Annotated in this window: 55 protein-coding genes and 1 pseudogene (1 of these 56 cut by a window edge); 22 read left to right on the forward strand and 34 right to left on the reverse strand. The window is 50.8% G+C overall.

Annotated elements, in window-relative coordinates:
• The first annotated feature begins 213 nt into the window (after positions 1–213).
• The 4 genes from yqaB (at position 214) to luxS (ending at position 3507) form a co-directional block, all read left to right on the forward strand.
• Positions 214–780 carry a fructose-1-phosphate/6-phosphogluconate phosphatase gene (yqaB, locus tag QMN38_RS19255; protein WP_323605674.1) on the forward strand — a complete coding sequence of 189 codons (567 nt, stop codon included), beginning with the start codon at positions 214–216 and terminating at the stop codon, positions 778–780.
• Positions 777–1205, forward strand: a complete 429-nt coding sequence (locus QMN38_RS19260) for a YqaA family protein (protein ID WP_271441824.1) — start codon at positions 777–779, stop codon at positions 1203–1205. The genes yqaB and QMN38_RS19260 overlap by 4 nt, the downstream gene beginning before the upstream one ends.
• A gap of 77 nt (positions 1206–1282) precedes the next feature.
• Positions 1283–2842: a glutamate--cysteine ligase gene (gene gshA, locus QMN38_RS19265; RefSeq protein WP_323605678.1), complete on the forward strand. Its 1560-nt coding sequence runs from the start codon at positions 1283–1285 to the stop codon at positions 2840–2842.
• A 149-nt stretch (positions 2843–2991) separates the two neighbouring features.
• Complete coding sequence (gene luxS / locus QMN38_RS19270) at positions 2992–3507, forward strand: S-ribosylhomocysteine lyase (protein WP_005130532.1); 516 nt, start codon at positions 2992–2994, stop codon at positions 3505–3507.
• Between the two features lie 86 nt (positions 3508–3593).
• On the opposite strand, the gene emrB is transcribed toward luxS, so the two are convergent.
• The 14 genes and pseudogenes from emrB to QMN38_RS19340 all read right to left on the reverse strand — a co-directional run bounded on the left by emrB (position 3594) and on the right by QMN38_RS19340 (position 18038).
• Entirely contained in the window at positions 3594–5132 is a 1539-nt protein-coding gene (gene emrB, locus QMN38_RS19275; RefSeq protein ID WP_061068443.1) for a multidrug efflux MFS transporter permease subunit EmrB, read from the reverse strand.
• A 16-nt stretch (positions 5133–5148) separates the two neighbouring features.
• Complete coding sequence (emrA, locus tag QMN38_RS19280) at positions 5149–6321, reverse strand: multidrug efflux MFS transporter periplasmic adaptor subunit EmrA (protein WP_048213008.1); 1173 nt, start codon at positions 6319–6321, stop codon at positions 5149–5151.
• A 129-nt stretch (positions 6322–6450) separates the two neighbouring features.
• Positions 6451–6981 (reverse strand): annotated as a pseudogene (gene mprA, locus QMN38_RS19285) (transcriptional repressor MprA).
• A gap of 90 nt (positions 6982–7071) precedes the next feature.
• Positions 7072–7407, reverse strand: a complete 336-nt coding sequence (gene ygaH / locus QMN38_RS19290) for an L-valine transporter subunit YgaH (RefSeq protein ID WP_005122930.1) — start codon at positions 7405–7407, stop codon at positions 7072–7074.
• Positions 7397–8134 (reverse strand): AzlC family ABC transporter permease, encoded by a 738-nt coding sequence (locus QMN38_RS19295; RefSeq protein WP_323605680.1) that lies wholly within the window; start codon positions 8132–8134, stop codon positions 7397–7399. The genes ygaH and QMN38_RS19295 overlap by 11 nt, the downstream gene beginning before the upstream one ends.
• 122 nt (positions 8135–8256) lie before the next feature.
• A complete protein-coding gene (locus QMN38_RS19300) occupies positions 8257–9441 on the reverse strand; it encodes an MFS transporter (RefSeq protein ID WP_323605681.1) in 1185 nt (394 codons plus the stop codon).
• Positions 9442–9632: 191 nt separating this feature from the next.
• The gene (proX, locus tag QMN38_RS19305; protein WP_323605682.1) at positions 9633–10628 is read right to left on the reverse strand and encodes a glycine betaine/L-proline ABC transporter substrate-binding protein ProX; all 996 of its coding nucleotides are present in this window, start codon (positions 10626–10628) and stop codon (positions 9633–9635) included.
• Positions 10629–10817: 189 nt separating this feature from the next.
• The gene (proW, locus tag QMN38_RS19310) at positions 10818–11882 is read right to left on the reverse strand and encodes a glycine betaine/L-proline ABC transporter permease ProW (RefSeq protein ID WP_323605683.1); all 1065 of its coding nucleotides are present in this window, start codon (positions 11880–11882) and stop codon (positions 10818–10820) included.
• Positions 11875–13077, reverse strand: a complete 1203-nt coding sequence (gene proV / locus QMN38_RS19315) for a glycine betaine/L-proline ABC transporter ATP-binding protein ProV (protein ID WP_271454184.1) — start codon at positions 13075–13077, stop codon at positions 11875–11877. Before proV ends, proW begins: the two co-directional genes overlap by 8 nt.
• 354 nt (positions 13078–13431) lie before the next feature.
• Positions 13432–14391, reverse strand: a complete 960-nt coding sequence (gene nrdF / locus QMN38_RS19320; protein ID WP_271449808.1) for a class 1b ribonucleoside-diphosphate reductase subunit beta — start codon at positions 14389–14391, stop codon at positions 13432–13434.
• A 10-nt stretch (positions 14392–14401) separates the two neighbouring features.
• Complete coding sequence (gene nrdE / locus QMN38_RS19325; protein ID WP_323605684.1) at positions 14402–16546, reverse strand: class 1b ribonucleoside-diphosphate reductase subunit alpha; 2145 nt, start codon at positions 16544–16546, stop codon at positions 14402–14404.
• Complete coding sequence (nrdI, locus tag QMN38_RS19330; RefSeq protein WP_271442293.1) at positions 16519–16929, reverse strand: class Ib ribonucleoside-diphosphate reductase assembly flavoprotein NrdI; 411 nt, start codon at positions 16927–16929, stop codon at positions 16519–16521. The genes nrdE and nrdI overlap by 28 nt, the downstream gene beginning before the upstream one ends.
• Positions 16926–17171, reverse strand: coding sequence for a glutaredoxin-like protein NrdH (gene nrdH, locus QMN38_RS19335; RefSeq protein ID WP_286630440.1), 246 nt, complete (start codon positions 17169–17171; stop codon positions 16926–16928). The genes nrdI and nrdH overlap by 4 nt, the downstream gene beginning before the upstream one ends.
• A 435-nt stretch (positions 17172–17606) precedes the next feature.
• Complete coding sequence (locus QMN38_RS19340) at positions 17607–18038, reverse strand: carboxymuconolactone decarboxylase family protein (RefSeq protein WP_323605685.1); 432 nt, start codon at positions 18036–18038, stop codon at positions 17607–17609.
• A gap of 90 nt (positions 18039–18128) precedes the next feature.
• Here QMN38_RS19340 and pdxR point away from each other — a divergent pair, with 90 nt between their 5' ends.
• Together pdxR and QMN38_RS19350 are read left to right on the forward strand one after the other, a co-directional pair.
• Positions 18129–19463 carry a MocR-like pyridoxine biosynthesis transcription factor PdxR gene (gene pdxR / locus QMN38_RS19345; protein ID WP_323605686.1) on the forward strand — a complete coding sequence of 445 codons (1335 nt, stop codon included), beginning with the start codon at positions 18129–18131 and terminating at the stop codon, positions 19461–19463.
• Positions 19464–19586: 123 nt separating this feature from the next.
• A complete protein-coding gene (locus QMN38_RS19350; protein ID WP_005122944.1) occupies positions 19587–19937 on the forward strand; it encodes a DUF2002 family protein in 351 nt (116 codons plus the stop codon).
• 37 nt (positions 19938–19974) lie between these two features.
• On the opposite strand, the gene alaE is transcribed toward QMN38_RS19350, so the two are convergent.
• On the reverse strand, positions 19975–20424 hold the full coding sequence (gene alaE / locus QMN38_RS19355) for an L-alanine exporter AlaE (protein WP_003037259.1): 450 nt from the start codon (positions 20422–20424) through the stop codon (positions 19975–19977).
• Between the two features lie 556 nt (positions 20425–20980).
• Between alaE and stpA the strand changes: the two genes are divergently transcribed.
• Positions 20981–21382 (forward strand): DNA-binding protein StpA, encoded by a 402-nt coding sequence (gene stpA / locus QMN38_RS19360; protein ID WP_271442297.1) that lies wholly within the window; start codon positions 20981–20983, stop codon positions 21380–21382.
• 35 nt (positions 21383–21417) lie between these two features.
• On the opposite strand, the gene QMN38_RS19365 is transcribed toward stpA, so the two are convergent.
• The 3 genes from QMN38_RS19365 to QMN38_RS19375 form a co-directional block, all read right to left on the reverse strand.
• A complete protein-coding gene (locus tag QMN38_RS19365) occupies positions 21418–21597 on the reverse strand; it encodes a hypothetical protein (RefSeq protein WP_137383543.1) in 180 nt (59 codons plus the stop codon).
• Positions 21598–21677: 80 nt separating this feature from the next.
• Entirely contained in the window at positions 21678–22205 is a 528-nt protein-coding gene (locus QMN38_RS19370; RefSeq protein ID WP_271454189.1) for a rhodanese family protein, read from the reverse strand.
• Positions 22206–22214: 9 nt separating this feature from the next.
• A complete protein-coding gene (locus QMN38_RS19375; RefSeq protein ID WP_075847557.1) occupies positions 22215–22514 on the reverse strand; it encodes an ArsR/SmtB family transcription factor in 300 nt (99 codons plus the stop codon).
• 174 nt (positions 22515–22688) lie between these two features.
• Here QMN38_RS19375 and QMN38_RS19380 point away from each other — a divergent pair, with 174 nt between their 5' ends.
• Positions 22689–22847, forward strand: a complete 159-nt coding sequence (locus QMN38_RS19380) for a YqaE/Pmp3 family membrane protein (RefSeq protein ID WP_006687217.1) — start codon at positions 22689–22691, stop codon at positions 22845–22847.
• Here QMN38_RS19380 and csiR read toward each other — a convergent pair.
• From csiR to QMN38_RS19415, 7 genes are all read right to left on the reverse strand, one after another.
• Positions 22844–23536, reverse strand: coding sequence for a DNA-binding transcriptional regulator CsiR (csiR, locus tag QMN38_RS19385; protein WP_271442299.1), 693 nt, complete (start codon positions 23534–23536; stop codon positions 22844–22846). The two genes, QMN38_RS19380 and csiR, sit on opposite strands and share 4 nt — an antisense overlap.
• Positions 23537–23581: 45 nt before the next feature.
• Entirely contained in the window at positions 23582–24982 is a 1401-nt protein-coding gene (gene gabP / locus QMN38_RS19390; protein WP_323605691.1) for a GABA permease, read from the reverse strand.
• A gap of 144 nt (positions 24983–25126) precedes the next feature.
• A complete protein-coding gene (gene gabT, locus QMN38_RS19395) occupies positions 25127–26410 on the reverse strand; it encodes a 4-aminobutyrate--2-oxoglutarate transaminase (RefSeq protein ID WP_271454191.1) in 1284 nt (427 codons plus the stop codon).
• Positions 26411–26435: 25 nt separating this feature from the next.
• Positions 26436–27884 carry an NADP-dependent succinate-semialdehyde dehydrogenase gene (gene gabD / locus QMN38_RS19400; RefSeq protein ID WP_271442302.1) on the reverse strand — a complete coding sequence of 483 codons (1449 nt, stop codon included), beginning with the start codon at positions 27882–27884 and terminating at the stop codon, positions 26436–26438.
• A gap of 23 nt (positions 27885–27907) precedes the next feature.
• The gene (lhgO, locus tag QMN38_RS19405; RefSeq protein ID WP_271457237.1) at positions 27908–29176 is read right to left on the reverse strand and encodes an L-2-hydroxyglutarate oxidase; all 1269 of its coding nucleotides are present in this window, start codon (positions 29174–29176) and stop codon (positions 27908–27910) included.
• Between the two features lie 19 nt (positions 29177–29195).
• Positions 29196–30173: a glutarate dioxygenase GlaH gene (glaH, locus tag QMN38_RS19410; RefSeq protein ID WP_323605693.1), complete on the reverse strand. Its 978-nt coding sequence runs from the start codon at positions 30171–30173 to the stop codon at positions 29196–29198.
• Positions 30174–30433: 260 nt separating this feature from the next.
• On the reverse strand, positions 30434–31036 hold the full coding sequence (locus QMN38_RS19415) for a short chain dehydrogenase (protein ID WP_202037960.1): 603 nt from the start codon (positions 31034–31036) through the stop codon (positions 30434–30436).
• A 98-nt stretch (positions 31037–31134) separates the two neighbouring features.
• On the opposite strand from QMN38_RS19415, the gene QMN38_RS19420 reads away from it, so the two are divergent.
• Positions 31135–32031 (forward strand): LysR family transcriptional regulator, encoded by an 897-nt coding sequence (locus QMN38_RS19420; RefSeq protein ID WP_271442306.1) that lies wholly within the window; start codon positions 31135–31137, stop codon positions 32029–32031.
• Positions 32032–32122: 91 nt separating this feature from the next.
• Here QMN38_RS19420 and QMN38_RS19425 read toward each other — a convergent pair whose 3' ends face one another.
• Genes QMN38_RS19425 through QMN38_RS19435 form a run of 3 tightly spaced genes read right to left on the reverse strand, consistent with a single transcriptional unit; the run spans position 32123 to position 35074 of the window.
• On the reverse strand, positions 32123–33637 hold the full coding sequence (locus QMN38_RS19425; protein WP_137383555.1) for a tripartite tricarboxylate transporter permease: 1515 nt from the start codon (positions 33635–33637) through the stop codon (positions 32123–32125).
• Between the two features lie 10 nt (positions 33638–33647).
• Positions 33648–34082 (reverse strand): tripartite tricarboxylate transporter TctB family protein, encoded by a 435-nt coding sequence (locus tag QMN38_RS19430; RefSeq protein WP_105242189.1) that lies wholly within the window; start codon positions 34080–34082, stop codon positions 33648–33650.
• Between the two features lie 14 nt (positions 34083–34096).
• Positions 34097–35074, reverse strand: coding sequence for a Bug family tripartite tricarboxylate transporter substrate binding protein (locus tag QMN38_RS19435; protein ID WP_061068421.1), 978 nt, complete (start codon positions 35072–35074; stop codon positions 34097–34099).
• Between the two features lie 153 nt (positions 35075–35227).
• On the opposite strand from QMN38_RS19435, the gene tctD reads away from it, so the two are divergent.
• The 13 genes from tctD (at position 35228) to QMN38_RS19500 (ending at position 50865) form a co-directional block, all read left to right on the forward strand.
• Entirely contained in the window at positions 35228–35902 is a 675-nt protein-coding gene (gene tctD, locus QMN38_RS19440; protein ID WP_116360823.1) for a transcriptional regulator TctD, read from the forward strand.
• Complete coding sequence (locus tag QMN38_RS19445; protein WP_323605694.1) at positions 35889–37301, forward strand: sensor histidine kinase; 1413 nt, start codon at positions 35889–35891, stop codon at positions 37299–37301. Before tctD ends, QMN38_RS19445 begins: the two co-directional genes overlap by 14 nt.
• Before the next feature lie 451 nt (positions 37302–37752).
• Positions 37753–39168 carry an undecaprenyl-phosphate glucose phosphotransferase gene (locus QMN38_RS19450; RefSeq protein ID WP_318045802.1) on the forward strand — a complete coding sequence of 472 codons (1416 nt, stop codon included), beginning with the start codon at positions 37753–37755 and terminating at the stop codon, positions 39166–39168.
• Positions 39158–40444, forward strand: coding sequence for an outer membrane beta-barrel protein (locus tag QMN38_RS19455; RefSeq protein WP_323605695.1), 1287 nt, complete (start codon positions 39158–39160; stop codon positions 40442–40444). Before QMN38_RS19450 ends, QMN38_RS19455 begins: the two co-directional genes overlap by 11 nt.
• Position 40445: 1 nt before the next feature.
• Positions 40446–41003: a polysaccharide biosynthesis/export family protein gene (locus QMN38_RS19460; RefSeq protein WP_048212978.1), complete on the forward strand. Its 558-nt coding sequence runs from the start codon at positions 40446–40448 to the stop codon at positions 41001–41003.
• A 2-nt stretch (positions 41004–41005) separates the two neighbouring features.
• Positions 41006–43123, forward strand: a complete 2118-nt coding sequence (locus tag QMN38_RS19465) for a GumC family protein (RefSeq protein WP_323605696.1) — start codon at positions 41006–41008, stop codon at positions 43121–43123.
• The gene (locus QMN38_RS19470) at positions 43120–44331 is read left to right on the forward strand and encodes a lipopolysaccharide biosynthesis protein (protein ID WP_271454844.1); all 1212 of its coding nucleotides are present in this window, start codon (positions 43120–43122) and stop codon (positions 44329–44331) included. Before QMN38_RS19465 ends, QMN38_RS19470 begins: the two co-directional genes overlap by 4 nt.
• Positions 44328–45713 carry a capsular biosynthesis protein gene (locus QMN38_RS19475; RefSeq protein ID WP_137383564.1) on the forward strand — a complete coding sequence of 462 codons (1386 nt, stop codon included), beginning with the start codon at positions 44328–44330 and terminating at the stop codon, positions 45711–45713. The genes QMN38_RS19470 and QMN38_RS19475 overlap by 4 nt, the downstream gene beginning before the upstream one ends.
• Positions 45703–46692 (forward strand): glycosyltransferase family 2 protein, encoded by a 990-nt coding sequence (locus tag QMN38_RS19480; protein WP_271450315.1) that lies wholly within the window; start codon positions 45703–45705, stop codon positions 46690–46692. The genes QMN38_RS19475 and QMN38_RS19480 overlap by 11 nt, the downstream gene beginning before the upstream one ends.
• Before the next feature lie 14 nt (positions 46693–46706).
• Entirely contained in the window at positions 46707–47918 is a 1212-nt protein-coding gene (locus tag QMN38_RS19485) for a glycosyltransferase family 4 protein (RefSeq protein WP_323605697.1), read from the forward strand.
• A 1-nt stretch (position 47919) separates the two neighbouring features.
• Positions 47920–49032, forward strand: coding sequence for a glycosyltransferase family 4 protein (locus tag QMN38_RS19490; RefSeq protein WP_271450317.1), 1113 nt, complete (start codon positions 47920–47922; stop codon positions 49030–49032).
• Between the two features lie 2 nt (positions 49033–49034).
• Positions 49035–49442 carry a hypothetical protein gene (locus QMN38_RS19495; RefSeq protein ID WP_101742956.1) on the forward strand — a complete coding sequence of 136 codons (408 nt, stop codon included), beginning with the start codon at positions 49035–49037 and terminating at the stop codon, positions 49440–49442.
• A gap of 31 nt (positions 49443–49473) precedes the next feature.
• On the forward strand, positions 49474–50865 hold the full coding sequence (locus tag QMN38_RS19500) for a DUF4832 domain-containing protein (RefSeq protein ID WP_323605698.1): 1392 nt from the start codon (positions 49474–49476) through the stop codon (positions 50863–50865).
• Between the two features lie 47 nt (positions 50866–50912).
• Here the strand turns inward: QMN38_RS19500 and galE are convergent, their stop codons facing one another.
• The 6 genes from galE to melR form a co-directional block, all read right to left on the reverse strand.
• Positions 50913–51929: a UDP-glucose 4-epimerase GalE gene (gene galE / locus QMN38_RS19505; RefSeq protein WP_271457227.1), complete on the reverse strand. Its 1017-nt coding sequence runs from the start codon at positions 51927–51929 to the stop codon at positions 50913–50915.
• Between the two features lie 66 nt (positions 51930–51995).
• Positions 51996–52934 (reverse strand): glucosamine inositolphosphorylceramide transferase family protein, encoded by a 939-nt coding sequence (locus tag QMN38_RS19510; RefSeq protein WP_323605700.1) that lies wholly within the window; start codon positions 52932–52934, stop codon positions 51996–51998.
• A gap of 153 nt (positions 52935–53087) precedes the next feature.
• The gene (locus tag QMN38_RS19515) at positions 53088–53723 is read right to left on the reverse strand and encodes a carbonic anhydrase (protein ID WP_005122990.1); all 636 of its coding nucleotides are present in this window, start codon (positions 53721–53723) and stop codon (positions 53088–53090) included.
• A 155-nt stretch (positions 53724–53878) separates the two neighbouring features.
• On the reverse strand, positions 53879–55051 hold the full coding sequence (locus QMN38_RS19520) for a MalY/PatB family protein (protein WP_323605701.1): 1173 nt from the start codon (positions 55049–55051) through the stop codon (positions 53879–53881).
• Positions 55052–55175: 124 nt separating this feature from the next.
• Positions 55176–56636 carry a Na+/H+ antiporter NhaC gene (nhaC, locus tag QMN38_RS19525; protein WP_271442503.1) on the reverse strand — a complete coding sequence of 487 codons (1461 nt, stop codon included), beginning with the start codon at positions 56634–56636 and terminating at the stop codon, positions 55176–55178.
• A 194-nt stretch (positions 56637–56830) separates the two neighbouring features.
• Positions 56831–57671: the 3' portion of a transcriptional regulator MelR gene (gene melR / locus QMN38_RS19530; protein ID WP_271450322.1), read on the reverse strand. It continues 98 nt past the right edge of the window; 841 of the gene's 939 nt are visible here — the last part of the coding sequence; the start codon falls outside the window, past its right edge — the gene reads right to left on this strand; the stop codon is at positions 56831–56833.

Here is a 57671-nt window from a genome sequence, read left to right on the forward strand (position 1 = left end):
CATCCGTAGCTCAGCTGGATAGAGTACTCGGCTACGAACCGAGCGGTCGGAGGTTCGAATCCTCCCGGATGCACCATCTTCTCCTGAATTGTTTTCTTACCTCTCCCTGAATTATTTCCTTATCTTCCCTGAACAATCCTCAATTCGCTGTCAGCGACAAAATCAATCAATTACGATAAAATAACGTCTGGTTAATCGGCTTGTGAGAAGACGATGTACGAACGTTATGCAGGTTTAATTTTTGATATGGATGGTACCATCCTGGATACCGAGCCTACGCACCGTAAAGCGTGGCATGAGGTATTAGGACGTTATGGGCTACGTTTTGATGAGCAGGCTATGGTCGCTCTCAACGGTTCCCCAACGTGGCGTATTGCCCAATCGGTGATTGAACTGAACCATGCCGATCTTGATCCCCATGCACTGGCGCGTGAAAAAACCGATAAGGTTAAAAGCATGCTGCTGGATAGCGTCCAGCCTTTACCGTTGGTCGATGTTGTGAAAGCCTGGCATGGTCGCCGTCCTATGTCAGTTGGCACAGGGAGCGAAAGTACCATTGCAGAAGCTCTGCTCACTCACCTTGGGCTGCGTCATTATTTTGATGCCGTGGTCGCGGCCGATCACGTACAACGCCATAAACCGGCTCCTGATACCTTCTTGTTATGTGCTGAGCGTATGGGCGTCGTTCCGGCTCGCTGCGTTGTGTTTGAAGATGCCGATTTTGGGTTGCAGGCAGCGCGTGCGGCAGGAATGGATGCTGTGGATGTTCGGTTACTGTGAGTGATGGACTGTCGCTCCTCTCACTGTTTGCCAGCAGCTTTCTCAGCGCCACGCTATTACCTGGAAATTCTGAAGTTGTTTTAGTTGCCTTACTGGTTTCTGGAGCGAGTCATCCCTGGGTCTTAGTTTTAACAGCAACAATGGGTAATAGCCTTGGAGGGTTAACTAACGTTATCCTTGGGCGTTTCTTTCCGTTGCGTAAAACATCGCGCTGGCAAGAGAAAGCCACTGGCTGGCTGAAGCGCTATGGCGCAGTCACACTATTATTAAGCTGGATGCCGGTTGTGGGTGATTTACTGTGCTTGTTAGCGGGATGGATGCGCATCTCGTGGGGCCCGGTGATCTTTTTTTTATGTCTTGGCAAAGCGCTGCGCTATGTTGTGGTCGCGGCGGTTACGACGCAAGGCATTATGTGGTGGCACTAATTGTGTTGTGGAATAACCTTCAGGGTGACCAATACCATTATGCTAATTAAAACGATTTTGACAGGCGGGAGGTCAATTTGATCCCGGACGTATCACAGGCGCTGGCCTGGCTGGAAAAACATCCTCATGCGTTAGAGGGGATTCAACGCGGGCTCGAGCGCGAAACGCTGCGTGTTAATGCTGATGGTTCATTGGCAACGACAGGCCATCCTGAAGTGTTAGGCTCAGCGCTAACGCATAAATGGATAACCACCGACTTTGCCGAAACGCTGCTGGAGTTTATTACTCCACCGGGCGATGACATTCACAAAATGCTCACGTTCATGCGCGATCTGCATCGCTATACCGCCAGGAATCTTGGCGATGAGCGTATGTGGCCACTGAGCATGCCTTGCTATATTGCTGAAGGTCAGGATATCGAGCTGGCGCAGTACGGCACGTCGAATATCGGTCGTCTGAAAACCCTTTACCGTGAAGGCCTCAAAAACCGTTACGGCGCGTTGATGCAGACTATCTCCGGCGTACACTACAACTTCTCGCTGCCGATGGCTTTCTGGCAGGCGAAATGTGGCGTAACAGATAGTGATGAAGACGTTAAAGAAAAAGTGTCAGCAGGGTATTTCCGTCTGATCCGCAACTACTACCGTTTCGGTTGGGTGATCCCGTATCTGTTTGGTGCCTCACCCGCAATTTGTTCCTCCTTCCTGCAAGGAAAGCCGACAACGCTGCCGTTTGAAAAAACCGATTGTGGTATGTATTACCTGCCTTATGCCACGTCGCTGCGTCTGAGTGACCTGGGTTATACCAATAAGTCGCAAAACAATCTCGGAATTACGTTTAACGATTTGCATGAGTATGTGGCAGGATTGAAGCGCGCGATTAAAACGCCTTCAGAAGAATACGCGGCGATCGGTCTCGAGAAAGACGGTAAGCGCCTGCAAATCAACAGCAACGTTTTGCAAATCGAAAATGAACTGTATGCGCCAATTCGTCCGAAACGCGTGACTCGCAGCGGTGAAACGCCATCTGATGCACTTCTACGCGGCGGCATTGAGTACATCGAAGTGCGTTCACTCGATATCAACCCATTCTCGCCAATCGGCGTAGATGAACAGCAGGTGCGCTTCCTCGATTTGTTCATGGTTTGGTGTGTTCTGGCAGATGCGCCGGAAATGAGTAGCGACGAGCTGCTGTGTACGCGTACTAACTGGAATCGCGTTATTCTGGAAGGGCGCAAGCCAGGTCTGACGTTAGGAATTGGTTGTGAAACGGCTCAATTCCCGCTACCTAAAGTGGGTAAAGATCTGTTCCGTGATCTGAAACGTGTGGCACAAACGCTGGACGGCATTCACGGGGGAGAGGAATATCAAAAAGTCTGTGACGAACTGGTTGCCTGCTTTGATAATCCTGAGCTGACATTCTCAGCGCGTATCCTGCGGTCTATGATTGATACAGGTATTGGCGGCACGGGTAAAGCGTTGGGTGAAGCGTACCGTAACCTGTTGCGCGAAGAGCCATTGGAACTGCTGCAGGAAGAAGAATTTATTGCTGAAAGTGCGGCTTCCAAGCGCCGTCAGCAGGAGATTGAAGCGGCAGATACTGAGCCGTTTGGTGTGTGGCTGGAAAAGCACGCCTGATACAAAAGAAAAAGGCCACTCGGGAGTGGCCAAAATTTCATCTCTGAAAACAGGGATGATGATAACAAATGCGCGTCTTTCATATACTCAGACTCGCCCCGGAACAAAGAGTTCAGAATATTTTTAAAAAATTTATCGGAGGTGGCTAAATGCCGTTGTTAGATAGTTTTACTGTCGATCACACCCGGATGGAAGCTCCTGCAGTCCGGGTTGCAAAAACGATGAACACCCCGCATGGCGACGCTATCACCGTGTTTGATCTGCGTTTCTGCATTCCGAACAAAGAAGTGATGCCTGAGAAAGGTATTCATACGCTGGAACACCTGTTTGCTGGTTTTATGCGTAATCACCTGAATGGTAACGGCGTTGAGATTATCGATATTTCGCCAATGGGTTGTCGTACCGGTTTCTACATGAGCCTGATTGGAACGCCGGACGAACAACGCGTAGCTGATGCCTGGAAAGCGGCAATGGCAGATGTGTTGAAAGTACAGGATCAGAATCAGATCCCGGAACTGAACGTCTACCAGTGCGGTACGTATCAGATGCACTCGCTCAGTGAAGCGCAGGACATTGCCCGTCATATTCTGGAACGTGATGTCCGCGTTAACAGCAATGAAGAGCTGGCGCTGCCAAAAGACAAGCTGCAGGAACTGCATATTTAGTCTGGGCGGGCCTGCTAAGCATTGTGCTATCAGGTCACCAAATGTCAGGCATAAAAAAGCCAGTTCATCTGAACTGGCTTTTTTTATTAGTGTGCGCCGCCGCCGCCACTGCCTGCACCGAATGGCGGTTTGGCAAACCATACCAGGCCGAGTAGCACGAGGAAAATCCCTGCAGACATCCAGAAGATTTCATTAGCAGAAATAATCAGCCCTTGGTTGGTGATTTGCTGCGCCAGCCAGCCGGATGCCTGTTCTTTGGTCATCCCTAATCCCTGCAGCTGGTTATACATAGCCTGCGCATTAGGGTTATAAGGGTTTACTGACTCCGTCAGTTGCGCATGGTGCAGCGACTCACGGCTAGTCCACATCGTTGTGGTGATCGATGTACCAATAGAACCCGCCAGTGTTCGCGTAAAGTTAGACAGGCTCGATGCTGCCGCCATACGTTCAGGCGGTAAACCCGATAGCGTGATGGTGGTCAGTGGCATAAAGAAGCAAGCTACCGCGAACCCCTGAATAAACTGCGGCCAGGCCGATGCACCAAAATCCATACCGGGCTCGAACGTCCACGCACGCCAGTAGAAACAGACGGCATACATGATGAAGCTGAACGTGACCAGCCGACGCATATCCAGCTTGTGTGCGAAACGGCCGATAATCGGCGACAGGATCACTGGAATCACCCCAACCGGTGCAGACGCCAGACCTGCCCAGGTTGCCGTATATCCGTACACCTCCTGCAATAACTGCGGCAACAGGACGATTGCGCCGAAGTAGAGCATATAGGCCAGACTGATACACAGACAGCCGATGGTAAAGTTACGCGACTTAAACAGCGAGAGATCGACAATGGGGTGCTCGTCGGTAAGCTCCCAGACGATGAGGAAGCTGATTGCCACCACGGCGACAACCGTCAGGATGATAATTTCCTGTGAGGCGAACCAGTCCAATTCTTTGCCGCGGTCGAGCATAATCTGCAAACTGCCGATACCAATGACCAGCAGCGCCAGACCAATGGCGTCGATACGCCGCTGCTCGGTTTTGGTTTCCCGACCGCGCAGCGTTTGCAGCGTCATCAATACCACTACAGCACCGATTGGCACGTTGATGAAAAATATCCAGCCCCAGTGATAGTTGTCGCTGATATAGCCCCCAAGAATGGGGCCACAGATCGGGGCAACAATCACCGTCATCGACCAGAGCGCGAGGGCAATGGAGCGTTTGGCGGGAGGATAGTTATTCAGTAACAGGCTTTGCGATAGCGGGATTAACGGACCGGCGACAATACCCTGAATGACGCGGAAGAAAATCAGCATATTCAGGCTGGTGGACATCCCACATGCCCATGACGCAATGACGAAGGCGATAGTTGACCACATGAATAGTCGTACTTCGCCAACGCGTTTTGCCAGCCAGCCGGTGATCGGAATAGAGATAGCATTCGCCACCCCGAATGAGGTGATCACCCAGGTTCCCTGGCTCAGTGAAGAGCCGAGGTTCCCGGCGATAGTGGGGATCGCCACGTTAGCAATGGTGGAGTCCAGCACCTGCATGAATGTCGCCAGGGACAGCGCAATCGTCATAATGACGAGCTGCGCGCCTTCCAGCGGTTTTTGCTGTTGCATCACACGCACCTTTGAATTAGCCCGCGTTGGCCTGCACGATCTCTTCGATCATCTTATTGACCGGATCAAGGTTGATTTCACGTGCATTACTTTCTGATACTGGCGTCGTGCGGACCTGGCTTGCCAGGATCTGCCCGTCACGATTAGCGGTATCTACCGTAACCAGTGTCGACAAACCAATACGCAGTGGATGTTGTGCCAGCTGCTGCGCATCCAGTTCGATACGTACCGGCAAACGCTGGACGACTTTGATCCAGTTACCGGTCGCGTTTTGCGCCGGCAGCAGGGAGAAGGCGCTGCCCGTACCCATATCCAGGCCGACGACTTTCCCGGTGTATTTCACATCATCGCCGTAAATATCACTGATGACGGTCGCCGGTTGGCCAATACGCATGTGCGCCAGCTGTGTTTCTTTGAAGTTGGCATCCACCCACAGGTTAGTGGCCGGAACAACCGCCATCAGCGGCGTAGTCGGGCTAATTTGCGCGCCAGGCTGCACGGCACGACGGGAAACATAGCCGGTCATCGGGCTGACAATTTTAGTACGTTCCAGCGCCAGCCAGGCATTACGCACTTCGGTGGCAGCCTGTTGTACAGCAGGTTGATCTTCCAGCTTGCTACCCAGAATCATTGCCTGGTTTGCATTATATTGTTGGATTGCGACATCAAGCTGAGCCTGAGCGCTGGCGACAGCATCGCGGGCATGTTGCAGTTCTTCGCGGCCAATCAGGTTGGCGTTACCCAGTGGGACACGGCGATTAAAGTCGCTTTGTGCCTGGGCCAGCGCGGTTCTCTGTACTTCAATGCTTGCCTGTAGTTGCTTGCTGTTGATCATCAACTGGTGCGTCTGGCGCACGCTGGACGCCAGTGCAGTTTTGGCTTTTTCAAATGCCTGTTTGGCATCTGTCTGATCGAGAGTGACCAGGACATCGCCCTGTTTTACAAAGTCAGTGTTATCAGCCCAGACTTTCGTCACGCTGCCTGATACCTGCGCCATAATTTGAACCTGGTTCCCTGCCACGTAAGCATCGTCTGTCTCTTCGATATGACGCAGTACTAAAAACCAATAAATCCCATATGCCACGGCAATGATAATAAAGAGCAAGGTCAGCAGGAGCAGCATACTTTTACGTTTGCCATTCTTCTTGACCGGTTGCTGCGGGGTTTGAGTCTCCGCATTTGCGCTCATGTTGTTCTCCACGATCTTATTTTTTTCACATCGGCTGGGGCCGACCTGTTTATCAGAAAGGCCAGCACTGTGCGTGCTGGCCTGTCGGTTTTTCATTTTTAAATCTGGATTTCTGAGCGAGTCAGCGCGTTAGCGCAGCGCTTCTAATACCGCGCCATCCTGCTCCATCTGATCAAGACGGGTCAGAAGTTTACGGGTGATGTGCTCAAGTTGATCTTTTTCGGTGGTGCTGAGAGATGACCAAAGCTGATGAAGGCAGTTGTGCTGAGGCGGTAATACCTCCTGCAAAAAAGCATGGCCTTTTTCGGTCAATTGCAGATGCAGACAGCGGCGATCGTTATCGCTTTCGCGACGCTCGATCCAGCCACGCTTTTCTAACTCATCCGCGATGCGGGTGGCGTTAGTCCGTGACGAGCCAAGTGCTCAGCTCAGTTCAGAAGGCTGAATACTGTGGTTTTCCTGAGACTCCAGCGTAATCAACGCCATAAACAACGTCTCGTTAATCCCTTGAGCTTTCAGCATCTTATTGCGGTTTTCCAGCAGCTTGCCCTGCATATGCATGCAAAGACGAGTCAGAAGCACTTCCTGATAAGGGAACTCTTCGTAGCGGCTGGCGCGAAATTTTAGCATTTGTTCAATGGGCGTAAACGAACTATCCATTTGGGTATAACCTCATTAATTTCAGCCGATATAGTAACGACAGTGACAAATAAAGTAAATGTATTATTTATTTAAAATGATTATTTTCATCTATAAGACAAACAGCATTTTCCAGGCTAATCCATAGCCCAGAGCACTCAGTAAGGTCGGAATGATAATGCTGCGGGTCTTATAGAAGCTTGCACCCAGTACCACAAACCCCACCAGCGTAGGTACAAAACGACGAGCGTCGTGCATCACTTCTGGCGCGGTAGACACCACCAGCAGGGCGCAAATTGATGCAATACCGATGGTGTCGAGTAATATTCCAGTGGCTCCGCGCTTTGTCGGGCGCACATTCCCCATTCGCAGACGCAGTGGCAAATAGCGAAAACAGTAATTGACGCAGCCGACCAGCAGACCGAGCAGCAGAACCTCATAGCTCATCAGGACCCCCCTGCCAGAACGACTGAATGAGCGCAGTCAGGCATCCGCAGGCTATGCCTGCCAGGATGGCTGCCGGAATGGAAAACAGCATCACGCCAGCCAGTGCACCGGCTAATGCCGCCGTGACGCATAGCGTTTGCTTACGCTGGAAAGAGGCCAGCAGAAAACTCATAAACAGCGCCGGGAGCATAAACCCCAGTGCTGCTTCTACCGCCGGGAAACCCTTCAGTAAGCCAGTGCCGGAAAATGCACCGATAACTGTGCCAAGAACCCAGGAAGCCCAGGAGCATAGCGCGATGCCGATCATCCAGTTTTCACTCCAGCGCCGATTATCCCGTACCAGCTTCGCCGTTGCAGCGGCAAAGACTTCGTCGGTGAGGCCAAAGGCCCATAGCGCGCTTTTTGGTCTGCTCAGCTGTCGGGCGATACGGCTACGTAGAGATGGGCCATACAAAACGTGGCGAACATCCATCGCCATGACGGTCAGAGCTGCGACCCACAGTGAGCTGCCTGCGGCGAGCATGGTTGTGATGACAAACTGGCTGGCACCGGCGTAAATGATGCAGGAGAAAAAAACGCTTTCAACGGGAGTAAAGCCCAGGCGAGTCGCATTCATACCAAATGCAAATGCGACCGGAATATAACTGATAACTATCGGTAGGCTGTCTTTGAATCCTTCAGTTAACGTAGAAGAACGGAATTCAGACTGGGGAACAGGGCTTTCCATAGGATTATAGGCTTCATTACCGAAATTAAAATAACCTGGCTCAATGAGTTATAACCTTAGCAGACTGATGGGCTCCTTAACACCCTGAGGAGCCCAATCAAAGGTAAACAGACGTTATACGCTTAATTTGCAGCTTCCTGGCGGTGAAAACCTCGCCACCAGACCAGCAGGTTGAGTACGGCAACGGTCACACCTGCCAGACAAACGCCAGCCCAGCCGGCATGCTGCCAGGCTGAAGCTGAAATCAGAGAACCTGCCGCGCCACCAATGAAATAGCTGGTCATGTATCCGGCAGTCAGACGATTACGTGCGTCCGGGTGAATGCGATAGATAACCGTCTGGTTGGTGATATGTACCCCCTGAACGGTCAGATCCAGTACCAGGATACCGATAATCAGCATCGGCACTGAAGTATGTCCGAGCCAGATAGCCAGCCAGGAGAGCAACAGTAACAGCAGGCCTGCGGTAGTCGTGAGATGCGATTTACCCTTATCGGCAAAACCGCCCGCCGGACGAGCGCCTAACGCACCGGCAGCACCTGCCAGCCCGAACAGGCCAATCATTCCCTCTGAATAGTTAAACGGCGGTGCGGCGAGTAAAAATGCCATTGATGTCCAGAGGATACTGAAGTTGGCAAAGGTCAGGCAGCCCAACATCGCGCGGGTGCGGAGTAATTTATCGTGGATAAACAGGCTAAACACAGAACCCAATAGCTGCGGGTAGTTAAGATGGGTCTCTGATTTCATCTTCGGCAAACCACGCCACAGGGCAATCGCCATCAGCGCCATCAATACTGAGGCCACCCAAAATACGGTGCGCCAGCCGCCGAGATTCGCCAGCAACCCTGCAACAGTTCGCGCCAGCAAAATCCCCAGCAACAGGCCGCTCATAATCGTACCAACGACTTTACCGCGCTTGTCTGGCGTGGCGAGCGTCGCCGCCAGCGGAACCAGGATCTGTGCGACAACTGAGAACAGCCCGGTTAGCGCAGTGCCGAGGATCAGCATCCCCAGCGACTGACTGCTGGCAGTAATCAACATGCCGCCTGCGGCTAACAGTGTCATTGAGACAATCAGTGTCCGGCGTTCAAACATATCACCAAGCGGTACCAGAAACAGTAGCCCCGCAGCGTAGCCAAGCTGTGCTGCAGTGACGATAAAGCCCGCAGTACTGGCCGACAGCGAAAAGTTTCGTGCGATGGTGTCGAGCAGCGGCTGGGCGTAATAGTTACTGGCAACGGCGAGGCCGGTCGCCACAGACATTAAAACAATCAGTGCCGGGCTAAGCCCGTGAGTGGGTTTGGTCATTGTTTTCAACTGAATAATGGGTTGCAGAAAACAATCATAACGGAAGTGATTAAATGTTGCTGATTTGTTGGGTGATGGATTGTGCGGTGAGGGAAGGGCGTGTAGGCCGGATAAGGCGCATCGCGCCACCATCCGGCATTGGTGGGGTTACTGGGCCTGAAAGCGCTATGCTTATCAGGCCTATGAATGGGTTATTTCTGCGCAGCCAGCGCTTCTTTTACCCAGCCATCGAACTGTTGCTGGTGGGCTTTGATCCAGCCATCAACGTGGCCCTGAACGTCAGCTTCTGAGGCTTTACCATCATGCATCATTGCGTTCTGCGCATTGATATCTGCCAGTGGTAATTTCATGATGGCAAACAGTTTCGCCGCCGCCGGGTTTTTCTCCGCCCAGGCCTTGTTGGCGACAATGTGCATGGTGTTTACCGGGAAGCCATAGTTCGCGCCGTTCGGTAGTTTGGTATCGATATCTTTCTGTTCACCGGGCAGAGAAGAGAACGGGACCTGCAACCAGACGACATCTTTGCCCGGTTTCATCACGTCACTGACCCAGTATGGTGTCCAGGTGTAGTAGAGGATCGGTTTGCCTTCTTTAAAGCGGGTAATGGTGTCAGCCATCATTGCTGCATAGTTACCGTGGCTGACCTCGACTGTTTTTTCCAGATCGAAGGCTTTGTTCTGGTGGTTAATCACGGCTTCACAACCCCAGCCCGGTGAACAGCCCATCATATCGGCTTTTCCGTCACCGTTGGTGTCAAAGATTTTGGCGATCTTCGGATCTTTTAACTGGGCGATGTTAGTGATTTTGTACTGCTCAGCGGTTTTTTTGTCGATCAGATAACCCTGTGCGGCACCCGTCACGAATACCCCCTCGCGATAAAACTTTTTGTCTCCGCCGGCTGCGGCGTACATATCATCATGTAGCGGCTGCCAGTTCACGGCGGTAAACGTCGCATCGCCAGAGGCAATAGAGGTATAGCCGACGTTGTAGTCGACTTCGCTTGTCTTATTTACGGTGTAGCCCAGTTTCTCCAGCGCACGGCTCACTAACTGCGTCTGGAAGGACTCTTCAGAGATGGTGCTCTGGATAGGTTGTACAGTGATGCCTTTGCCCGGCAGGTCAGAAGCGAAAGCGCTGGTGGAGACAAGGGTGGCAAACGCTGTGGCAAAAAGTATGGTATGTCGCATCGTTGTTCCTTATTACACTTCATCCTTCAAGCTGCCTCTTTGTTGGCTGCACTCATGCACCCCAGTCACGTACTACTTGTACGCTCCTGGGGATACATTCGTTTGCCGCCGCGATGCAACTTGAATGATTTTGTGTAAGCTAATGAATTGTAGGCCCGGTAAGCAATGCGTCACCGGGCAACGGGTGAACTACTTAGTGAAAGGGCGGGTGAGAAGCCCAACCGGACCGGTGGTATACCAGCGACGGTTACCCCGGCTACGCGAGTCGCGGCCTACGGCCTGCGTCAGACGGTCGAGAATGATGGCGAGGATCACGATCCCCACACCGCCAACGGTAGCCAGACCCATGTCCAGACGACCGATACCGCGCAGAACCATCTGACCCAAGCCACCGACGGCGATCATCGACGCGATAACCACCATGGAGAGTGCCAGCATCAGCGTCTGGTTCACCCCTGCCATAATGGTGGGCATCGCCAGCGGCAACTGCACTTTAAACAGCATCTGACGCGGGCTGGCACCAAATGAGCGCGAGGCTTCGATCAGATCGGCCGGGACCTGATTAATCCCCAGAATGGTCAGACGCACGATGGGCGGCAGGGCGAAGATAATTGTCACCACTACGCCGGGAACGTTGCCAATACCGAACAGCATGACGATCGGCACCAGATAGACGAACGCGGGGGTGGTCTGCATCGCATCCAGCAGTGGCCGGACAATCTTCGCCGCACGCGGGCTGCGCGCCAGCCAGATCCCCATTGGCAAGCCGATCACCACGCAGAACAGCAACGCGGTTAGCACCAGCGCCAGGGTGATCATGGCCTGCGACCAGGCACCGATAGCACCGATAGCAATCAGTGAAATCAGCGTGGCGGCGCCCATTCCGATACCGGAAATTTGCCAGGCGATCAGGGCAAACAGGATAATTGCCACCGGTGCAGGCATGCCCAGCAGGAGTTGCTGAAAGCCATTAAGTATGTAATCCACCGGGACACGAATGCCCTGGAAGACAGGACGGAAATGGGTGACCACCCAATCGATCCCTTCGGTGACCCAGCTATCCAGCGGGATCAGCGTTTTATGGAATGGATCCATAATATTGAAATGTTCTGGTGCCGGTGCAGGTGCACTGGTTAGCCAGTCTGCGTTAGCGCCGTCGGCAGGTGCGCCTGCGGGTGTCCCCCAGGCATCAGCAGATTGCGCGGCGCTATCGGCCGCAGGTGTGGTATCCCACGGATTGGTTTGATCAGCCATTGTTTGCCCCCTCGCGATCTAAAGCCTGTAGCAGCATGCGTTTTGAAATGATGCCCACATACTGTTGTTCCTCATCGACAACCGGCACCGCGCACGGGGCCTGACCGACATGAGAAAGTAACTCGCTAAGAGGCGTTTGTGCATCCACGGCTAGCGGCTCGTTGATTAATGCCGCATCAATACCTTGTGCCTGGCTTAATGCGGTTTTTAATGAATCGATCGACACCACACCGACGAATTTATTACCGCGTTCAATCACGTAACCATATTCGCGATCTTTGTCCTGCAGTAATTGCAGGGCCGAACGGGGGCCGACGCCTGGCGTTTTACGAATTAGCCCTTCAGGGCTACGACGGGATATATCTTTAGCGCTAAAGACCTGACTAATATCTACGCCACGGAAGAAGGTACGCACATAATCATTCGCTGGGTTATTCAGGATTTCATCCGGTGTACCGACCTGTACCACTTCACCGTTTTGCATAATGGCAATTCTGTCGCCAATACGCATCGCTTCGTCAAGATCGTGGGAAATAAAGACCACGGTACGCTGATGCTTCGCCTGGAGTTTTACCAGTTCATCCTGCATTTCGGTGCGAATTAACGGATCGAGCGCAGAGAAGGCTTCATCCATTAATAAGATATCGGGATTGATGGCTAATGCGCGGGCGAGACCCACGCGCTGGCGCATTCCGCCGGAAAGTTCATCCGGGTAGCCGTGCGCGTAATTCTCCAGACCTACCTGACGTAACGCATCCAGCGCTTTTTCACGACGCTCTTCAGCGGCAACACCGGCTAATTCCATACCGAATGCCGTATTGTCCAACACCGTCATGTGCGGCATCAGGGCAAAGGACTGGAAGACCATCGCAATCTTTTTTCTGCGCACCTCGCGAAGTTCAGCATCGGAGATTCGGGCAATGTCTACGCCGTCTATCAATACCTGTCCGCGGGTGGGTTCAATCAGGCGATTGAGAAGGCGTACCATTGTGGATTTACCCGAACCAGATAATCCCATGATGACAAATATCTCGCCTTCTTCAATGGCCAGACTGGCGTCTTTAACGCCAAGCGATAGCCCTGTTTTATCCAGAATTTGCTCTTTTGAAAGTCCTTTTTCAATATATTTGAACGCTCTCTGTGGATGCTCGCCAAATATCTTATAGAGATTTTTAACTTCTAATTTAATTGCCATGCAATAGAATGATTCCTGTTATTTGTTTATATCGATATATTACCTGATGGAAATAGTGACCTTTTTCTACCCTAACATACTGAGAATCTGAGACAACCCTGAATTTGTTTGTGGCATGAATATTGCCAAACGTCAGATGGCGGGATTTCCCATGATATAAGGGCTGAGCGCGGATGAGCCTTGAGGGATATTTTTTGTAAATGACACTGAAAATGCGCCTGAATTGTTGAAATACAGGCGAATATTGCGGCTGATATTGAGTGTAGATCACCCAATCATATTTGTGTGATAAAAATGTGATCTCGTTAAAATATTAACGCGGAAAATGTAAGGTATTTCCCGCGGAAGGAAACGTTAAAAATTCCAGTCGTCATCTTCTGTTTCGACGGCTTTACCCATCACATAAGATGACCCTGAACCAGAGAAGAAATCGTGGTTTTCGTCTGCGTTGGGTGAGAGCGCTGCGAGGATTGCCGGGTTCACATCCGCCATTTCTGCCGGGAACAGGGACTCATAACCTAAATTCATTAGCGCCTTATTGGCGTTGTAGCAGAGAAAGGCTTTGACGTCTTCCACCCACGGGGTTTCCGCATACAGTTCCTCCGTATAACGAACTTCGTTGTCATATAATTCCATCAACAGATCGAGGGCATAATTCTGTAGCGCGTCACGCGTAGAGGGTGAAACGTGCTCCAGACCTTTTTGGTATTTATAGCCAATGTAATAACCATGAACTGCTTCATCACGAATGATCAGGCGGATAAGGTCTGCGGTATTCGTCAACTTGCCGCGGCTGGAGAAATACATCGGTAGCCAGAAGCCGGAATAGAACAGGAAGGATTCCAGAAATACGCTGGCTATTTTCTTTTTCAGCGGTTCCTCGCTGGCGTAATGCGTCAGAATTATCTGTGCCTTGTGCTGGAGCGGAGAATTTTTCTCACTCCAGAGGTAAGCCGCGTCCACATCTTTGGTCTGACAAAGCGTGGAAAAAATAGAACTGTAGGAGCGCGCGTGCACGGCTTCCATAAAGCTGATATTCGACAGTACCGCCTCTTCATGTGGCGTGATTGAATCCGCCATTAGCGCGGGGGCGCCGGCGATATTCTGAATCGTGTCGAGCAGCGTCAGGCCGGTAAATACGCGGATAGTGAGCTGCTGCTCGGCAGCGCTCAACGTTTGCCATGCCGGAATATCATTGGAAAGCGGGACTTTTTCCGGTAGCCAGAAGTTACTGGTCAGGCGATTCCATACCTCAAGGTCTTTATCATCTTCAATCTTGTTCCAGTTGATGGCGCTGACGCGAGATAGTTTCATTCTGTTCTCCTTACAGTGCGCATGACACGCAACCCTCAATTTCGGTTCCTTCCAGCGCCAACTGGCGTAACCGGATGTAGTACAACGATTTGATACCCTTACGCCAGGCGTAGATCTGTGCCTTGTTGATATCGCGAGTGGTAGCGGTATCGGGGAAAAAGAGCGTCAGTGAAAGCCCCTGATCGACATGCCGTGTCGCCTCGGCATAGGTATCAATGATCTTTTGTGGGCCAATCTCGTAGGCATCCTGATACAGGGCCAAATTCTCGTTGGTCATAAACGGGGCAGGGTAGTAAACGCGCCCGGTTTTACCCTCTTTACGAATTTCCACTTTCGATACAATCGGGTGAATGCTTGAGGTCGCGTGGTTGATATAGGAGATTGAGCCGGTCGGCGGAACGGCCTGTAAATTCTGGTTATAGATGCCGTAGCGCATCACATCATCCCGCAGTTGCTGCCACATCTCCCGGGTTGGCAACGTAATGCCGCTTGTGGCAAACAGTGCGCGGACCTTCTCTGTTTTAGGCTGCCAGTCTCCCTGCAAATACTGGGTAAAGTACTCGCCGTTGGCATAGCGTGACTGACTAAATCCGGCAAAAGATGTACCGCGTTCACGGGCCTGTTTCATTGACGTATTCAGCGCATGCCAGGTGATGGTGTAGAAATAGAGATTGGTAAAATCCAGCCCTTCCGGCGAACCATAGGCGATCCCTTCCCGCGCCAGATACCCGTGCAGATTCATCTGCCCAAGACCAATGGCGTGTGACGCACTGTTCCCGGCTTCAATGGAAGGAACACTTCGGATATGGCTCATGTCCGAGACGGCGGTTAAGCCGCGCACGGCTGTTTCAACGGTACGAGCAAAGTCAGGTGAATCCATGGTATGGGCAATGTTCAGCGATCCAAGATTGCAGGAAATATCATGCCCTACCTGCGTATAGCCCAGTGCCTCATCATAGGTTGATGGACTGTTGACCTGTAAAATTTCCGAGCACAGGTTGCTCATATTGATGCGACCGGCAATCGGATTCGCACGGTTCACCGTATCTTCAAACATAATGTAGGGGTAGCCAGACTCAAACTGGATCTCTGCCAGTCGCTGGAAGAAGTCGCGGGCATGAATGTATGTTTTGCGCACACGCGTGTCGGCAACCAGTTCGTCATAGCGCTCGCTCACGGCGATATCACCGAATGGTTTGCCGTAAAGGCGTTCTACGTCATACGGTGAAAACAGCGCCATCTGCGCATTTTCTTTGGCCAACTGGAAGGTGACGTCCGGGATCACCACGCCAAGCGAGAGCGTTTTGATGCGGATTTTTTCATCGGCATTTTCACGTTTGGTATCGAGAAAACGTAAAATATCGGGATGGTGCGCGTGCAGATACACTGCGCCCGCGCCCTGACGTGCGCCCAACTGATTAGCATAAGAAAAGGCATCTTCCAGCATTTTCATTATCGGGATCACGCCGGAGGACTGGTTTTCAATACGCTTAATAGGCGCTCCGGCCTCGCGCAGATTCGAGAGTAAAAATGCCACGCCGCCGCCGCGTTTGGAAAGCTGCAGCGCTGAGTTTACCGCCCGGCCGATGGACTCCATGTTGTCTTCAATGCGTAGCAGGAAGCAGGAAACCAGCTCCCCACGCTGTTGTTTGCCGCAGTTTAAGAAGGTTGGTGTGGCGGGTTGAAAACGACCCGAGAGCATTTCATCAGTGAGCTGCATGGCGAGCGCCTCGTCACCCTGCGCCAGAGTGAGTGCCACCATCGTCACGCGATCCTCGAAATCTTCAAGGTAGCGTTTGCCGTCAAAGGTTTTCAGTGTATAGCTGGTGTAGTACTTCCATGCGCCGAGGAATGTCTGAAAGCGGAATCCGCTGGCGTGGGCGTGGGCAAACAGCTTCACCACGAACGCGCGATCGTAGCGGGCTAAAACGCTTTCGTCGTAATAGCCTTCACGAATCAGCGTGTCCAGGCGTTCCTGCTGACTGGCAAAGACCACCGAATGAGGACGGACGTGGGTAGCAAAAAAAGCTTCCACCGCCTGATGATCTTTATCGAACTGAATCCGCCCGGCTTTATCGTACAGATTTAGCATGGCGTTCAGGGCGTGATAATCCAGTGCTGGCTGGATTACGCGTTCTGCGGTTGTCGTTGCCAAAATTCGCTCACTCCTTTTCGAACGTTTTCGATATCGCTTTGCGTACCCATCAGCTCAAAACGATAGAGCCATGGCACGCCGCATTTTTGCGAGACGACCTCACCCGCACGCCCATAGGCCTCGCCGAAATTGCGATTGCCAGATGCGATCACGCCACGGATTAATGCCCGGTTATGAGGATCGTTTAAAAAGCGGATCACCTGACGCGGGACTGCGCCTGCCGTACCGCCGCCGCCGTAAGACGGCACGATTAAAATGTAAGGCTCGTCTACCCGGATCCTCTCGCGTTCATTCAGTGGAATGCGGATGGCGGGCAGCGCCAGACGCAGCATAAAGCGGTGCGTATTTTCGGAGCTGCTGGAGAAGTAGACGAGGGTCGTCATGCGCTGACCACGCGGGGTTCCGGGCGCAGGCGATTGATCATGTCCGGGCGAAATCCTGACCAACGGGTTTCACCTGCCACCACGACAGGCAACTGACGAAAACCTTGCTCGCGCAGGGTATCTGCCAGTTCAGGCTGCAAATCGACATTTACCATCTCAAAATCAAAACCACGGCTTTCCATCGCCCGTTTTGTGGCGTGGCACTGAACACAGTTATTACGAGTGTAAATAATAATACGCATGATTCGTATTTCCATTTAAAAGTAAAAGAGCGATGCATATTGGACATCGGCTTGTGTGGGTGCTGATAGAGAAGATACTAGATGTAGATGAAAGAAGATTCAACCATACAAGATATGGGAATTTTAGATTGATGATACCCAGGGTGATGAGCGGAGCGGGAACGGGATATGAACTATAACAGGTTGCCGGATGGCGACGCGTTGCGTCTTATCCGGCCTACAGGAGAGTACATCCCTGGCCAGATAAGGCATTTATGCCGCCATCCGGCGGCGCATAATGACATGCGTTTTCCAACGGCAAGGAGAGCGCATCGTAGGCCGGATAAGGCATTTTTGCCGCCATCCGGCGCGCATAATGACATGCGTTTTCCAACGGCAAGGAGAGCGAATCGTAGGCCGGATAAGGCATTTATGCCGCCATCCGGCGGCGCATAATTACATACGCATACCCACAGCCAGGCGGTTAAAGCAGTTCATCAGGCTGATTGCGAAGGTCAGGTCGCTTATTTCTTTGGCGCTAAAATGGTCAAGCAGTGGCAGATAAACATTGTCTTCGGCATGGCTGCTGGCGACATGAGTGACGGACTCGGCCCATGCCAGTGCCGCACGTTCTCGTTCGCTGAAATGGTGACTCACCCGCCAACCCGCCAGCGCATCCAGACGGGCTTGCTCCACGCCAGCTTTGCGCAGCGCTTTGCTGTGCATTTCAAGGCAAAATGCGCAGCCGTTGATTTGTGAAACCCGCAGGTAAATCAGTTCTGTCAGCGTGGGTTCCAGTGCGCAGTTTTCCAACGCTTTGCTTGCCTGAACCAGGGCGCTATAGACTTCAGGACTGAGTTCGTAATAGGGCTGGCGTAACATTGTCATGGTATTGCTCCTCATTTGGATGACCTGCAATGTAGCACTATAATGGTCTGCTAAAGAGAGCCATATTTTTACTTAAAAAGCAGACCATAAATGCCGCGCTACCAGCAAATTGCCCGTCAGTTAAAAACCGCTATTGAGAAGGGCGATCTTAAGCCTGGCACAAGATTACCCTCCAGCCGAACCTGGTCCCAGGAACTGGGGGTTTCACGTTCGACGGTAGAAAACGCTTATGCTGAGCTGGTGGCGCAGGGCTGGCTTACGCGACGCGGTCAGGCGGGAACCTTTGTCAGCGAGCAATTGCGACTGGAAACCTCCCCCGCAACCCCTACCGTATTCGCCGGAGAAAACGGCACACCACAGCTTTTTCAGATGGGATTGCCAGCGCTTGATCTTTTTCCGCGCGATATCTGGGCACGGGTCATGGGACGACGTTTGCGCACCCAAACACGTTTTGACCTCGCGGTGGGGGATGTTTGTGGTGAACTGCTGCTACGCCAGGCGATAGTTGATTACCTGCGAGTGTCACGCAGCATTGAATGTCTTCCGGAGCAGGTTTTTATTACGTCGGGTTATGCGGCATCAATGATGTTGATCCTGCGTGCGCTGGCCACACCCGGCGAGGGGATGTGGGTCGAAGATCCCGGCTTTCCATTGATTCGGCCCGTGGTCACCCAGGAACGCATTGAGCTGATGCCTGTTGCGGTTGATGCCGATGGCCTTGATGTCAGTGCCGGGATCCGTGACTACCCACAGGCGCGTTTTGCCTTGCTGACACCCGCACACCAAAGTCCGCTGGGCGTGGCGCTTTCTCTGGCCCGCCGTCACCAGTTGCTGGAATGGGCTGACCGCGCACAGGCGTGGGTAATCGAAGATGACTACGACAGTGAGTTTCGTTACCACGGCAAACCGTTACCACCGCTTAAAAGTCTGGATGCGCCGCAGCGGGTGGTTTATGCGGGCACGTTCAGTAAATCGTTATTTCCCGCTTTACGCACAGCCTGGCTGGTGGTTCCGCTGACTCAGGTCGCACATTTTCGCCAACAGGCAGCGCTAACGGCTTGCAGTGTCCCGGTTTTATGGCAACAAACGCTGGCCGATTTTATGCGCGACGGTCATTTCTGGCGGCACTTAAAACGGATGCGCCAGCATTATGCCCAACGACGTCAATGGATGGAAAGCGCTCTGACAGAGCAGGGTTTTAGCGTGCTACCACAAGAGGGCGGGATCCAACTGGTGATCGCCGTGGCGGGGGATGACACTGCGTTAGTACGCAAAGCGAATCAGGTCGGGTTGGCGGTTCAGGCCTTAAGCCGGTGGCGCATCACCTCAGCAGGTAAGGGGGGAATATTACTGTCATTTACCAATATCCGAACGGCGGAAATGGCGCAGCAGGCTGCATATCAACTCCGGTTGGCGCTGACATAAATTTGCGTTGTTCTTAAGATATTCATCTCACCGTCTGCACTCGTTTATGGACTTTTCTGAAAGCGTTGCTAATGCTGAATCAGGTAAGGTAAGCCCGCAGTAAAAGATAACGAGGAAAATAATATGTATTTACGACCTGATGAGGTGGCGCGCGTACTTGAAAAAGTGGGCTTTACCGTTGATGTAGTCACACAGAAAACATACGGTTATCGACGTGGTGAGAATTATGTATACGTAAACCGTGAAGCGCGGATGGGGCGTACCGCATTGGTTATTCATCCCACGCTAAAAGAGCGTAGTTCTTCACTGGCAGAACCAGCCACGGATATTAAAACCTGCGATCACTATCAGCAATTCCCGCTTTATTTAGCCGGCGATACTCATGAACATTATGGTATTCCACACGGCTTTAGCTCGCGTATCGCGCTGGAACGTTATCTGAATGGGTTGTTTGGCGACGTGAGTTCAAACTGATAACGCGACTGGCGGTGCCAGTCGCGATGAGATGTTTTTACGCTTTAGCCTGGTGGTAGCTGCTGACCTTAAACAGGCGGCGGCAATAATCAAGGAAGTAGCCATATACTGCACCCATCAGCATTGAGACCACGATGTTTGAACTTACCGCAGCCGTGATCTGGTGCCAGTCAGCGCCAACCGTCAGCAGAATAATCACATACACCGGTGACTGGAACGTGACATAGGCCAGCACATCCGCCAGATTTTTTGCCCATCCTGCCTGCGTAGCTTTGCGTGCCGCGCGCATAAACAAATCGCGGTACATACCGTATGGCCAGGCGATCAGGATGTTGACGGGGATGGCGACCAGTCTGGAATACAGTGACTGTTCGAAGCTCATTCCTGAAAGGAATATCTCGATCAACATGTTCACGACAGAACAATAAACAACCATCGCGAACGTGTCTGCTACAGCATGACGCAAGCGTGACTGCGGAGAGAACATGTTAATGCTCCTTGTAAAAAGGGGAAAAAAGGTTTTCAATACCTTTGTTGCTAGTGATTTGTCTTGTCGCTTTCGCGTTTTAATAGGATATCTGCCTACATAATAACTAGCAACTAGCTTAAAATTTTTATTTATTGCCTTTTTGTCGATAAAATGCTCTGCGATGGTTTGTTTTTTGTTCGTTTTGGCATTTTCGTTGTCATGCAAATTAAAATCATTAAAAATCAATAAGTTGTTTTGACTTGTTTTTCTGAACTTTTTGCGCTCCTTTTTGAATGTTGACGAATATTTCGCATATCTACCGCAACGCCTGTGCGATGCCTATATTGGTTTATCTGGTGCGGCAGTGAGATATCACGACGTCTATTTATTCTGGTTGCTGGCCGAATATAAAATATCGGTGACTAAAATTCATTGTATGATAAGGTAAATAATATTAGCGATTGTCGTTTTAATATCTTGCGACAAAAAAGAGACTGGAAAAAGAAAAAACACTCGCATACAATTTGCGTCGTAATACCGATTTTTGTTTTTGCGTTAAAGAGGTTTTATTAATATGAGTTCAATGTTAAAAAACTTAAATAATATTCGATCGCTACGTGCCATGGCGCGTGAATTATCCGTCGAGGTTCTGGACGACATGCTGGAAAAACTCCGGGTAGTCACCAAAGAACGACGTGACGAAGAAGAACAGCTGCAGCGCCAACGTGCAGAACAGCAGGAAAAAATTAATACACTGCTGGCGATGATGAAAGCTGATGGGATTGATCCTGAAGAACTGTTGAGCATGTCGGCGGCAATGTCGCGTTCGGTTAAAAAACGTCAACCACGTCCGGCGAAATATCGTTTTACGGATACCAATGGTGAAACAAAAACATGGACTGGACAAGGCCGCACGCCGAAGCCGATTGCGCAGGCACTGGCTGCCGGTAAATCTCTCGATGATTTTTTGATCTAATATCAATGCGGTGAGGGGAACCTCACCGCTTATTTTCAGCAGACGCCGAAATCGCCTTCTTCAGAATATCGCGTGACATCAGCAGTTTTTAGGGTGTATTTTTCGCCGCTTTCATTGCTGGCTTGTACAGCCACAATTTGTTCGTCTTTCACTTCGACAACTTTCAGTTTTGGTCCGCCCATACGCGGTTGCACCAGATCGCCAGGTTTAAACATATTGCGCTCCTTTCTTAATCACAAAGCCCACCATAGATCACGTCAATCGGCGGGTACAGCGCTGTTTCTTCTATTACCGCTTAATGAGTACGTCGGTTCCAGGGCATTTTGTCGAGCAGTCGCGCCATACCGCAGAAGCCAGTTACACCCGCAAGTACCAGCCCCGCACCAACAAAACCGCTGAGTAAGAAGAAGCCGCTGTTAACGGCATAACCGAGAATGACGCCAAGCAAGGCAAGACTGCCTGCGGCAATCTGCACCTGACGCATTAGCGGCAACGGTTGTGAGCTATCTTTTGCAACCGGCAGACCTGCCGCTTTCCAGCCGTCGATCCCGCCCTCAAGCAGCCAGACCTGTGCTGGCGCGGCGGCGGCATTCAATTTTGCCGCCGCATTTTGTGTACGCTTGCCTGACTGGCAGTGAAAAATAATGCGCTCAGCCCGTAAGTTTGCGGGGAGTGAACCCTGCTCCAGGGTGGATAGCGGTGCCAGGTGCGCCTCGGGAATATGCTCGTACAGATACTCGTCAGCGTCGCGGATATCAATCAGTTTTGCGCCCTGAGCTAACAGCGTCTGCGCCTCGTGGGGGGAAATCATCCCAATGGTCATAGTGGTTCCTTATGGGCAATACAGTGTTTTTAATGTGGCGATCAGCGAATTCACGGCCGCATTTTTAATGGAGTAAAGGATGCGCTGGGCATCACGCTGGCTGTCTATCAGCCCCTCTTCGCGCATTCTTGCCAGATGCTGCGAGGTGGCCGATGCACTAAGACCAGTAACGCGGGCTAACTCTCCCGCGCTGGTACCCGGTGAGCCACAAAGCATGCACAAAATCAGTAACCGTTTTGGATTACTCATCGCTTTGAGTAGGGCGGCAGCCTGTTCAGCGCTGGCCTGCAGTTGTTCGAGTTCAGTCATATATACTTTAGTGTTTTCTAAGTTAAGTTAATTCTAAAGTAAGTGAGCATCGTACGCCAGCGTAAAGAGCGTAAAGGAGGGTAAAACAGCAGGGGAAGCCAGGCAGAGTTGGATAAACTCACTAACCTTAGATTTCTAAGAAATGATTATTTTTTTTGCTTGTATGGAGTGTGTATGGGTTTCTGGAGAATCGTTTTTACTATTATTCTGCCTCCGCTTGGCGTGTTGCTGGGGAAAGGATTCGGCTGGGCATTTATCCTCAATATCGTTTTGACACTGTTGGGCTACATCCCAGGCCTTATCCATGCCTTCTGGGTCCAAACTCGCGACTAGGCTTTTCCCGTCAGCAGTTTGCCGGACATGGCTTGCTGAATAATGGGTATTGGCGTCAGCAGGTGCTGGCGCATTAACTCGCTGGCGCGGGCGGCATCGCGCGCCAGAATCGCTTCGGTCAGCGTTTGATGCTGATCGTGCTTATCTTCCAGCATCTCTACCGACAGCACCGTTTTACGCAACCAGATGAAACGGTATCGTGCCGCCAGAGAGAACAGCCGTTCACGCATTTGCAGCAGATATTGCGAACCACAGCCAGCAACAATCGCCGTGTGAAACGCCTGATGGCGCTGATCCCACTCATCAAGCATCTGCTCGCTGGCGTCAACGGCCTCCAGCTTGCTGAGCATATGCGCACGCGCCAGAATCTCGGCTTCCCAGGCGTCGTCGCCACGCGCGATAGCCAGACCCACCAGCATGGCTTCCATATTGGCGCGGGCATCGAAAATATCGAGTAACTCTTGCTCGGACATCGGCGCCACCCGATACCCTTTCTGATTGACCACCGTGACCAGTCGCTCTGCAACCAGTTGCGAAAGCGCTTCGCGCAGTGGCCCAACGCCCAGTTCATAACGTGAAGTCAGCAGGCTCATACGCAGTTTCTCATCAGGCTGATATATACCGCGGATGATATCGTTCTTCAGCCAGCGGTACCCATCAATGGCCGTCGGTTGGGAAATGGCGGTCATGGTCTTACTCCTGAATAAATGTCCCGGCCTGCGCCGGGATCAGATTTAATGCGTATTTTGCAACGGTGTTTTTTGCCACGATAGCAGTTTTTTCCAGCGTGACATAATGGGCACGGTGCAAATAATCCCGATGGCGAGTAGCCCGGTCGACACCACCTCCAGCTGTTGCGCCGGACGGAAGAGCATCACCACTAATACGAAGACAATAAAGGCGATCACCAGCCAGGTAAGCCATGGAAAGAGCCACATTCTCAGTTTAATTTCACCGCCCTGCGCCAGCAGGATCTTGCGCATCCGTAACTGAGAAATAGCAATCACCAGATAGACCAGCAGTGCGATGGCACCGGAGCTGTCGATCAGAAACTTAAATACTTTGGCCGGCGCGTAATAGTTGACGATAACGGTGAGGAATGCCGCCCCGGTAGAGAGTAGTACTGCCACATACGGCGTTTTGCTGCGGTTTGTTTTACCCATAAAGGCAGGGGCATCGCCACGACGGCTCAGGGAATAGAGCATACGGGATGACGTATATAGCGCGGAGTTCAGGCAACTGGTTACCGACAGCAAAATGACGCAATCCATGATCAGCTTTGCATGCGGAATATGCAGCAACTCCAGTACCGAGCGGTACGACCCAGCCTCTTTCAGTCCCGGCATGTTCCACGGGATCAGCGCAACCACCACGAAAATGGAACACAGATAGAAAATAGAGATACGCCAGATAACCGAGTTTGTCGCCCGTACGATGTGTTTATCCGGGGTGTCGGATTCTGCGGCGGCAATGGTGACAATCTCCGCGCCCATAAAGGAAAACATGGTGATTAGCATCGCACTGAGTACTGCGCCAAAACCATTGGGCATAAAGCCGCCCTGATCCCACAGTCGTGAAACACCGCCGACTTCCGCGTAGGGATAGAAGCCGCTAATCGCCGCTGCGCCGAGGGCGATAAATGCCAGAATGGCAATCACTTTACACAGCGCCAGCCAGAATTCAAACTCGCCGTAATTTTTGACGCTCAGCAAATTACTGCCGGTTAATGCCAGGGTGATAACCAGGGAAAACAGCCAGATAGGCACTCCAGGGATCCATGAATGCAGGATGATGGCCGCAATGTTAGCTTCCAGCGGGATCACCAACACCCAGAACCACCAGTACAACCAACCGATGGTATAACCGGCCCATGGCCCGATAGCTTTATCGGCGTAGGTGGAGAAGGAACCTGTATCGGGTGTGGCAACGGCCATTTCGGCCAGCATGCGCATAATCATGACCACCAGTAACCCGGCAAACAGATATGCCAACAGCACCGCCGGACCGGCTTCGGCAATCGCGACGCTTGAGCCTACAAATAAACTGGCGCCGATAACCCCGGCAATGGACAACATGGTGACGTGGCGTGATTTCAGCCCGCCCCCTAAATCATGTGATTGTGACACTTGCCCCATCTTTAAACCTCGTTATTGTTATTGACGTCGCTTCCTGCACCTTACCCGTAGGCCCGGTAAGCGGAGCGCCACCGGGCATCACAATATTTCCGGAAGCGGCGCATGCGCTGCTTCCGGCCTACAATCCCCGTTCAGATACGGGGGTTACCCCTGCTTCGCCTCGGCAAAACACTGAGCAATAATGTCCAGACCCTGACGGATTTGAGCCTCTTCAATGGTGAGTGGAACAAGGATGCGCAGCACGTTGTAGTAAGGCCCGCAGGAGAGCAGGATCAACCCTTTGTCACGTGCACGCGCGACGACGTCGGCCGTCAGTTTGGCATCGGGTCTGGTGTGGTCGCCATCTTCGAACAACTCGATGGCAATCATTGCGCCCAGCCCGCGTACATCGCCAATCTCGCGGTGCGTTTCCGCAATGGCCAGCAGACCATCGCGCAGGGTTTTGCCCAGGTCGTTCGCTTTTTGCAGCAGGTTTTCCTGCTCGAAAATGTTCAGCACCGCCAACGCGGCGGCACAGGCAATCGGGCTACCGGCATAGGTACCGCCCAGACCACCCGGTGGGACGGCGTCCATCACCTCAGCACGTCCGGTGACACCGGCCAGCGGGAAGCCACCAGCGATGGATTTTGCGAAGGTAGTCAGATCGGGGGCCACACCCATTTGCTCCATCGCAAACAGCGTACCGGTACGCCCTGCGCCGCTCTGCACTTCATCGGCAATCAACATGATCCCGTGTTCGTCACAAATTGCGCGCAGGCGCTGCATAAAGGCCGGGGAGGCGGCGTAAAAACCACCTTCGCCTTGTACGGGCTCAATGACGATAGCGGCAATATCTTCCGGGGCCGCGTCGTTTTTGAAAATACGGTGGATGCTGGCAATCGCATCGTCATCGCTGATACCGTGCAGCGCGCAAGGGTACAGCGCACGATACACATGACCCGGCATCAGCCCCATGCCAGCAGAGTACGGATTCACTTTCCCGGTTAATGAGAGGGTGTAGTGGGTACGGCCATGATAGGCACCGCTAAAGGCGATGGTCCCGGTACGTTTGGTGGCCGCGCGGGCGATTTTCACCGCATTTTCCACCGCTTCAGAGCCGGTGGTGACCAGCAGGGTTTTCTTGGCGAAATCACCCGGCACTTTCTTGTTCATAATCTCACACAGCTCGAGGTACGGCTCATAAGCCAGCACCTGGAAGCAGGTATGTGACAGTTTTTTCAACTGTGCTTCTACCGCAGAGACAATCTGCGGATGCAGGTGACCGGTATTCAACACCGCAATACCGCCAGCAAAATCGAGGAACTCACGGCCTTCAACGTCCCAAACCCGGCAGTTTTCTGCGCGTTCGGCAAAAATCGGGTGGATCTGTCCTACGCCACGAGGAACGGCGTTACTGCGACGTTGCATGAGTTCTTTATTGGTGCTCATCAGGTGTTCTCCAGTATTTATTTTATTAAAGGCCAATACACATATATTTGATTTCTAAGTAGTCTTCGATGCCGTACTTCGAACCTTCGCGGCCAAGACCGGAGGCTTTAATGCCGCCAAACGGGGCAACTTCATTTGAGATGATGCCGGTATTAATACCGACGATGCCGTACTCCAGCGCTTCGCCAACGCGGAATACCCGGCTTAAATCACGGGCGTAGAAGTAGGCCGCCAACCCAAACTCGGTGTCGTTGGCCTGGGCAATGACGTCAGCTTCATCTTTAAAGCGAAACAGCGGTGCCAGCGGGCCGAAGGTCTCTTCTTTGGCGACCTTCGCGTTATCAGGCACATCTACCAGAATAGTGGGCTGGAAGAAGTTTCCGCCCAGTGCGTGAGCCTTACCCCCCGCCACGATGCGTGCGCCTTTATCCAGCGCGTCGGCGATGTGTTCCTGCACTTTAGCGACGGCTTTTTCATCGATCAGCGGCCCGGTGGTGACGTCAGGTTGCAGACCGTCGCCGAGGTGCAGCTTGCTTACCGCCTGCTGGAGCTTGTCGGCAAACTGCTCATACACGCCGTCCTGAACATACAGACGGTTGGCACAGACGCAGGTCTGCCCGGCATTACGAAACTTCGATGCCAGCGCACCTTCCACGGCTTTATCGAGATCGGCATCGTCAAAGACGATAAACGGCGCATTGCCGCCCAGTTCGAGTGACACCTTTTTGATGTCTTTGGCGCACTGCTGCATTAGCTGGCGTCCAATTTCAGTGGAGCCGGTAAACGACAGCTTGCGTACCAGTGGGTTGCCAGTCAGCTCATTACCAACAGCACTGGCTGAGCCGGTCACGACGCTGAAAACACCTGCCGGGATGCCGGCGCGATTGGCCAGTTCAGCCAGCGCCAGCGCGGAGTACGGTGTCTGGCTGGCGGGTTTGAGCACCATCGTGCAGCCTGCCGCCAGCGCCGGACCGGCTTTACGGGTGATCATTGCGGAAGGGAAGTTCCACGGTGTGATAGCGGCGGTAACGCCGATCGGCTGTTTGATGACGATCAGACGCTTATCAGCTTGATGGCCGGGAATGGTGTCGCCGTAAATACGTTTGCCCTCTTCGGCAAACCACTCGATAAATGAGGCGGCATAAGTGATTTCGCCTTTGGCCTCAGCCAGCGGCTTACCCTGTTCCAGCGTCATCAGGCGGGCGAGATCGTCCTGATGCTCAATCATCAGATTGAACCAGCGACGCAGAATATTGGCCCGCTCTTTCGCGGTCAGCGCTCGCCATGCGGGCAGGGCGCGATTCGCGGCCTCAATGGCTTCGCGGGTTTCATCCGCCCCCATTTTCGGTACGCTACCCAGTTGCTGACCATTCGCGGGGTTGGTCACCGCGATGGTCTCGCCGCTGTTGGCGTCACGCCAGTGTCCGTCGATCAGTGCCTGCTGGCGAAACAAGGTGGGATCGTTAAGTTGCATGATTGCTTCCTGTCTTAAAAAGGTTAACGGGTGAACGCGGCGTGTAATGTCTCCACGCTACGTGCCGCACGCAGCGTGCGTCCGGGATTACTCTGGTTCTCCAGAAGGGCGTGAACTTTGCTGACGATATGCGCGCCGATCGGGAGAGCTGACGTTGCCGCGGGAGACGGGGCGTTACAGGTGTGAATCGAACGCGGCGTGGTGACAAACAGGAAATCGTCAATCAGCTTGCCGTCCGGTGACACCGCCTGTGCCCGCACACCTGCAGGCCACGGCTGCAGATCTTTCTGCGTCAGGCTCGGGCAATACTTTTGCACCAGCCGCAAATATCCGCTTTTGCACAGCGAGTTTTTCATTTCACCAAGCCCGGAACGCAGGTTGTTTTGCAGCACGCGGCGGATGCCGGAAGAGCCGAGGATCTCCAGCGTATCGCTAAGCGAGAAGTCGCGTTTACGGTAGCCTTCGCGTTTAAATGCCAGTACGGCGTTCGGACCCACCGTAACGCTGCCGTCTATCATGCGGGTGAGATGCACACCGAGGAATGGCATCGCCGGGTCGGGGATCGGGTAGATCAGATGATTGACTATCTGGTTATGTTCTGACGCCAGGCGGAAGTATTCGCCGCGGAACGGGCAGATGATGAATCCGGGCTCGATGCCAAGCATTTTCACCAGCCGATCGGCCATCAGGCCGGAACAGGTAATCAGGCTCGAACCCTCATACTCCTGACCTTGACGGGTCTGCACGATAACGCCGGTGGCGTGTTCCTTTAACGCGCTGACCTCCGCGTTGTAAATAATCTCACCGCCTTTGGCCTGGAAAATCTTCGCCATCGCAGCGGTGACTTCGCGGTAGCTGACTATTCCGCTCGACGGGACAAAAATACCGCCCAGTCCAGTGATGTTCGGCTCACGCTCACGCAGTTCTTCGGCGTTTAACCACTCGCGCTCTAAACCGTTAGCGGCAGTGCGATCCCATAAGGCACGCATCCGCTCCATTTCCAGCGCCGAGGTGGCAACCAGCATTTTTCCGCAAACGTCATAGCGGATGCCGTTTTGGTCGCAAAAGGCTTTGGTGGCGCGATTTCCGGCCAGGCAAAACTGCGCCTTCAGGCTACCGGGGGTGTAATAGACCCCGGCATGAATCACGCCGCTGTTGTGGCCCGTCTGGTGGCAGGCTGGACCGGGCTCTTTCTCCAGCAACGCAATTCTGGCATCCGGGTAGACATCGATCAGCTGCATGGCAGTCGACATGCCGATAATGCCGCCGCCAATAATCACAAAATCATACATCCGCTATTTTCCTTCGCGCTTACTGGTGGGTCTGGTAATGGTGGGTGGCATAGGCGAAATAGCCACGCTGACGCATCAGTTCGCGACGCAGGTCAGGATGCGAGGTGAAGCGGTCGCGACCGTGCAGCCAGAACAGGTTGTTGATCAGCAAGAATTTACCGACCGATACCGGAACGGAAAGAATGTTCTTGCTGGTTTCCAGCGCATCAGACAGGTCGCTCAGCCAGACGCCTTCTTCATAGTCTTTTGGCTGGACGAACTGGTCGATATAGCGCATGACCGGACGGCCCTGCTGGTCAACGTCAAACACCGGATGGAATACGTCCTGGCTAACATTTTTGCTTGGTGGTGCGGCAAAGCGCATGGCACGGCGTGCCAGCGGGTGGGTAAAATACTGATCCAGATGTTCCCAGTCATCGAGATGGAGCAGCAGCGAGTTACCGCCTGTCATGTTCTGCTCATCTATCTTCATCATCAGTACATAGTCGGTGATTTCTTCGAGGTAGGTACCGTCGTTATGTAGCTCCATGACACGGTGCGGCTGACGAAGATAGCTATCTGAGTTATCGACGTTTTTCACCACGAAGCGCGCATAGTACTGACCGCTCATTGCATCAAAATTGGAGCGTCCGATAAGATGCGCGACGGCAGTTGCCAGTTTGACCATCTCTTCTGCCTGTGCCACGTCATCAACGCCAACGGCATTGATCAGCAGTGCGCCTTCGGCACGATCGAGCAGGGTTTTCAGCAGCAGAGGCTGTAACTGATTGCCGCACAGGTCGTCGAGGATCTTGCCCACTTTGAAGCGCAGGAAGGATTTGTATTCCAGCGCCTGAACCGGCCACTGCGCGACGGCCTGCAGAAATTGCTCCGTTGTCTCAGCACAGAAAGTCAGCTCCAGTAAGCGTGGCGACTGGGCTGATGGTTTCAGTGTGAAGCCGCTGTAGTGTTGGGCTGGATCTTCAGCGTTCGGTTGTACGGCAGTCAGTGCGTTCATCAGAATCGATCCTCTCAGTAGATTGTCAGGGAGACATGGCGATGCTCGTTTCGTAGCCATAAATTAAAAATATCTACATTTTTGAAAAACGCGCACATAATGAACTTGTTTGTTTATTATTTGTGATCAAAAGCAACAAATATTTAACATTATAAAGGGTGGGGTTAACTGAAAAACGCGGGAGATAAACAGGGGAATGTTATTTAAAAACAGAGGATTAATAGTACTGCCGCTGCTGGGGCACAGCGGCAGTAAAAATGTTAGTAACCGACTTTATAAATACGTCCGCTTTGAATGCCTTCCACGCTGCGGCGGTAAGCATTGGCCACGGTTGCCGCTGGCACGCTTTCAAAACCAGGGAAGAATCCATCGTAGGCTTCAGCAGATTCACTCAATACGGTCGGGCTAATCAGGTTAATGCGCAAGCCGCGTCCTAACTCGCAGGCTGCTGCGCGCACAAATCCTTCCAGCCCGGCATTTATGGTCGCCGCATTTGCCCCCTGGGCAATGGGTTCATGGGCGATAATGCCGCTGATAAGCGTAATGGAACCGCCATCATTCAGGTAATGTTGTCCGGTTAAAGCCAGACGCACCTGGCCTAACAACTTATCCTGCAGACCCTGATTAAATTCACTGTCGGTCATCGTCGATAGCGGGCCAAAGAACAGATTGCCGGTGGCGGAAACAATCGCATCCACGCGCCCTGTTTTTTCAAATAGCGCCTGAACGCTCTCTTGTGAGGTGATATCGACCTGGTAATCACCCTGCGTGCGGCCCACGCGGATCACCTCATGTTTACGGCTCAACGTCTCTGTGACTGCACGACCGACTGTACCGCTGGCACCAATAATGACGATTTTCATAACCACCTCCGCAATAGTGTGAGCCGCTATTCTTTAATGAAAATGAAATCAGATAAACTGGCTAAAAGTTAGATGATTACTAACCAGGGGTTTGCAATATGGATAAGCTGCGCGGCATGGAAACGTTTATCGCGGTGGTGGAAAGTGGAAGCTTTACCGGTGCGGCAACGCGACTGGAGATATCAGCGGTGATGGTGGGAAAATATATCGCCCTGCTGGAGACGCAGCTTGGTACGCGTCTGCTGGAACGTAACACTCGCCGTCAGAGTCTGACCGATGCCGGGCGCGTTTACGTTGAAGAAGCGCGTCGGGTACTGGAGCAGGTTTCGATCGCTGAACGTTCGGTCGAACGGCTACGGCGGGCTCCGGCGGGTACGCTACGCATCAGCGCACCAACCTCCTTTGGGGCTTGTGTTGTCTCGCCGCTGGCTGCGGATTTTTTGCAAACCTGGCCAGAAGTACGCATTGAACTGGATCTGACCAACCGAATGGTGGATCTGGTCGATGAAGGGGTCGATCTGGCGATACGTATTGGTGATATTCATCAGACGGATGTCGTGGCGAAATATCTGTGTCCGTACCGTATGGCGATCTGTGCGTCACCGGACTATCTTGCCCGACACGGTACACCACGCACGCCAGGGGATCTGGTGGATCATCTGTGTTTGTCACATACCGTGTGGACGGCACGTAATGAATGGAAACTGCCGGGTGTGGCGGGTGAGGTCAGGTGGAAACGTGACGCGATTTTGCGCTGTAACGATGGCCATGGCCTGCGCATGGCAGCGGTAGCGGGAGCCGGGCTGCTGTTACAACCAGAGGTTTTGTTGGCAGAAGAGCTCGCGAATGGCCGGCTGGTCCGGGTGCTGGAGGGGTTTACGCCGCAACCGCGGCCAATTCATTTGTTGTGGCGACAGGATTTACGCCCACTGCCCAAGCTGACGCAATTTGTTGAACATGTGCTGGAAGGAACGCAGGGGCTGCGCGGAAAATAAAAATGCCGGATGGCGTTGCGCTTATCCGGCCTACAACCGAGCCAAGTTGTAGGCCGGATAGAGCGCAATAGCGCCGCCATCCGGCAATTCGTTAGCCGATATCCACCTGCGGCTTATTGTTGCGTTTGCGGATCAGGCGCAGTACTGGCGGGATAACGATAACCATGACCGCCATCACCAGCAGGACTTTCGCCACGCCGCTGGCCCACAGAATATCCATGCTGCCATTACTGATGGACAGGGCACGACGCAGGTTCTGCTCCAGCATTTCCCCGAGCACAAATCCGAGAATCAACGGAGACATCGGGAAGTGCATTTTACGCAAAATGTATCCCAGTACGCCGAGACCAACCATCAGTACCAGATCGAAGGTCGTGCTGTGGACGGCATACACACCGACCGCCGAAACCGCCGCAATGGCCGGAACCAGGAACCACAGCGGAATGGTCAGCATGCGGGTGAACAGACCGATTAACGGGATGTTCATGACCAGCAGCATCACGTTGGCAATCAGCAGCGCCGCGATCAGTCCCCAGACGATATCCGGTTGTTCGGTGAACATTGCCGGCCCTGGCGTGATGTTGTACAGCGTCAGCGCCCCCATCATGACCGCCGTGGTGCCCGAACCGGGTACGCCGAGCGTCAGCATTGGGATAAACGAGCCACAGGCCGAAGCATTGTTGGCTGCCTCTGGTGCGGCAACGCCACGAATGTCCCCCTTCCCAAAGCTGTCGCTGTTACCGCTGAGCTTTTTCTCGGTCATGTAGGTGATAGCACTGGCGATGGTTGCCCCGGCGCCGGGCAGGACGCCGACGAAAAAGCCAATCACCGATGAGCGCAGCGTTGCGCCCACGCACTGCATACCTTCTTTGGCATTAAACAACATGCGGCCCGTTTTACGCACCAGCGTTTGGCCACTGCTGGTATGTTCCAGCATTAATAATATTTCTGAGACAGAGAACAGCCCAATCACTACCACGATAAACTGCACACCGTCGGAGAGATGAACACTGTCAAAGGTGAAGCGATAAACCCCGGTGTTGGCGTCTACGCCGACGGTCGCGAGCCCGAGACCGATAAGCGCTGCCAGAAATGATTTCAGTGGATTCTGTGCCATCATGCTGCCGAGACAGGCAATGGCGAAGACCATTAAGGCAAAGTATTCTGCAGGACCGAATGACAGCGACCATTGTGCTAACGCCGGGGCAAACAGAATGATGCCGCCGATAGCGATAAGCGAACCGAAGAAAGAACTGACCGCTGAGATAGAAAGCGCCACGCCGCCGCGTCCCTGTTGAGCCATTGGATAGCCGTCAAGGGCGGTCATAATGGCTGCCGCATCGCCAGGAACATTGAGCAGGATAGAGGAGATGCGCCCGCCGTATTCGCAGCCGATATAAACAGTCGCCAACAGGATCAACGCAGACTCCGCAGGCAGATGCAAAGCGAAGGCCAGCGGCAGCAGGATCGCCACACCGTTGATTGGCCCCAGACCCGGTAGCAACCCAACAATGGTGCCGACAAAGCAGCCGATCAAGGCGATAACCAGGTTTTCCGGCGTCATCGCCACCGCGAAACCCTGAGAAAGATAAATCCAGGTATCCATCGTTTCTCCGTTAACCCAGCCAGGCGCCGAGTGGTAAGGTGACGTCAAGCAGTCGGTCGAAGGCATACCACAGCAGAATGCCGAGAACCGAACCGGAAATGCCCGCTGCCGGGATGGTTGCGCCGAACAGCATGCCAATCACCACGGTGAGAATGGCAGTGGCAATGGGAAAGCCTAACCATTCAAACCCCCAGGCGTACATCAACAACACAATCACCATCGTGAGCAGCTTTTGCAGCACGTGGCGGCGAGGCCAACTGATGGTGTCCGGGTGGCGCAACAGCAGCGCGACGGCACACAACAGCATCAAGCTGATAATGCCAAGCGGAAAGGGACGTGGCCCGACGGGTTCATAGCTGTATTCGCTGCTGATTTGCCAGGCCACGAACAGCCCGGCTATACAGAGCAACAGCCAGATACCCGCGAAAATACGATCGCTCATCATCTTTGCCCCCGGGCTTATTTCGCAAGGCCGAAGGCTTTTGCCTGCTCACGGTAATCCGTGACCTGTTTCTTCACGTAGTCATCGAGTTGCTTACCGCTCATGTTGAACTCGAACAGGCCACGCAAATCACGCTGCTTTTTAAATTCATCGGTCTGCTGGAGCTTATTAAAGGCATCAACCCACCACTGGTAATCCGCATCGCTCACTTTTGGCCCAACATAGAAGCCGCGAATAATCGGCCAAACAAGGTCATAACCCTGCTCTTTGGCGGTAGGGACATTGGCTAACTGACCCGGCAGACGTTCGTCAGAGAACACCGCGAGTACGCGGATCTTGTCGCCGCTGAGATAGGGCACCATTTCACTGAGATCGCCGGAAACCACCTGCACGTGATTGCCCATCAACGCGGTCACCGGTTCGCCACCTCCTTCAAAGGCGACATAACGCATTTTGTGCGGGTCGACGTTGGCTTTTTGCGCCAGCAGCGCCGACTTCATCCAGTCCTGACTTCCAATAGAGGCTCCCGCGCCAATAACGACACTGTTGGGATCTTTCTCCATGGCAGTCAGCAGGTCTTTCAGCGTCTTCCAGGGGGAATCACTACGCACGGCAATCATGCCGTAGTCGGTGCCTACACTCGCCAGCCAGCGCACGTCATCGACACCATAGCGGCCGAATTTACCTTGCGACAGGTTTAGCAGGGAGCCGCCGGAGAATGCCACTACGGTTCCGGCTTCGGCAGGACGTTGCGCGACGATAGCGTTATAGGCCACGGCACCCACGCCACCGGGCATATAGGTTACGCGCATCGGTTTTTCGATGGCGCCCGTTTCCATCATGCTCACCTGAATCAGCTTACAGGTGAGGTCGAACCCACCGCCGGGTTTCGCCGGAGCAATGCATTCGGTGCGCGATGGCGCTTGTTCAGCTAAAGCAGAGGTACTCATCAATAAAATGCTTGCAGTAAGGGTACGAAGTAATTGTTTTTTCATTGTTTATCCTCACGCCGGAAAACCGGATTTTCGGGTACGGAAGAAGATTTTTGTGATTATGTGAGCCGATGTGTAGCAGTTCGGTTGCGTGATTGTTAAAACATTAACCTTTCAATTCCCTTTCAATGCGGCAGAAACTTTACAGGATGTGATATGCGTCTCTTATTAGCGGAAGATAACCGTGAGTTAGCTCACTGGCTGGAGAAAGCGCTGGTACAAAACGGCTTTGCCGTTGACTGCGTGTTCGACGGCCAGTCGGCCGATCATCTTTTACACAGTGAAACGTACGCGCTGGCGGTACTGGATATCAACATGCCGGGGTTGGATGGTCTGGAAGTCGTCCAGCGCCTACGCAAACGCGGGCAGACGCTGCCGGTTTTGTTGCTGACGGCGCGCAGCGCGGTAGCCGATCGGGTGAAGGGGCTGAATGTAGGGGCTGATGATTATCTGGCTAAGCCGTTTGAACTTGAAGAGCTTGATGCCCGGCTACGGGCCTTGCTGCGGCGTAGCGCAGGCCAGGTGCAAGGGATACAGCAACTGGGAGAATTGGCGTTTCACGATGAAGGTTACTTTCTGTTGCAAGGACAACCGCTGGCGCTGACACCGCGTGAGCAGGCTCTGCTGACAGTGCTGATGTACCGTCGACTGCGCCCGGTTTCACGTCAACAGTTGTTTGAGCAGGTTTTCAGTTTGAGTGATGAGGTCAGCCCCGAAAGTATTGAGCTGTATATCCATCGGTTGCGGAAGAAACTGCAAGGGAGCGACGTGCGTATCGCGACGCTGCGTGGTCTGGGTTATGTGCTGGAGCGCTGTGATGAGGTGGGTTAAGCCCCAGTCGTTGTACCTGCAATTGCTGATGTTCCTGGGGCTACCGCTGCTGTTGCTGTGGGGACTCTCGGCGTTTAACAGCTACGTTAGCGCATTACAGGCCGCGACGCAGGCATATGACCGGACGCTGCTCTCATCGGCCAGAACGGTTTCTGAACGGCTGGTGGTACGCAATAAGCACCTGGAAGTCAACGTGCCGTGGGTGGTACTGGACAGCTTTGAACTGAACATGAACGACAGGCTGTATTACAAGGTGGTCGATCCGGCGGGGAAGGTTATCTCAGGTTATGACGATTTACCGGCCATGCCGCCCGCGACCTCGCGTACCCGGCTGTATCCGGCGTTAGCGTGGTTTTATCACACGGAATATCGCGGTGAGGCGATCCGCGTGGCACGCCTGCTCCAGCCGGTCAATGAGGGCGGGATTGTTGGCATGGCCGAAATTTATGTCGCTGAAACGCTGCAATCACGTCGTTATCTGGCGCGGCAACTGCTGTTTTCCTCATGGGTGTCACAAGGTCTATTAGTTCTCCTTACGCTGGTGCTGGTCGGTTGGCTGCTACGTCGGGTATTACGCCCCATGCGCCAGTTGTCATCGCTTATGGTTCGCCGCGAACCAGGACTGCTGACGCCATTGCCGGAGTTACTGCCGTGGTCGGAAACCCGTCTGCTGATTGTTGCGTTCAACCGCTATATCGATCGACTGCGAGGGCTTATCTCCCGCCAGGAGCGCTTCAGCGCAGATGCTTCCCATCAGCTCAAAACACCACTGGCAGTGCTAAAAACGCAGGCGGCAGTAGCTTTGGCGAGCCCGCAGCCGCAGCAATGGTATGAGAGCTTACAGGCGATGAGTTCAACGCTGGATAACACTATTCAACTGACGGAAAGGTTGTTACAGCTTTCCGCGGTGAAGCGTAAAGAGCAGGGGGAGAGGCACTTTTCGCCCGTTAATCTGTATGACGTGGTGCAAACCAGCTGTTTTACCCGTCTGGCGCAGGCGCGCAGTAAAGCCATCGATCTGGGATATGAGGGGAAGCAGGAGGCGCTGTGGATTGAAGGGGACGAGGTGCTACTCGGTGAATTGTGCGGAAATCTGCTGGATAATGCGCTGAAATATACGCCAGTACAGGGCGTGGTGACGGCGCGTTTAGTGCGCGAGGGGGAAGCCGTGGTGCTGGTGGTTGAAGATAGCGGGCCAGGTATTGATGAGCAACGGGTGCATCAGGCGCTGTTGCCGTTTCATCGCCTGGATAACGTCGGCAACGTCCCAGGCGCAGGAATAGGCCTGGCTCTGGTCAACGATATTGCGCGTCTACACCGCACACACCCGCAGTTGTCGCGCAGCGATACGCTAGGGGGATTGAGCGTACGAGTACGATTTTTAAGCATTACTATCTGATATCTTTATTTCCCGGATGCAGATTATTCTTAAGAAAATTCCAAATAAGAAAGCAGAACATTATTAATAATAACGGCATGTGATTTATTGATTTTATTTGTATGGCGTCGCAGTTAATTAATTTTAGCGGCTATTTAGGGGAAAAAGAGAAACGATTTTATGTTATTCATCATACATATAACGACTTTTCATAGTCTACGAATTGTTATCTGTCAATAACGTTTGTGTTGTAAATTATCATCTTTTTTGGTGGTGGCGACAAAATGCTTGTTCGTAAATTAATGAATAAAATCATTGTCATATAAGTGACAGGTGGGTGATAGTCACACTAATCAACATTATTTTTTACATTTACTGACAATGTACCATTGCGTTTTTTAGACTTGTGATATAATTAGCAACATGAAAAGAGAAAAAAACAATTAAATATCAATAAATAATGGGCTGAGATATGCTTAAAAATTCGCTAAAGATTAGCAGTCAAGGATATCCAGTCTTTTTGAAACTGGTCGATTTTATTGTAATTAATATTACGTTAATTTTTAGCGCCCATCTGTTAGATATGGTGCCGTTTAAGACCATTGTCATTCTGAGCATCCTCTTCTCAGTGTTTTTCCTGCTGCTTGCTGAATACACAAAAATGTATCAGCAGAAGATAAAAACCATCGGCATACGCAACCAAAAACGGCTGCTTTTTTGTACACTGTTGGCAATCTCGTTCAACGAAGTGATCAGCATGACGGTGGCCGAACCGGAGTCACTTGGATACCTGACAAGCCTGACACCGTCTTTTTTATCCCCTATTGTTTACTGGTATTTCATTCCTTTACCTTTTCTTTATTTTATTCGTTTTTTTATTTTTAAATATTCAACGAAAAAAAGCATTCGTGTGGCGATTATTGGTCTTACCGACAACGGTGTGGCAGCAGAAAATGCGTTGATAGCTGAATACTCCAATATCAAATTAGATTTGGCTTTTTATGACGAACGCGCGTTGTCCCGCTGTGGTGATATCGTGGATAAGATAAAAAGTCCCTTTCGCGGCCCGGTCATCAATCTGGTTGAAGAGGCTAAGCAAGGGAATATCGACGAGATCTATATCGCATTACCGATGGTGGCATTACATCGTATTCGTCACTTTTTGGCCATGATGTCAGATACCACGGTAGATACCTATATTGTTCCTGATTTTTATACCTACAGTAACAATATGTCCAAGCTGCGCTCGATCCACAATCTGCAAACCATTGGCATCTTTAGCTCACCGTTTGAAGGGGCTGGCTCATTTATTAAACGTGCGGAAGACTTGATTCTCGGTAGCATCATTATGGTGATGATCTCCTCACTGATGTTAGCGATTGCTATTGGTATTAAACTTACCTCCCGTGGCCCGGTGTTTTTCAAACAAGATCGATACGGCCTGAGTGGACAAAAAATTAAGGTATGGAAGTTTCGCTCGATGCGAGTTATGGAGAATTCCGATACGGTTATCCAGGCCACCAAAAATGATCCCCGCGTGACAAAATTTGGTAGTTTCTTGCGACGCACTTCTCTTGATGAACTCCCGCAATTCATTAATGTATTGCAGGGAAGTATGTCTATTGTCGGTCCCAGACCCCATGCGGTTACGCACAACGAACAGTACCGTAAACAGGTCGAAAACTACATGATCCGCCATAAAGTTAAGCCGGGGATCACCGGGCTTGCGCAGATTAACGGTTTCCGTGGGGAAATCGATGCACTTTATAAGATGGAAAAGCGCGTTCAGTATGATATCGAATATATTCAAAACTGGTCGTTATGGCTGGATATAAAAATTATTATTAAAACTATTTTCAAAGGATTTGTCGGTAAGAATGCATACTAAATTAATAGTTATTACCGGAATCGTGATATCGCAGTCCGCATGGGCTGATCTAACGCCGAAATCACACATTGGCTTTGCGGGGATCGACTTCCAGGGCAAAGTTGCTGTGGATTACGGTTATGATGATAACGTGACTTATCAGCCCCATAACCGCGATGCGATAGGTTCAGCTTTCCAGAGCGCGGCGCCTGTGTTTAGTATGATCGGTGAGCGCGGTCAGGATAAGTATTTGCTAATGTATTCAGGCGATTATCGTAACTACTCAAGCGATTCTGCCGATAACTATAACGACCATTTCTTCCGTTTTAACGGTGCCTGGCGTTATGGGCAAATGCACGGCTTAACCCTGAATCTGGAAGATTCAATTGGGCATGAATCTCGCGGTCGCGATATCACTGAGGGTTTTTTGCCGAGCCAGTTCCGCCAGTATGGAATTAACTCTCCGCTGACGAATAATTTTATCAACAGTGAGTTGCGCTATAGCTATGGCGCACCAGATGGACGCGGCAAAGCGGAACTGGCACTGTTATATAAAAAACTGACGTTCGGGAATACCTCGGATGTGCAGGATACCAGCCCGGATTTTTACAATTATATTCAGCAGCAGGAATGGCATGAAAATAGTCTGGTTGCTGAAGTTTTTGACCAATACACATCCAGAACGCGCTTTCGCTATAGTTTTATTACTAATCAGCGTCACTATGATAACAACTCAGAAAAAGACAGTAATGAATACTATTTGCTTTACGGTCTGAAATCGCAGTTGACGGGGAAAACCAACGTCGACATGAATATTTCGTGGCTGTACAAAACATTTGAAAATGCCGCAAACTCGAGTGATTTTAATGGTCTAAACTGGGATATAAAGGGGGAGTGGAAGCCGTTAAATCAGTCAGTCTTCACTGCCCACTCTGCTCAAAGCATTAAAGACCCCTCGGAAGTTGGGGGGTATATTTTAGTGACTGAGTATGGGATTTCTTACCAGCATTTCTGGCTGGGTAATCGTTTTTCTACTTTGCTGGACTACTCATACACCACGGAAGACTATAAAAAACAGAACAAGGATCGACATGATAAAAATGGTGTATTTAGCGTAACCATGAGCTATGACTACACGCCGTCTGTCAATTTTGAGATTAAATATCAATTAGATACCTTGAATTCGAATAAGGATACTGATTCGTTTTATATCGGTCCCAATGACAGTCAGGAAGTCATTAGAACGTTGGGTTATGATAATTCTATGATTATGCTTAAAGCTAAGGTTCAGATCTAAAATGAAAATAATAGAACTGTGCGCGTTTTTGCTATTCAGTATCCTGTTGGTCGGATGCACAACGTCCAGGCCACCATTAATGGACGATCCTGCTGCGGTGGCAGAGGATTACCGAATTGGGGCGGGGGATACTGTCAATATCGTTGTTTACGGGGAACCCGAGATGACGATGAAATTTATCGTGGATAAGAGTGGAACAATAAACTTCCCTTATATCGGCGTGCTGGGTTTAAAAGATAAAACACCAGAACAGGTGAATATTGAATTAACTCAACGCTTGCGCAATGGGTATATGGTTAATCCCATGGTGACAGTGAGTCTTGCCGAGTTCCGCAAATTCTACGTGTCAGGGGAAGTGAAAAGCCCGAATGGATTCGCCTGGGAGCCGGGACTTACCGTAGAGAAAGCGATTGCTCAGGCGGGGGGATTTACTGACCGTGCAGATCGCAAAGATATCAACATTCGCCTCTCCGGTAGCAATCAGCTACTTGAGAATGTTGATTTAACGCACTCTGTTCGTCCTGGGGATGTCGTGATTATTGGCATGGGGTTCTTCTAACGATGAAACTATCTATAGTGGAAAACGGCAAGCAACGAGAAAACTCCGTCGATTTCTCCCGCTTTGCCAAAGAACTGAAAAAGAACGCCTGGAAAATCGCGCTGGCCGGCATTATTGCCGGGGTTGTCGCGTACCCATTAATCAGCATGATGTCATCCAAATATGTTTCGACTGCCACGGTGTTGATTAAGGCTCAAGCTGATAATGTGTCGCCCTTTCCCCAGGTTGATGGTTTTGATTCAACGCGGAGTGGTTACTACGAAACACAGTATGCATTGATGCAGTCGCGCATTATCCTCGAGCAGGCGGTCCGCGATCTGAAGCTGGATGAAAACCCGGATTTTACCGGGATGAAGCCCGGCTCGGGCAGTGAAGATCATCAACTGAGGGTTGATCAAGCGCTGAAAACATTGTCGAAAGACCTGAAGGTCATCGGTATCCGTACCACTAATCTGGCCTCTATTTCTTATGAATCTTCCTCGCCTCAACTTTCCGCTGAGATAGCCAATGGCGTCGCTCAGGCTTTTATCAACTACACGGTAGAACAAAAGCGTCTGAAAGCAGAGCAGGCTCGCAATCTCAACTTTGAAAAAATGGAAGAGATTCAGAAATCGATAGCGAAACAAAAAGAGGAAATGGATAGCTACCTGAAAAACTCTGGGCTGCTGACCTTCCGTGGTATTGATGGTTTTGAAACAGAGCAGTTAAGCATTGTGACCAACCGTCTTGCCGATGCGACCCAACGCCGTGTCGCTGCGGAGTCTGTTTACAATGAAGTCAATAGCCGAGGGAAATCTTCAGGCGATATCATTTCGCTGCCATCAGTTTCTGACCATGCGCAGATTCAGGATTTACGCATTGCGCTGATTCAGGCGCAGCGCACGTTGTCGGAACTGCGCAAAGTGTATGGCCCTAAAAGTGCCAATATTTTAAAAGCAGAAGCCGATGTGCAATCAATCCAAAATCAAACGGGTCGGGTGCTGGGTGAGCTAAAACTTGGCTTACGTCAGCAATATTTGGCTGCGCTGGCCGACGAAAAGAATTACCAGCAGCAGGTTGCTGAGCAAAAAGAGATCTTCCAGAAGATGGCATCAAAACGGGATGCCTATAACAGCCAAAAATTGGCGTTAGATAAAATGGAAGATCTGTATAAGACGCTTTATCAGCGGACTCAGGAATTGTCGCTGTCCGGGGTTAATGCGGATGCGGTGCTGTATGATCCCGCCGTTCCTCCGTTAAAGCCGTCTAAGCCGAATAAATCGCTGTTGCTCGTGATGGTGGTGATGTTGGTTGTGGTATTCAGCATCATGTATTTCATCGTCAAAGCGGCAATGGATAATTCAATTAGCACCCTGAGCCGTCTGAAGAAACGTCTCAATGTCGAGCCATTGGGCGAAATTCGTCGATTTACCGGTACTTCGGGTCGCGCACAGGTGCGGGATATGATACTGAAGAACCCGCTGAATGCCGATATCATCCACGGTATTCGCACCCGAATTATGCTGGATAACCGGCCGCTGCAAACGGTCGCTATTGCTTCGGCGGAGCAGGGGGAAGGGCGTTCCCTGTTGGCGAATCTGTTGGCCAGCTCATTCAGCTTCGATCAGAAAACGTTGCTTATTGATGCAGATTTCTTCAATACCAACGGCCTGTCTTCTGAACTGGCATCGGCGACGTCTGCGGGTGTGGCGGAGCTGTTGCGGGGTGAGGCTCCGCTAGAAAAAGCACGGGTTAAGATCGCTGAAAATCTTGATTTCATCCCCCACGGTAAGACGACCATTTCCTCTTTACTGATGCTGTCGTCAGAGCACGTTGAACCCGTGATGCGCGAACTGAAGTCGCAGTATCAACGCATTATTATTGACGTTGCAGCGGTGAATCAGAGTCAGGATATCCAACTGATCAAACGAGCCGTTGATGGGGTTATCTTTATCGTGAAAGCCGGGACCGGTTCTGCGGAGAATATCGCCGGCGCGCTGGATAAAATTGAGGATAATCAGGGCGTGGTGATTGGCGCTGTGTTGAATGCGGTAGAGGAAAAAAACCTTGAAACGCAGGAAGGGTTGCGCTCATTGAACTTCAATACTGACCAACTGATGACTACGCCAGGTCGTGTATGAGTTTACTGAAGAGCGCTTCTACGATAGCCAGTTCATCAGTCGTTTCGCAGCTGATTGGTGCGCTGTCTATCTGGTTGATCTCACATAAGTACGATATGGCAGAGGTTGGGCTGTATGCGCTCAACTACAGTATCGCGGTGGTGGGGGCACAGGTATGTACCTTTGCCTCCCAGCTTTTGATTCCCAAACAGCAGGATGAAGAGCTGGCGCAAAATGTAGTGTTCTGTTTGCTGCAAAGTGCACTCATTGCATTACCGTATGCCGTCCTGACCGCGTGGTTGTTTCACCAGAACATACTGTTTCTCTATTTGCTGACGCTTTCAACGGCGTGGGCGTTAATATCGGAAAACTTATCGCTGCGGACAGCCAACTTTTATTTTCTGATCTTTCAGCGTATTTCTGTCTCTGTGGTGGTGGTGCTCTCGGTACTGCTCACGCACCAGGTACAGACATTTTACTGGTCATGGGCCTGCGCCATGATACTGCTGACCACTAGCTGTATTTTACATTCGTTTGATATTCGCTCGGTGACGTCGCAGCATTTGCGCCCGGCAAGTAATTTGCGATTTTTTAAACAGAATATTCATCACATCACTAAAGTCGGTAGCGCTGAGGTGTTGGCAATGGCGAGCAGTAACTTGCCTATTATGCTGATTAACTTCTGGTTTTCGGCGCTGACGGCGGGGTATTTTTCCGTTGTAAGCCGGTTCTGTCTGGCTCCGGTAGTGATTATCGGCAACGCGGTACGCAATACCATTTTTTCTAAATGGTCCATCGACTTCAGAAATAACACCTTCAATTATCAGGAGTATACGAAGGTACGTATGCTGCTGTTAGTGCTGGGGGTTGTCTGTACCTTAGGTGTCTTTATTTTCTATCCCATTGTGATGCGACTGGGTTTTAGCGAAGACTGGATTAACTCCATTGAGACGTCGCGCTACATGCTGCCCTATTTGTTCCCGGCGCTGGCGATAAGTCCTTTAACGGTGATTGAGCTTATTTTTGGCTCGCACCGCTATTTTCTGCGTATCCAACTTGAACAGTTGGCGATTGTGCTTCTGGCGTTTGTGGTCGTTCCCTATTTTTACCATGATTATGCGGCGTCAGTAATATTGTTCTCTTCACTGACATTTATTCGCTATGCGTTCATTTACCTGAAAATGAACAAGCGGGCCAATCTCCTGAAAAACAAGCCGGTGACGCCATGACACTGAATACCGGAAATTATTTACAGGTCTACACCTTTATAACGCTGATCCTGTGTGGTCTGGTGCAGTATTTCACCGGAATGCAATCTGTGTTGTGGATCCCGTTTTTCCTGACATTACTGATGGTGGGATTACTGGTGATGCAGACGCGAGACGGGGCGCTGCGTCTGGATGCACAGGAAACCATCATCCTTGCGCTGTATTTTTCCTTTCTGGTGCTGGCGGGAACATCGACCCTGATTCAGGGCGGGGTCACCGTGGCAATTGTGGCCTTCAAAAACGAAATCGCGTTATCGCTGGTGATGGTTTGTTTGCTGTTGGGTTTCTGCCGTGAATCGCAGATATATCGGGCGACGCGCTATCTGTACTGGGTGTTTTATGCGCAAATTCCGGTGATGATTTATCAGGTTTTGCTGGTTGTTCCTCAGCGTGTGGCTGTGCGCGGGGAAGATGAAAAATGGGACTCCGTGGTAGGCACATTCGGCGGAGACCCGATGGGTGGCGGCAATACGGCGGCGATGGGGTTATTTTGCCTGTTAATTATGTTGCTGAAACTCTCTGAATATAAGCACGGGCTTACGACGTTTAAATCCGCAGCGCTGCATATCATCCTTGGAATAGGGTTATGCATCATTGGTGAGGTCAAGTTTGTCATCCTGCTGTCACCGATATTTCTGGCATGGGTGTGGATATCGCCGAGCTATGTTAAAGATGTCAGTAAGGTAAACCTGAAGACGTTATTCGTCATTGTGGCAGGAATGCTGGTGCTCATCGGCCTGTCGATTATGATACTGGCCTGGTACTACTCTTCCGCTTTTGGCAGCGATCCGACGAAAGGCTCATTAAGCATTTTTATTGATTCATTGAGCTATATCTTTGATCCGAACTACATCATGTCGACCGGAGAGTTGGGGCGTTTCACAACCTTTCTGTTCTGGTTAAAAAATAACGATCTTTGGGGACTGTCGGGCACATTATTTGGCTATGGGCTTAATGCTACAAACAGTGGTAGTACGGTCTCCCCTGGGTTTTTGAACATTATCTATAACCTGATTTTAGACTCGACTGCTCTGAGTATGCTGCTGTGGGAAGTTGGCATTATTGGCACGCTGCTGTTTATTGGCTTGTTTATTTATATTCTGAAAGTATGCCAGCCAAAACCAGTATTGATGCTGGAACAGTTGGATAAACAGGATCTGCAGTTACTGAGCTTTGCGCCAGCATTTAACGCTTTCGCTATCAGTTGTTTAATCAGTTTACCTTACAGTCAGATATTGATGATTACGCCGATGTTACAGTTCCTGTTCTATTTATCGCTGGGGGCGAGCTTAGTGATTCGTCGAACCGTACTGCGCAGTGCAGGGGGATGGTATGGACAATAAACCATTTATTTCAGTGAGTATTAAAACGCTCAACGAATCTAAAGGCATTGAGAAAACGATCGACAGCATTCGGCGTCAGTTGGTCGGGTATCCGCATAAGATTATCGTGGCCGACAGTTTGTCGACAGATAACACCCAGCAGTTGGCTGCCAATAAGGGCGTCACGGTAGTGTCACTCACCGATCCTGGCGATCGCTGTTGTGGAGTGGGCCATCAGTTGGGTTATCTGTACAGCGAAGGGGAATATTTATTACTGATGGATGGAGATATGGAGCTGGAAGATGGCTTCATTGACCAGGCTATTGCCTTTTTGCAGGCGGAACCAGACTATGCCGGGGTGGCCGGTACCGTCGAAATGGATGATGCCGTTAACTATGAATTTAAGTCTCGTAAGCAGCGGATCAATAAAATCTATCCTCTTGGTGATAGCGATCATCTGGGGGGCGGTGGACTGTATCGTCGGTCGGCAATTGAAAAAATTGGTTATCTGACCAACCGTAATTTGCACGCGTATGAAGAGGCTGAGCTGGGTCTGCGTTTAATCGAAGCGGGCTATAAACTGCGGCGTCTGGATATTCCTTACTTCAGTCATACGTCACATACGCTGCCGACGTTTAAGATGCTGGCGCGCCGCTGGACCAGCGGTTATTACCAGGCTCCGGGTGAGCTTTTGCGTTGTAGTTGGGGGAAACCCTGGTTTTCCCAGTCATTCAACATCGTGAAGAATGAGGCGGTATTTGCGCTCTACCTTATTCTCTTATTTGTTGCGCTGCTCACTTTTAATATCGACGTGTTTGCCGTTGCGCTTCTCCCATTACTGGCATTTGCCTTGTTGAAGATTGTGCAAAATCGCTCGTTAACAGATGGGCTGCAAAGCGTTATTAATTTAATCGTACGCTCAGCGGGGCTGATCAAAGGTATTTTTTATCCGGTACGCGATCCGCTGACTCCGCCCAACAGTAAAATCATTCATGAATAACCGGGGCAGGCGCCATGAAAGTATTATTAGTTAACAAGTTTTTTTTCATCAAAGGCGGCGCGGAAACGGTTTATTTTCAAGAACGCGACATGCTGAAACAGGCTGGTGTCCAGGTCATTGATTTTTCCATGCAGCATGAGAAAAATTTCCCCTCTGATTATGCGGATTATTTCGTCAGCAATGTCGATTACCATCAAGAGAGTAATCTGTTGGGAGGGATCAAAACCGCGGTTAACTTTATTCATAACACCCAGGCCTGCAAAAAAATGCTGGCGCTTTTACAAAAAGAACGCCCTGATATCGTTCACTTTCATAATATTTACCATCAGTTGACGCCGGCGTTAATTAAAGTGGCGCGTAATTTTGGCTGTAAAACGGTGCTGACGGCGCACGACTATAAGATTGTCTGTCCCGCATACTCCATGTTACGTGATGGGAAGGTGTGTGATGCCTGTATCACCGGTACCGTTTTCAATGCCTTCCGCTATCGCTGTCAGGAAGGCTCTGCCTCGAAAAGCTTGCTGCTCTCGTTAGAAGCAACCTGGCAATACATTGCCCAGAATTATCAGGCTCTGGATGTGATTGTTTCACCCAGCGTCTTTTTACGCGGCGTGTTACTCCGAACGTTGCCGAAATCGCGAATCGATGTGATCGTCAATGGTGTTGATGATAGCCAGCCCATTGATGAGGTCGTCGATGACGGTTATATACTGTACTTCGGCCGCCTGAGCCGTGAAAAGGGGGTGGCAACGTTGCTGGCCGCTCATCAGAAAATGCGTAACCCGGCTCCGCTAAAAATAGTGGGGCACGGTCCGTTGCATGACGAGTTAGTGGCGAAATACCCGGACGCTGAATTTTTAGGTTATGTACAACAAGGGGATACCCTCAATACGCTCATTAAGCATGCCCGCGTGGTGATCCTCCCCTCTGAATGTTATGAAAACTGCTCAATGGCGGTACTGGAGGCGATGTCTTTCGCGAAACCGGTGATCGGGTCGCGCATTGGCGGGATCCCCGAACAAATACGCGACGGTATTGAAGGGCTTTTATTTGAGCCGGGTAATGCGCAGGAACTGGCGAAGGCGATGGATGCTCTGGTTGATGACCCGGATAAAGCACGCGTCATGGGCTTACGGGGGCGTGCGCGCCTGAGTGAAAAATATGCGCTTAGCAAACATATGGATACCTTACAGGCGCTATATAAAGAACTTCTGAGCAGGCCATAGAATGAGTAAAAAAATAACGGTTTTTGGTACTCGCGGTATTCCGGATGTCCTGGGCGGTGTGGAAACCCACTGCCAGAATCTTTACCCGGCGATTAAACAACAGTTTGACGTTGATATTTGTGTTATCGCCCGCTCGCCGTATGTTAGCTACAAACGATCTTCTTATAAGAAAGTTGAGACCTATGCGCTGTGGGCACCCAAAAAACGGTCACTGGAAGCGATTGTGCATTCCGTTTTAGCGGCGTTTAGAACCTGTGTCGACGGTTCTGATATTGTGCATGTCCATGCTATAGGGCCGGGTTTGGTGATCCCATTATTACGCGTGTTAGGTAAGAAGGTGGTTTTTACCCACCACGGGCCTGATTACGATCGTCAAAAATGGGGATTTGTCGCCAAAAAAATATTGCTGCTGGGTGAACGCTGGGCGGTAAGATATGCCAATGAGGTGATAGTGATTTCTGAGGTCATTAACCAACTGATTCAGAAAAAACATGCTCGCTATGATGCGCATTTGATTTTCAACGGTGTCAATAAGCCCCGTCCGTTGTCAGATCAAACCCTTCATGCCACGCTTTCCCGCTTTGGACTCGAGGCGAAAAATTATTTCGTGGTGGTCGGACGGTTTGTGGAAGAAAAGGGGATGCATGATGCGATCTCCGCGTACAAACAAAGTGGTTTGCAACAGCCGCTAGTGCTCATTGGCGATGCAGATCACCCAACGGAATACAGTATTCGACTCAAGCAACTTGCCGCTGATACCCCTGGCGTGGTGATGACCGGATTTTTAAGGGGAGATGAACTTCAGGCGGTGTTTTCGCAGGCCAGGCTTTTCGTTATGCCTTCCTACCATGAAGGGCTACCGATTGCGCTTCTGGAGGCGATGTCGTATTCCCTCCCGGCGGTGGTGAGCGATATTCCCGCAAATTTGGAAGTGCAGTTGCCGTCTGAGGCTTATTTTCGGGTCGGCTCATTGTCCAGCCTTGCTGAGAAATTAACTGCCTGGGCCAGCGCAAATAGCGTGGACTATCGTGTCTATTTGCAAAATTACGACTGGCAAGAAATTGCCAGAAAAACAGTCAATGTCTATCACTCAATTGATAAAGATATAGGTTAATTTTGACCAGTCCTCAGAATCGCCCCCCCGTCATCGAACGATTTTATGCGCAACTTGATGAGCATATATCGGAGGGACTGACTCCGGAACAAAAAGACGGGATCGAGAAAGCGATCGTCGCCAGCACTCTGGCATCAAGGCATCGGATCGATATTCGCAGAAGTTTTCCATTTTTCGGTAAACGCTTTTATCTGGTTTTTTTATTCGGCAGAGACTTACGTCAGCGGCATCGTCAGGAGTCGACCTTATCGACCATGCTGCTTACTTTTTTGCTGCTGCTAGGCACGCTGTTTGTCACCTGCTGCGTATTACTGACGCTATATATGATCAAATCCGCATTGGGTATTGATGTATTCCAACATTTTCACGTGGGTATTTGGGACTGGTGGTTAAGCCTGAAAGACCGCTAGTGTTAACAAACCTGTGGAGGGCGTCACTGCGATGAAGTGTCAATGGTTTTCTGCGCTGTTGTGTCTGTTCTGTCCGCTGACGGTATTGGCCGCATTAACGACCGTAACCCCCAAAGCATTGACGGGCCCACTGACAAACCCAGGTATCGGGGTCGCCAGTTTTCATCAGGGATATGGTGAAACGCTTGGACTGGCGGATTATCCCGACACAGGCTTTGAATATGAGCGCTTTTACTGGCGTGACCTTGAGCCTGTCGAAGGCCAGTACAATTTTGCACTGGTTGATGATGCCTTCAGGTATGCCGCGGCACATCGACCGGCGATGAACGTCGGACTGCGGTTTATGGCGCTTGCTGAGCCGGAAACCGGTTCACAAATTCCCGACTGGTTGATTAAAAAAGGCGTAAAGGGAACCTGGACGCCTGATAAAAAAACCTTTATCCCTGATTTAGACGATCCCCTATTTATTGAATATAGCCAGCGCCTGCTGAACGCAATGGGTAAACGCTATGATGGTAACGAGAACCTGGCTTTCGTGGATATCGGCATGGTGGGGTCGTGGGGAGAGTGGCATAACAGCAACTTCCCGATGCTGAAGCCATTGCTGGAGCGCTACACCACGGCGCAGTTGGACCGCTATGTGACGATGCATTTCTCTGCTTTCCCCAGTACGCCAAAAATCATGTTAATGAGTGGTGGGCAAAGTCTGGCGAATGCGGTCGCGCGTGGGGCGGGCTGGCGTGCGGACTGCCTGGGCGATCTCCGCGTGTTTTCTGCTTCATGGAATCATATGGCGGATGATTATCCGCAACGGCTGCAGGCCGCACAGAAAAGCTATTCAGGATTTAACGATGCCTGGAAACATGCGCCAGTGAGTTTTGAGATCTGCTCGTACATGCAGGACTGGAAAAATACTTTTCACTATACGCGAGAGGAAGTGCAGGGGATTTTTGACTGGGCGGTGAAGCAACATACCAGTACGATTAACCTGAAATCGAGAACAGTGCCCCGTGAGTATCGTCCGATTGTCGACGAGGCACTGACAAAACTGGGCTATCGGTTTCGCTTAGCATCTCTGAGCCACGAGTCAGTCTGGGAAGGTGGACAAGAACTCACCCTGACAAGCACCTGGTATAACGAAGGGAACGCGCCGATTTACCTGCCCTACACGCTGGCATTTCGTCTGGCCGATGAGGCCAATAAGGTGGTGGCACAAGGGAATGTCCCGGAAGATATACGTCACTGGCTGCCCGGAAAACACCCACTGAGTTACCCGATGCCGATGCCCGGGACGCTGCCAAAAGGGAAATATGCTATTGAAGTGGCGATTGTGGATAAATCCGGTGCGGCAAGAATTAACTTTGCCAATGAAGGGAAGCTGAGCAACGGTTGGTATCGCGTCTCTGCGGTAACGGTGGAATAGCCTGCCGTAGTAAGGAGCCTGGCAATCAGGCTCCTTGTCGTTGAAAATTAAACGTGATAGCCATCCGGATTGTTTTTTTGCCAGTTCCAGGTATCGCGTATCATTTCATCCAGATTGTAGATGGCCTGCCATCCCAACTCTTTTCGTGCTAACGACGGGTCTGACCAACATTCGGCAATATCCCCGGGCCTTCTGGCCACAATCTTATAATTAATTCGGGTTTGCGCCGCTTTCTCGAAGGCTGCAATCAGGTTAAGTACGGAATACCCGATACCGGTACCGAGGTTGATGACTTTGTATGCCGCACCTTTTTGCTGACAATCCAGTGCCGCTAAATGACCAGTTGCCAGATCCATCACATGGATGTAATCACGCACACCGGTGCCGTCGGGGGTTGGATAGTCATTTCCATAGACCGACACGCTTTCCAGCTTGCCAATCGCCACCTGAGAAATATACGGTACCAGATTGTTGGGGATACCATTCGGATCTTCGCCAATCCTGCCCGATGGATGCGCGCCGACTGGGTTAAAGTAGCGTAGGCAGGTGATTCGGAAATCGGGTTGTGCGCGGGAAAAGTCTGCCAGAATTTGCTCGACCATGAATTTTGATGTGCCATACGGATTGGTGGTGCCACCGGTTGGCGATTGTTCACTTAATGGAACGCTTTCCGGATTACCGTATACCGTGGCGGAAGAGCTGAAAATAAAGTGCTTCACCCCCGCAGCTAACATCTCACGCAGCAAAACCAGCGTGCCGGTGACATTATTGTCATAGTAGGCAAGCGGCTCTTTTATTGATTCTGAAACTGATTTTAGTCCAGCAAAATGAATGACATCGGTAATGTTATGGTTAGAGAAAATCGTTTTCAGAACATCGTTGTTCAGCACATCAGCGATATAAACGATGGGCGCTTTGCCAGTCAGTTCCGCAACCCTGTCCAGGGATGTTTGTGAGGAGTTGGAAAGGTTATCGATGACCACAACATCATCACCTCTTTCCAGAAGCGCCAGCACGGTATGTGAACCAATATAACCAGCACCACCAGTGACTAGAATTGCCATACAGTCTCCAGATATATTTTTTGCAAACTATCATTAATTCATTAATGCCACCGGCATAAATAAACATTATTGGTGGCGTCGGTTAAGGTAATAATTCCGGTATTTCACCCTGCATTTATAAGATATTTTTTTAAGTATAGAAAATAGGCTGAATTTGCTTATCTTACTGTCATACACGATATAGTTATCGGTGAAGTTGAGTGTGTGAACGCCCTCGCTTTGGTTAATGCTGGCATTGATCTGCGTAATCAAACGCTCATCAAAGCTGGATGCGTTAAGCGTGATTAGCTCTTTGATATAAACTGACTTTCCGTACGTCTCTGGTGTGCATTCCTGGGTGAGGAAATAGAGTTTATTATCAACGCAGTGTGGTGCGCCAGCGCCCCGGGGGTGTTGATTCGACAGCTTAAGCGTGGGCTCTATTTTTTGCCATGGTCCGGTTACATCACTGGCAGTATGGATAACTAGCTCATCTTCCATCGTGGTGGATAAAAGATAAAGATTTTCATGCAATGAGACGACGACGTTATCGGTGAGCGCCTGGTCCGGTACTAATACTTTTACCTGTTTCCAGCGCGTAGGGAACGCTATCGACTGGAATAAGATAACCTCTTTCCTTTCTGAAGACTCTGGGATCATGAAAAGCTGATCGTTGCTGTAAAATAAAAAAGGAAATGATAAATGGCATTTTAGGTTATCAAAACCATCGAGTTTCACATCCTCAAGCTCAACCAGGTTAGCATCAAGGATACGGCAGCGCAGAATACCTTGCGAATTACGAAAGCTTAGTGCTTCATAAAAAACATAAACTTTATTGTCTTTTTCAATAATGAAAGGATCGGCCTGAAAGGTATATTTCTTTTTGAGCTGTTGGGCTCGGGTGTTGTTCAGAATTTCCAGCGTGTTAGTGGGAAAGGTATGCGAACCATTATTTTTTAGGATCATAATATCCCACGACTCATGAAAAAATAACATATTAATCAGTCTGTTATTTTTCGTTCGCATGCGTAACGGCTCCTTTTTATCGCTTAATCTATTGCGGGTTCCACGACGGCCACACTGATGGCTAGTTTAAAAGCTAGTCGCAAGAGGAGTGTTTGTCTACTGACAGAAATCGTAGTGGGAGGATTGCCAGAGCATCCGTGCTCCAGTGCTGATTTACTCGAAATGGACGTGTGGATTATCGGCCAGCGAAACGTAAGTTTTGCTGTTCTTATCCAGCGTACGAATTTCTCCGCTTTCGATGTCGTAGACCCAGCCGTGCAGACGAATCGCGTTGTTACGCAGACCAACAGCCACGCAAGGATGCGTTTTAATGTTGTTCAACTGGGCAATCACGTTTTCTTCCACCATGGCATTCACTTTATCGATTTCGTTAGCCCAGGTTTTCTTTTCAACCACGGCTTTTGCGGCATCGGCATAGTGCAACCAGTGGGCGACAGCAGGCATCGGATCCAGGGGTTGGCTTTCTGCGATGGCTTTCATCGCGCCGCAGTTGGAGTGACCACAGATAACGATATCAGTCACGCCTAAAGCAACGACCGCGTACTCAATGGTGGCAGACACGCCACCAGGTTCCGGGCCAAAAGACGGTACGATATTACCGGCGTTACGGATAACGAAAAGCTGTCCTGGCTCTTGCTGCGTCACTAACTCTGGCACCAGTCGGCTGTCAGAACAGGAGATGAAAAGCGCTTTAGGATTCTGGCTGGATGCCAGGCTGCGGAAGAGTTCCTTGCGTTGAGGGAAAATCTCTTTTTGGAAGTTGAGGAAGCCCTCAATGATATGTTGCATAGCAGTGTCTCTTTTCTCTGTTTAAGCAGGTTATGATGAAGATCACACTTTCCAGTTTAACACCAGCCGACAGAAGGGAAAGACTTTATAGCAGTTCGGTCACTATCTTTGGGCAATTTTGCCCTGACAAAGCAGGGCAAGCGTAGCGGTCTGCGTTACATGTTCTGCCGTTTCTGGTATGCCGTTTTTAGTCTGTTCATTGCGTCCACCAGGACGGCGCGCGGGCAGCCAACGTTCAGACGCATGTGCCCCTCTCCGCCTGGGCCATATTGTGACCCCGGCGACAGGCCGAGTCTGGCTTCATGGACAAAAAAATCGCTTAGCTGCGTCTCGTTAAGCGCCATTTTTTCAGCATTCAGAAAGAGCAGATAGGATGCGCCACCATAGACAATTGAGATCAACGGACAGTGCATTTCGATTTCACTTTTAACAAATGCCACGTTATCAGCCAGATAAGCTAATAATTCCCGGTGCCAGTCACCGCAATGGGTATAGGCGCTATAAATCGTTGCCTGTTGCAGTGAGTGAGTCTCTGCAAGATAACAGTTATCGAGAAAATGATAGAACCGGTGACGCAGTTCATCATTCTTTATAATGGCTATTCCTCCCTGGATCGCCGCCGTGTTGAAGGTCTTGCTGACAGAAGTCAGTACGATTGACTGACTTCCTGCTGCGTCATCGAGGGTAAAAAAGGGCAGGTGTTGCTTACCTGGCAGAGTTAAATCGCTATGCACTTCATCGGAAAGAATGATGACACCCGCCTGCTGGCAATAGTGACTGATTTTTTCAAGCGTTTCCCGTGACCACACCATTCCACCAGGATTATGTGGCGAGGGAAAAAGAAACATTTTGCACTGTTTAAGTTTTTCGCTGAAATCTCGCCAGTCAAATTCATAGCAACCGTCTTTTTCAATGAGACGGGTCTGGAGTAAATGCCTGCCGCTGGTTTTCACCAGGTTAGGGTAGGGGTCATATATTGGGGTACAGGTTAATATATTGTCTCCCGTGCGGGTAAGTGCCAGCAAAGACATGACAATAGTTTTTATGACGCCGGGAACAAAATGCAGCCAGTGCGATTTAAGCTCGGCATCATACTGTTTTGCGTACCACTGGATAACGGACTCTTTCCATTGCGGATAATCCAGGTTATAGCCTTGCACTGGCTGCGACACCACCGAACGCAGTGTATTCATGACAGGCTCTGGCGTCAGAAAATCCATGTCTGCAATCCACAGCGGTAATACATCGGTAGTGCCGTACATTTGTTGCAATTGGCCGTATTTACGGCAATTAACATCCCTTGTGACAAGATCATCAAACAAAGACATTGCTAACTCCTGGAAAGTCTCTGAAAATAGTTTACGCAACGCAAAAAGCGCAGAATGTTTATGTATATCTAATTGATATATTAAATTTACCCTGGTGATAGCTAATATTTATCTGCGTATTAGCCTATGATTTTTGCTCAACCATATGCTCTGTAGCTTCATTTGGTTCATATTTAGCAATACCGATACCCGTTGCCGCCCATAGCAGGGCAAAAATAACGCCGCTGTAGCAGAGGATTGCCCATGGAAGGTAATCAAGAGTTGTCACGCCCAGCATAGTGGCGCAATAAACACCCGAAGCAGACCACGGAATAATAGGTTCGACAACGGTTCCGGCATCTTCGGTAGTTCGCGAGAGGTTCTTCGCGGCCAGTCCACGTTTTTTGTATTCATCTTTAAAGGCATCACCGCACAATAACAACGGTAAGGTTCCATTGGCGGTACAGGCGCAAATGGTGAACGTCGTAACAATGGTGGTAGCGACTAAGCGGAATGTTGATTTAACCCCTTTTGTCAGCGCGTTAATGACCGTGTGCAGGGAGCCTGTCGCGCTCATGGCACCAGCAAAACTAAAGGCGCTGAAGACGGTCACAAAACTGCTGAACATAGAGATTGCGCCGCCTCGCTCTAATAAGCGTGAGACATCAGATGACAGTGCAGGAATATGATCTCCGGTGAGCATCGCGAGCTTAAAGCCGCTGACCACGGATTCGCCGACCGAAGATGCGCTGAATTGTTGAAAAACCAGAGCCAGAATCATTGATACGATGGTGGACAAAAACAGCATCGGGATAGGCGGTTTTTTCGACAGTGAACCGTACAATACTATAATCGGTGGTAGCAACAACAGAAGGTTGAACTGATAAATCTGGCCGATAGCGTTCATTAAATGAGTGATATTTTCTGGTGCACTGGCAGAGGCATCAATGCCCATACCCATATAGCTATACACCACGCAGCAAATAATGAATCCCGGACCGGTGGTCCATAGCAAATGGCCAATATGGGAGTACAGATTTACACCGGCAGCCAGCGCCGCCATATTGGTTGAATCAGAGACAGGCGAGAGTTTATCGCCAAACCAGCACCCTGAAACAATGGCGCCGGCGGCGATGGGTAGAGAGACATTAAGGCCAATGGCTACACCAATCATGGCAATTCCGACGGTACCAATGGAACCCCACGACGTGCCGGTACACACTGAAATTAATGCACCCAGCATAAAGGCTGAAATATAAAAATACTGGGGGTTAATCCACTTCAAACCATAATAGATCATCATCGGGATGGTACCTGATACCATCCAGGAGCCAATCAAAAAACCGATACTGGCGACAATCAGAATGACTGGCAGTGCTTCTGATATTTTATTGCAAATCGATTGCAGAATATCATCCCATGTATAACCATGAGCAATGGCGATAAATGAAGCGGCTGCCGTTCCCATCAGGATCATAGGTTCGGCGCGAATATTGAATATAAAATATCCGATGCTAATCCCGCCCAGCATGATCACCATCGGTAATACTGACCAGAAGAAAGAAAGTTTTTTTCTGTAGTGTGAGGTACAGCTCTTTTGTTCCATAATTCCATCCCAATCGTTAACGGTTGAACAAGCCAAAGAAATACCTGCTACAGGCCAATCAATTACAGAATGGCGTAGTTACGTGAGTTGATAATTGAACTCTATTTTATTAACTGTTTCAGGCGATCTGTTCTGGCCTGCTGTTATGATGTTCATATTTCAGCAGTAAAATAAGAGATAGATTTTATAGTCAATTATCCCTCCGCATAAGGTGGATGATTTCGGCGTTGCTGACTGAGCTTGCGATACTGCTGAGGCGGCATACCGACGTATTTATGAAATGAGCTATAAAATCGACTGCTGGAGCGAAAACCCGCAATCATCGCGATATCCAGAATGGTTTTATCGGTATCGCTGAGTAATGCCCGTACATGGTTAATGCGCATCGCCGTAATATATTGTTTCATCGTTAGTTGCATTACGCGATGAAAGATACCCATTGCATAATTAGGATTAAGTTTGACGTGATCGGCAATGGCCTCGACAGTCAGCAATTTGTCACAGTTGGCGGCAATAAATTCCAGCATCTGGCTGACGTAAAATTGTGAATGCCGCGAAATGCTGTTCTTCTGGGTCCGTGCAGTTTGGTTTCCCAATACTGTCCGCCAGCCTGAGAGGCTAAACCGCTTGAGCATCAGGGCGATTTCATCAATGGCTAACTGACGAATCTGTTCGTTATCGCTGTTGAGTTCATTTTGCCAACGTTGAACCTCAAAAGCGCTAAGCTGCTGGGATGCCGACGAGGTAATCACCCTGCCGTGCGTCACGTGATTAATCAACTCTCTATCCAGCGGCCAGGACAAAAATAAATGCATTGGCAAGTTGAAGATAGCCATCTGCTTGCAGTGCCCTGCATTCGTGAGCTGATGGGGGGTACACGCCCAGAACAGTGTGATAAAGCCTTGTTTGCTCTGTACTACTTCGTCATTGAACAGGTACTCAACATCACCATCAAATGGCACATTCACTTCAACCTGCCCATGCCAGTGACTGTAAGTCATGGCCAGCGGCTCCCGCAGCTCGACATCCATACGC

Origin of the sequence: Citrobacter sp. R-1.5.2 (assembly GCF_035064245.1) — a bacterium.
Lineage (GTDB): Bacteria > Pseudomonadota > Gammaproteobacteria > Enterobacterales > Enterobacteriaceae > Citrobacter.

What these genes read in the sequence shown, in the direction of transcription:
- yqaB (WP_323605674.1), top strand. Translation starts at nt 214, where the DNA reads ATGTACGAACGTTATGCAGGTTTAATTTTTGATATGGATGGTACCATC.
- luxS (WP_005130532.1), top strand. Translation starts at nt 2,992, where the DNA reads ATGCCGTTGTTAGATAGTTTTACTGTCGATCACACCCGGATGGAAGCT.
- emrB (WP_061068443.1), bottom strand. Translation starts at nt 5,132, where the DNA reads ATGCAACAGCAAAAACCGCTGGAAGGCGCGCAGCTCGTCATTATGACG.
- emrA (WP_048213008.1), bottom strand. Translation starts at nt 6,321, where the DNA reads ATGAGCGCAAATGCGGAGACTCAAACCCCGCAGCAACCGGTCAAGAAG.
- ygaH (WP_005122930.1), bottom strand. Translation starts at nt 7,407, where the DNA reads ATGAGCTATGAGGTTCTGCTGCTCGGTCTGCTGGTCGGCTGCGTCAAT.
- QMN38_RS19295 (WP_323605680.1), bottom strand. Translation starts at nt 8,134, where the DNA reads ATGGAAAGCCCTGTTCCCCAGTCTGAATTCCGTTCTTCTACGTTAACT.
- QMN38_RS19300 (WP_323605681.1), bottom strand. Translation starts at nt 9,441, where the DNA reads ATGACCAAACCCACTCACGGGCTTAGCCCGGCACTGATTGTTTTAATG.
- proX (WP_323605682.1), bottom strand. Translation starts at nt 10,628, where the DNA reads ATGCGACATACCATACTTTTTGCCACAGCGTTTGCCACCCTTGTCTCC.
- proW (WP_323605683.1), bottom strand. Translation starts at nt 11,882, where the DNA reads ATGGCTGATCAAACCAATCCGTGGGATACCACACCTGCGGCCGATAGC.
- proV (WP_271454184.1), bottom strand. Translation starts at nt 13,077, where the DNA reads ATGGCAATTAAATTAGAAGTTAAAAATCTCTATAAGATATTTGGCGAG.
- nrdF (WP_271449808.1), bottom strand. Translation starts at nt 14,391, where the DNA reads ATGAAACTATCTCGCGTCAGCGCCATCAACTGGAACAAGATTGAAGAT.
- nrdI (WP_271442293.1), bottom strand. Translation starts at nt 16,929, where the DNA reads ATGACGACCCTCGTCTACTTCTCCAGCAGCTCCGAAAATACGCACCGC.
- nrdH (WP_286630440.1), bottom strand. Translation starts at nt 17,171, where the DNA reads ATGCGTATTATTATTTACACTCGTAATAACTGTGTTCAGTGCCACGCC.
- QMN38_RS19340 (WP_323605685.1), bottom strand. Translation starts at nt 18,038, where the DNA reads ATGACAATGTTACGCCAGCCCTATTACGAACTCAGTCCTGAAGTCTAT.
- pdxR (WP_323605686.1), top strand. Translation starts at nt 18,129, where the DNA reads ATGCCGCGCTACCAGCAAATTGCCCGTCAGTTAAAAACCGCTATTGAG.
- QMN38_RS19350 (WP_005122944.1), top strand. Translation starts at nt 19,587, where the DNA reads ATGTATTTACGACCTGATGAGGTGGCGCGCGTACTTGAAAAAGTGGGC.
- alaE (WP_003037259.1), bottom strand. Translation starts at nt 20,424, where the DNA reads ATGTTCTCTCCGCAGTCACGCTTGCGTCATGCTGTAGCAGACACGTTC.
- stpA (WP_271442297.1), top strand. Translation starts at nt 20,981, where the DNA reads ATGAGTTCAATGTTAAAAAACTTAAATAATATTCGATCGCTACGTGCC.
- QMN38_RS19365 (WP_137383543.1), bottom strand. Translation starts at nt 21,597, where the DNA reads ATGTTTAAACCTGGCGATCTGGTGCAACCGCGTATGGGCGGACCAAAA.
- QMN38_RS19370 (WP_271454189.1), bottom strand. Translation starts at nt 22,205, where the DNA reads ATGACCATTGGGATGATTTCCCCCCACGAGGCGCAGACGCTGTTAGCT.
- QMN38_RS19375 (WP_075847557.1), bottom strand. Translation starts at nt 22,514, where the DNA reads ATGACTGAACTCGAACAACTGCAGGCCAGCGCTGAACAGGCTGCCGCC.
- QMN38_RS19380 (WP_006687217.1), top strand. Translation starts at nt 22,689, where the DNA reads ATGGGTTTCTGGAGAATCGTTTTTACTATTATTCTGCCTCCGCTTGGC.
- csiR (WP_271442299.1), bottom strand. Translation starts at nt 23,536, where the DNA reads ATGACCGCCATTTCCCAACCGACGGCCATTGATGGGTACCGCTGGCTG.
- gabP (WP_323605691.1), bottom strand. Translation starts at nt 24,982, where the DNA reads ATGGGGCAAGTGTCACAATCACATGATTTAGGGGGCGGGCTGAAATCA.
- gabT (WP_271454191.1), bottom strand. Translation starts at nt 26,410, where the DNA reads ATGAGCACCAATAAAGAACTCATGCAACGTCGCAGTAACGCCGTTCCT.
- gabD (WP_271442302.1), bottom strand. Translation starts at nt 27,884, where the DNA reads ATGCAACTTAACGATCCCACCTTGTTTCGCCAGCAGGCACTGATCGAC.
- lhgO (WP_271457237.1), bottom strand. Translation starts at nt 29,176, where the DNA reads ATGTATGATTTTGTGATTATTGGCGGCGGCATTATCGGCATGTCGACT.
- glaH (WP_323605693.1), bottom strand. Translation starts at nt 30,173, where the DNA reads ATGAACGCACTGACTGCCGTACAACCGAACGCTGAAGATCCAGCCCAA.
- QMN38_RS19415 (WP_202037960.1), bottom strand. Translation starts at nt 31,036, where the DNA reads ATGAAAATCGTCATTATTGGTGCCAGCGGTACAGTCGGTCGTGCAGTC.
- QMN38_RS19420 (WP_271442306.1), top strand. Translation starts at nt 31,135, where the DNA reads ATGGATAAGCTGCGCGGCATGGAAACGTTTATCGCGGTGGTGGAAAGT.
- QMN38_RS19425 (WP_137383555.1), bottom strand. Translation starts at nt 33,637, where the DNA reads ATGGATACCTGGATTTATCTTTCTCAGGGTTTCGCGGTGGCGATGACG.
- QMN38_RS19430 (WP_105242189.1), bottom strand. Translation starts at nt 34,082, where the DNA reads ATGATGAGCGATCGTATTTTCGCGGGTATCTGGCTGTTGCTCTGTATA.
- QMN38_RS19435 (WP_061068421.1), bottom strand. Translation starts at nt 35,074, where the DNA reads ATGAAAAAACAATTACTTCGTACCCTTACTGCAAGCATTTTATTGATG.
- tctD (WP_116360823.1), top strand. Translation starts at nt 35,228, where the DNA reads ATGCGTCTCTTATTAGCGGAAGATAACCGTGAGTTAGCTCACTGGCTG.
- QMN38_RS19445 (WP_323605694.1), top strand. Translation starts at nt 35,889, where the DNA reads ATGAGGTGGGTTAAGCCCCAGTCGTTGTACCTGCAATTGCTGATGTTC.
- QMN38_RS19450 (WP_318045802.1), top strand. Translation starts at nt 37,753, where the DNA reads ATGCTTAAAAATTCGCTAAAGATTAGCAGTCAAGGATATCCAGTCTTT.
- QMN38_RS19455 (WP_323605695.1), top strand. Translation starts at nt 39,158, where the DNA reads ATGCATACTAAATTAATAGTTATTACCGGAATCGTGATATCGCAGTCC.
- QMN38_RS19460 (WP_048212978.1), top strand. Translation starts at nt 40,446, where the DNA reads ATGAAAATAATAGAACTGTGCGCGTTTTTGCTATTCAGTATCCTGTTG.
- QMN38_RS19465 (WP_323605696.1), top strand. Translation starts at nt 41,006, where the DNA reads ATGAAACTATCTATAGTGGAAAACGGCAAGCAACGAGAAAACTCCGTC.
- QMN38_RS19470 (WP_271454844.1), top strand. Translation starts at nt 43,120, where the DNA reads ATGAGTTTACTGAAGAGCGCTTCTACGATAGCCAGTTCATCAGTCGTT.
- QMN38_RS19475 (WP_137383564.1), top strand. Translation starts at nt 44,328, where the DNA reads ATGACACTGAATACCGGAAATTATTTACAGGTCTACACCTTTATAACG.
- QMN38_RS19480 (WP_271450315.1), top strand. Translation starts at nt 45,703, where the DNA reads ATGGACAATAAACCATTTATTTCAGTGAGTATTAAAACGCTCAACGAA.
- QMN38_RS19485 (WP_323605697.1), top strand. Translation starts at nt 46,707, where the DNA reads ATGAAAGTATTATTAGTTAACAAGTTTTTTTTCATCAAAGGCGGCGCG.
- QMN38_RS19490 (WP_271450317.1), top strand. Translation starts at nt 47,920, where the DNA reads ATGAGTAAAAAAATAACGGTTTTTGGTACTCGCGGTATTCCGGATGTC.
- QMN38_RS19500 (WP_323605698.1), top strand. Translation starts at nt 49,474, where the DNA reads ATGAAGTGTCAATGGTTTTCTGCGCTGTTGTGTCTGTTCTGTCCGCTG.
- galE (WP_271457227.1), bottom strand. Translation starts at nt 51,929, where the DNA reads ATGGCAATTCTAGTCACTGGTGGTGCTGGTTATATTGGTTCACATACC.
- QMN38_RS19510 (WP_323605700.1), bottom strand. Translation starts at nt 52,934, where the DNA reads ATGCGAACGAAAAATAACAGACTGATTAATATGTTATTTTTTCATGAG.
- QMN38_RS19515 (WP_005122990.1), bottom strand. Translation starts at nt 53,723, where the DNA reads ATGCAACATATCATTGAGGGCTTCCTCAACTTCCAAAAAGAGATTTTC.
- QMN38_RS19520 (WP_323605701.1), bottom strand. Translation starts at nt 55,051, where the DNA reads ATGTCTTTGTTTGATGATCTTGTCACAAGGGATGTTAATTGCCGTAAA.
- nhaC (WP_271442503.1), bottom strand. Translation starts at nt 56,636, where the DNA reads ATGGAACAAAAGAGCTGTACCTCACACTACAGAAAAAAACTTTCTTTC.